Source organism: Streptococcus parasanguinis, from assembly GCF_047465465.1.
GTDB classification, from domain to species: domain Bacteria; phylum Bacillota; class Bacilli; order Lactobacillales; family Streptococcaceae; genus Streptococcus; species Streptococcus parasanguinis_AI.
In genome coordinates this window covers 1-56,177 of sequence record NZ_JASGZU010000001.1, presented here as the reverse complement: position 1 = coordinate 56,177, position 56,177 = coordinate 1, and the positions used below count along the sequence as shown (strand labels likewise).

The following is a 56,177-nucleotide window of genomic DNA, read 5'->3' as shown; positions in this document are numbered from 1 at the left end:
CGCTACATGTTCGATGGTTTCAGCTGTCATGATTGGTGTTCCATCTTCTGCATAGAAGATTGGAAGAGGCACACCCCAGGCACGTTGACGAGAGATGACCCAGTCACCACGGTCACGAATCATGTTGTAAAGACGCACTTTCCCCCATTCTGAGTGGAATTTCACTTTTTCAATTTCGTCCAAGATATCTTGACGGAATTTTGATACAGAAGCGAACCACTGTGGAACTGCACGCCAGATGATTGGTTTTTTCGTACGCCAGTCAAATGGGTAGGAGTGAGAGATTTCTTCTTGAGCAAGGAGCAAATCTCCAAGTTTTACGATAACCGTTGGAACAACCTTGTCATAGAACTGACCTGCAAAGTCAGGACCAGCATTCTCCATCATGATTCCGCGTTCATTAACAGTAACAGCAACTTCGAGGCCATTGGCAATCCCTACATTGTAGTCATCCTCACCAAAACCAGGAGCAGTATGGACGATACCAGTACCTGAATCAAGGGTTACATGCTCACCAAGGATCACCAATTCATCCACTTCCGGATCCCATGGGTGTTCTGTCACGATATGGTTCAATTCTTTCCCTTGGTAAGTCGCAAGGACTTCAGCATTTTCCCAACCGAATTTTTCAGAAAGGCTTGGCAAGAGCTCAGATGCTACGACATACTTGCGGTCAGATCCAGCAGGTTTCACTACGACATAATCAAACTCTGCACCTACCGTCAATCCACGAGATGCTGTAACCGTAAATGGAGTTGTTGTCCAGACAACGATGTAAGTGTCTGTATCTAGGACACCCTTACCATCTTTAACCTTGTTCGCATAGTAAAGAGACGTTGATACCAAATCATGGTATTCAATCTCTGCTTCAGCAAGGGCTGACTCAGAAGACCAAGACCAGTAAACTGGCTTAGCCCCACGGTAGATATAGCCTTTATTGGCCATTTCACCAAAGACGCGGATTTGCGCTGCTTCATAGTCAGGCGTCAAGGTTACATAAGGATGATCCCAATCACCTGAAACACCTAAGCGTTTAAAGTCTTCGCGTTGTTTATCTACTTGAGAAAGAGCGTATTCACGGCAGAGTTTCAAATACTCAACCAAGTCCATTTCTTTACGTTTCACACCTTGTTTAGCCAAGACTTGCTCAATTGGCAAACCATGGGTATCCCAACCTGGAATATAAGGGGCGTAAAATCCTGACATAGACTTAGAACGAACGATGATATCTTTTGAGATCTTGTTCATAGCATGTCCAACGTGGATATTTCCGTTAGCATAGGGAGGGCCATCATGAAGGGTAAAATGCGGTTTTCCTTCATTCAACTCTTGACGGCGTTGATACAATTTTGCATCTTCCCATTCTTTTTGCCAAACTGGTTCCTTCGTTGGAAGCCCAGCCCGCATTGGAAAAGCTGTTTTCCCAAGATTCAATGTTTCTTTGAGTTTCATTATGTCTCCTTATTGATTTAAAAGCTATAAAAAAACACGAGCATCCTAAAAAGGACGATTGCTCGTGGTACCACCTTTGTTCGAGAAGTCGCAAGCGACCTTCTCCTCTCATCCCGTAACGAGGGAAACGTCCGTTCTTACTCAAGGGTTCAGAACGAATACTGTAAAAGGATCATCCATTAAGAGGGAGTGCAGATCTTCCACCATCATCTGCTCGCTAGACCTATCATTAATGGACCTGTTTTTACAAAATTATAAAATATTGACAGATTCACGATTTGCATCATCTTCTGGTTGAACAGTTTCTTCAACCTCAACGACTTCCTCATTTTCATGACGAGCGTGCTCTGCTTCTTCTAAAGCGGATTGAACTTTTTCATTCAAACCTTCAAACGCTTGTGTTGCACCCAATTCTAAATTAGCAGCTTCGATGCGTTTTTGCAATTCTTCGATTTCAGCTGGAGAGAATTGACGAGTCAAATCAATGTTATCATCTTCTGCATGATGATGGTGAACTGATTCACCCAAAGCTTTCTCCACAATTTCACGGAAAGCTTCATCACTTGTTTGAATGTACATAGCTGTTGGACGAAGAATTTCATCCCATTCAGGTGTATCGATAATGCTCAATTGGCTTTCGATGGTTGATTTCAAACGTTGATGGAAGACGCGTGTCTTGTTCTTCAATTCCTCTGTTTCAACGGCAACCTTCTTGGCATTATCCGTTGCATGACGAAGGATTTCATTTGCTTTTTGTTTTGCTTCATCTACTAAGTGCTGTGCATCTTGTTCAGCTTGACGAACAATATTTTCAGAACGTTCGTTAGCTGCTTGTTTGACACGTTCCGCAGTATCTTGTGCAATCAAAACAGATTGACTCAATGAATCTTTCATTTCATCAAAATAGTTTAAGCGTTCTTCAAGAGCTTGAATTTTTGATTCTTGATCATGATTTAAACGAACAAGATCTTCATAATCGCGAACAACGATATCTAGGAATTCTTCTACTTCGTTCGCATCATACCCTCTAAATTTAACGCCAAAAGTTTTATCTTTAATTTCTAAAGCAGTAAGAGCCATAACTCCTCCTCATTTTTTACTTAAGAGTACTTCAACAGTTACTTTATATTTTCCACTTTTTGAAATACCATTTTCAGAAACAATTTTAAGACGCCCAAAGCGTCGGACACTGACTAAATCATTCAGACCTACAGCATAGCTAACATTGGAAGTAGTCGCATAGTTAACTTTCACTAGACCAGAACTAATCAACTGACTAGCTTGTGAGCGCGAAAGCTTGAAGGTCCCAGCAATCACCTTATCTAACCGATAACTCGACACGAGAATATCTCGCTGCTGGCTTTCTTCCTCTACGATCATTTGTTCAGATAGAGGAACTTCCCTCAGCTTAACAGGTACCCGAGAAATTTTCTGGATGTGATCCATGAAATAGTGAACAAAACGCTGTTCAACAAATACTTGGATCTTTCCATCACTCGTCAGAATATCTCCAAAGGACTTGCGCTCCACACCTAATTGGTGAACAATGGTCCCCAGTACCTGGGAATGGGTCAAGTGATGAAATTTTGAAGCATAGACCATTTCCAATAAGGCCAGATCAAAGTCACTTGGATCTAATTGGTAATAATCTGAAGCAACAATAACCTTAGCATACTCCATTTTCTGCTCATCACTGGAAGCAAAGACCTGTAACTGGTAGCTTGCCGCGACATTTCGTAAAATAGTGACCTGATGAGGGTTTAAAAAACCCGTCACCTCAACAGAATAGCGTTCCACCACTCTTTCAGACAATTCAATACAGCGATCAATGAATTCGTGATCTTCGCGATTGAAATGTTGGTAAATCTCTGTCTGTCCCATCGTATTCTATCCAATCAAAAGTAGGAACAAGCGGGCTAATAACTGATTCATCAAGTTCAAGACCAAAAGTGCTACTAGAACTGTAAAATCCAAGCCCCCAAACTGCAATGGTAACTTTCTAAAAAGGCTCAAAAATGGTTCAACTAGGCGGTGAACCATTTGTCCAAGAGTACTCTGAGGTGCCCCAGGGAACCAAGATAGTAAGGCATAGATGACAAGAATGATGGAATAGATTTGAATGATATTTGATAAGTATTGAAAGATAACCATCTTAACGATTACGTTTCATATCATAGTCAAATTCTGTCACTTCCACATCATTTGGAAGGCGGATATCTTCAATGTTAACGACTACATTAATTGGAGTCAATAAGTACATGGTACTTGCAACACGACGAAGATTTCCTGCTAAAACATAACGAGCCCCATCCAAATAATCTAAACAACGACGTGCTTGTACTTCAGTCATATATTGGAAGTCAATCAAGATACTCTCATTAGATAGTAATAGATCAACAATTTCAGTCGCTTCCTCGTATTTGCGGGGATAGCGTACATCAATGGTAATCTTTTCATCTGTATTCGCACGATTGGCAGCCAATTCACGTTGACGTTCATGCAAGCGAGTAATATTCTCAGATGTATTTTTCGTTGTTGAAACAGGTTCCTTCACTGCCGCTGTAGGCACTGGATTCGTAACAGGTGCCACAGGAGTCGGTTTTGGTTTTACTGGTTCTCTTTGACTAATCTGCGGACGTGGAGAAGTCACTTGAGGAGTCGGCTGTGGCTGTGGAACTGGTTGTGTTTCCGCCCCAGCTGCTTTTGCCTCATGAACTTCTACTTCTTCACCGTCTTCTGTGAAGTAGTCAATAAAGTTGTTAAATTTATCTTTTAATGACATAGTTCTTTCCTATTTAAAAAATGATGTCCCAATTCTAACATAAGTCGCTCCGTTCGCAATGGCTACTTCAAAGTCACGACTCATACCCATACTTAGTTCTGAAAAAGGCATATTTTTTAATTGTTTCTTTTCTAGTTGTTTCTGAAGTTGGTGAGTTTTTGAAAAAATATCCTGCAACTCTTCTTGACTAGCCTCAAAAGGAGCCATCGTCATTAAACCAACAATTTCAATTTTGTCCAGCTGTGCGATTTCCGCTAAAACATCATCCAGTTCATCGGGTGCAAATCCATGCTTACTTTCTTCACCAGAAATGTTCACTTGGAGGAAACACTTGATTGGGTGTTCTGCTCGCTTTTGAATTTCTTGAGCCAGCTTCACCGAATCCAAGGCATGAAAGTAATCGACGAGATTGATCACGTCTTTTACTTTCCGCCGTTGGAGGCTCCCAATCAAGTGCCAAGTGAGGTCATACTCTTTTAAAGCTTGATACTTTTCTAGGAATTTATCGACACGATTTTCACCGATATGTTGGATACCTGTTTTCACCAGTGCTTCTGTTGTAGCAACATCCACATACTTGGTGACAGCTATCACATTAACTTGATCTTGACGGTTAGCTTTGTTTCTTGCTGTTTCTACTTGTTGCCGAACAAGATCAGCATTCTCTACCAGGTTCATGATTAACGATTCCGGAAGAATGGTGGTGTTTCCAATTCATCATCATCTGAAGATGAATCTACGTAACGATCAACTTGATGTGTTGATGTTGGTTCAGTTTGGCGAACGATATTCTCACGACGAATATCCCAATCACCAAAGGCTGAGCCACGGTTTGGTTCTACCGCTGGACGACTTGGAGTTGTTGGCAATTCAACATCTTGTTTCAAATCAAATTCGCGGTCAAATGGTGCAGCTTGTGGACGTTGTTCACGTGGACCTGTTTTATAAGGACGTTGTGAGGAAGCAATTCCGCTAACGCGTTCTACCTTGTCTTGACGGACACCAGTTGCAACAACTGTCACGCGGATTTCATCTTTAAGAGATTCATCAATAGATGTACCCAACCAGATGTTCACTCCGTGACCTGCAGCTTGGTTCACAATTTCTGAAGCTTCTTCAGCTTCGATCAATGTCATATCCAAACCACCTGTTACGTTTACGATCACGTCTTCTGCACCATCAATTGTAGTTTCAAGAAGTGGAGAGTAAATTGCTTTACGAGCCGCTTCGATAACGCGTTCTTCACCGCTACCAACACCAATACCCATGAGGGCATTTCCTTTGTTTTCCATAACAGTCTTCACGTCTGCAAAGTCAAGGTTGATCAATCCAGGACTTGTGATCAAGTCAGTGATCCCTTGAACACCTTGACGAAGAACGTTATCTGCTTCACTCAAAGCTTCAAGAAGCGGTGTCTTCTTGTCTACAATTTCAAGCAAGTTGTTATTAGAAATAATCAACAAGGTATCTACATGCTCGCGAAGTTCGTTGATCCCTTCAATAGCAAAGTTGCCACGTTTTGAACCTTCAAACCCGAATGGACGAGTCACAACGGCTACTGTCAAAGCACCTACAGCTTTGGCAATACGAGCAATGACTGGTGCAGCACCTGTACCAGATCCTCCACCCATCCCTGCAGTGATGAAGACCATATCTGCACCTTGCAAAGCTTCTGTTAATACTTCTTCGCTTTCTTCAGCCGCCTTACGACCAACTTCAGGTTGACCTCCAGCACCCAATCCACGAGTCAATTTTGGACCCAATTGGATAACTGTTTCAGCTTTTGCACTTGAAAGTGCTTGAACATCTGTATTAGCTGCGATGAATTCTACACCGGCAACGCCTTCGTCAATCATACGATTGATGGCGTTTCCGCCACCGCCACCGACACCGATTACTTTAATTACTGCACCTTGTGCCGCTGCTGTGTCAAATGAAAATGTCATAAATACTTACACTCCTTAATCAAACATATTACCGATCAAATTTTTCATTCGGTCTGTGAATGTAGTTTTTGGTTCTTGTTTGCTATCATTGCTTGCTGCTGGAATTCCTTGAGCATCCACTGGAGATTCAATCTTCTCAGCATTGTATGCAGGTACTACCGGTTGTGCTGGAGTAGCAGGTTGTGGTTGTACTTGTGGTTGCACAGGACGATCAAATTGAATCGGTTGTTGACGCAAGACTTCGTCTCCATGAACCGCAGCTTGAGCAATAATATCCACATCTGTCAAATTGCCTGCATATTCAGACAAGCTAATCACATGGGCAAAAGCTGGATTGCGAATTCCAATTTGATTTGGAACAAACAATTTCACATTTACACCAAAGACTTCTTGAGCCAATTCTTCAACACCAGGAAGGATCGCACCTCCACCGATGATCACAATACCACCAGGAAGATCCAACAAATGTCTTCTCTCAAGGTCTTGTTTGATTTGCTCAAAGATGTGTTTGATACGTGCTGAAATGATTTCAGCTAAGTACTTCTCAGTCACTTCAACTGGCTCTACTTCACCGATGACTTCTACATGGAAAACTTCGTTTCCAGCAGACGGCACATAGGCTTCACCATAGTTGAACTTCAAGCCTTCTGCCAATTTTTGAGAAGTTTTCAATACTTTAGAAATATCTTTGGTAACATAATCGCCACCTTCTTGGTAGATATTTGTAAATTGAAGTTCTTGGCTACGAACAGATGCCACCGTTGTTTGGCCACCACCCATATCGATCACCGTTGCTCCAAATTCCCGTTCGCCTTCATTCAAGACTGTTTTGATCATCGCAAGCGGTGAAATGATGATGTTTTCTACTTGTAAGCCTGCACGTTCAACTGTTTTACGCAAATTGTGCAAGATTGTACGAGGTCCTGTATAAAGAAGACCACGCATTTCAAGTCGGATCCCCATCATTCCGCGTGGATCACGGATTCCTTGAAAACCATCTACTGTGAATTCTTCAGGAATGAAGGTGATCACTTCACGATCCGGTGTCATGCTTTTTGTGAGTGCAGATTTGACAACATTTTCAACATCTGCATCTGTGATTTCTTTTGAATCACTTGTGACTGGAATCATTCCTTGAGTTGCTTCGATTTGTAGTAAGTTTGCAGGCAACCCAACATTGACTAGATTGATTGAAATCCCTGCTTTTTCTTCAGCTTGGCTGATTGCAGTTTTAATTGCATTTGAAGCAGCTTCGATATCTACTATAATTCCATCTTTGACGCCAGCACTTTTTGCATTGCTGACTCCAATTACATTCATTTCTCCATTGACATGTTCTGCCACCAATACTTTTATTGAACTAGTACCGATATCTAAACCTGTAAAAAAGCCGTCTCTAGCCATTACACCAGTCCTCTCTCTTTATTTGTTTTCACTTTACATCTATTTATAGCCCTTTTAGTTGGAACTATCCAAACTTCATTATATCACAAAGAAGCCTAAAATGGACATTTTTTCTTCAATTATTTGAGATAATTTATGGGCTTTGCTCATTCCCAGAAGAATTTTCTCCCTCTGGATTCTGTTCTTGATTCTGTTCTTGACTTGCTTCCTCAGAATGTTCTTCTTGCTTTTCTGTACTTTCAGCCTTTTCTTTTTCAGCTTGCTCTTTGGCATCTGCAATGGATTGTTCACTATAGCTGAAGACTCCAGCCTCCATATCGATAGTCGAATCATCGTCTAATTGCTTGCTGATAGCTTTATAGTAAGGAAGCTTGCGGGTAATTTGGGAAACAGGCACCAAGATTTTATTATCGTTTTTCATGGTGATGGTCACCAGATCCTTGGTGACCTTGCTTGGTGTCAGATCAACCGAAACAATTTTATCCGTAATGGAAGAAGAAATAGACTTCATTTCTTGGACAAATTGTCTAACCAATTCTCGATCTGAGAATTTCAAGCTAATATAGGAGGACGGCAATTCCGAAGCTGGAGTTACTGTCTCCACTACTTCTCCATTTTCCAATACTGGATAGTGGTCTTCTCCAGTCACATAATAGGCAACCACTTTGTGTTCCACGATATTGACTTTAAAAGTCACCGGGAATTGATAATGCATGTGAACCTCTTTGATCCATGGACTAGCCGTTTTCATATTTTGTTCATAGACCGATTTATGAAGGAAAGTCGTCAGAGTATAATCTTCTTCTTTGATGCGACTTTTTTCATATAAGAGTTGCTGGTCAACCGCCTTGTTCCCTGAAAATTCAATCACTTTCTGTGTGGATAAGGGGCTTAAAAAGTAGATCGAGAGAAGGGCGACAATCGAGCTGATTCCGATAACCGGAAGGGCACGATAGATGTGGCGTTTTGCCACTGTCGGTTCCTTCTTTGGTTTTTTCGTCTTCAAGCCTTTAAAAAATGAAGGCTTTTTCTCTTGTTTCTCTGAAGGATCTAGCTCCTCTTTAGCCGGATCAACTTCTTCTCCTTCTGAACTTTCTCCATCCGCATCTGGATCCTCTTCGGCCTCAGATTCATCTTCCTCTTCAGACTCTTCTATTTCTTCAGATTCTTCCTCTGAGACGGAAGCTGTTTCTTTTTCTGAAAGGTCTTCGTCTTCTTTTGCTTCTTCGCTTTCAGTTTCCTCTGTTTCAGCTTCTTCCGCTTTTTCAAGCGCTTTTTTTTCTAAATATTCTTTGTTTCTTTTTTGCCAGGCTGACAATTCTGTAATTTTGTCATCCGTTGGCGTTTTTTTATTGTCGTCCGTCATCTTTTCCCTTACTGATATCTTTTTGAAGCAGGCCATAAAAATCGTCTAGTGAAAGGAGTTCTGTCGATTTTTCCATTGCTTGGTGGTAGACTTGGCTTTGCTTCAACATTTCTTGAATGGTTTTATTGAAGGTTTCGAGCGTCAATTGATCTTCCTGCAATTGCTCTGCATAACCTTTATCCACAAAATATTGGGCATTTTCAATCTGATCGCCACGGCTGGCTTCTTTTCCTAGCGGTACAATCAAATGGAGTTTGTTCATAGCCAAGAGTTCAAACAAGGTATTGGCTCCACCCCTAGTCACCACTAAATCAGCCTTATGGAGCATGGGCAAATACTGATCGGTTACATAATCCACTCGATACAAACCGCCCTCAGCCTGATTCAATGTTGAATCGCCCGTCAAATTGATGATATTGTAGTGCTGCAAGAGCTCTGCTTTGTTCTCTGTCACAAATTCATTAAAGACACGCGCACCAGCAGATCCTCCGACAAAGAGAAGGGTCGACAAGTCTTTTCGGAAACCTTTTGTTTTTTCTTCTAATTCTTCAGAAGTCGGCGGAATATGATCTGTAACCTTGGTTACCGCACCGATATGCGCACTCTTTGTCAAACCATGAGCTTGCTCAAAAGTCGTGTACATCTTGGTAGCGAATTTATAAGCAATTTTATTGGCCAATCCCATAGAAAGATCGGACTCATGGATATAGACAGGAACACGCGTGAGTCGGGCTGCGATCACTGGTGGCACAGAAACAAATCCTCCTTTTGAGAAGAGAACTTGTGGGCGCACACGAAGCAGGATTGCAATGGACTGGAGCGTCCCCCAAGCCACCTTGAACACATCCATCATATTTTGGAAAGAGAAATAGCGACGCAATTTCCCCGTTGCAATTGAATGGAAGCGCACGTCTAAGCCAGACTTTTTGATCTCTTGGTATTCGATTCCTTTTTTGTCTCCAATATAATGAACTTCCCATCCATCTTCGATAAATTTTGGAATCAAGAGGAGATTAAGGGTCACATGTCCCACGGTTCCCCCACCAGTAAACATTATTTTTTTCATCTTATTTCAACCCTTTTACTGTAGCAAGGAATTCATCCCCACGCACTTCAAAATTCGGATACATATCCCAGCTGGCATTAGCAGGACTTAGTAGCACAACATCTCCGGGGCTAGCCAAGTCGAAGGCTTTCTTTGTAGCATCCGCTACATCTGCCGCATCAACATAAGAGACGCCAGCTTTATCTGCTGCGCGTTTCACTCGAGGAGCTGATTCCCCTAGAATCACCATTTCCTTTAAACCAGTAATGTGAGGCACCAATTCATCAAATTCATTGCCACGATCGAGCCCCCCTGCAATCAAGATCACCTTGCTGTTATCAAAACCAGAAAGAGCTTTTTGTGTTGCTAGAATATTAGTCGATTTGCTATCATTGTAGAATTTGACACCTTGAATCTCATCCACATATTGAAGACGGTGTTTCACTCCTCCAAAGGCTGACAAGGTTTCTTTAATGACCTCATTCTCTACTCCCCGGACTTTTGCGACCGCAATCGTTGCCAAGGCATTCTCTACATTGTGGCTACCTGGAACTCCCAGTTCATCTGCTCGCATAACAACTTCTCCCTTAAACTTGAGAAGTCCATCTTCCAAATAAGCCCCATCCACTTTTTCAACCGTTGAAAATGGAAGGACCCTTGCCTTGGTTTTTGTAGCGAGTTCTTTGGCCAGGTCTTGATTGAAGTTCAAGACAATGACATCTTTTTCTGTCATATTCTTTTGAAGATTCCATTTGGCAGCTACATAATTTTCAAAAGAACCATGATAGTCGATATGGGTCGGCATGAGGTTGGTAATCACTGCAATCTCTGGATGGAAGGCTTCAATTCCCATCAATTGGAAAGAAGACAATTCCATGACCAGAACATCCTTTTCTGTTGCTGTTTGTGCAACTTGACTAGCTGGAAAACCGATATTTCCAGACAATAGACCACCTTGACCGGCAGCCGTCAAGACTTCCCCGATCATGGTTGTCGTCGTCGTTTTTCCGTTTGATCCTGTAATCCCAATAATTGGCGCATCCGAAATCAGATAGGCCAATTCCACTTCAGTGAGGACGGGAATGCCTTTTTCAAGCGCTTTTTCAACCATTGGATTCGAATAAGGGATTCCTGGATTTTTGACCATGACTGCAAAGTCTTCATCCAACAATTCCAAAGGGTGACCTCCTGTCACAACTTTAATCCCTTCTTCCAGTAAACTTTGTGCTGCTGGATTTTCTTCAAAAGGTTTGCCATCATTGACGGTCACAATCGCTCCTAAGCGATCCAACAAACGGGCAGCTGACTCGCCTGACTTAGCCAAACCTAATACAAGAACCTTTTTATTTTCAAATTGTTTCACAAATTTCATGATTTCTTCGCTCCATTTTTATCACTCTCTATTTTACCTTTTTTTAGCAAAATTAAAAAGCCCAAAGGGCTTTAAAAATCACGTCAGCGTTTATTTTTTCTGTTTGGTCGTCATTTTGGAAATATCCACCAAAGCCAGGTAGCCAACAAAGGCAAGAAAGGCACCGACAAAAAACTCAGACGGTAGTTGGAATATCTGAAAAATGGCGAGACAAGTCAGTACGATAATGGAGACGATTAAGACCACCATTGTGACACTGTTTAAGGTACCACGAATACTTTTGGGGGTCATAAAAAGGTAAAAAAGGAGAATCAAAATCCCTAAGATAAAATAGACCATTTTGTTTCTCCTTTCTTTCCGTATTATTCAGCAGCTGCTGATTTTTTCTTTTTATTTGCTTTTTCGCGTTCTGCTTTGTTCAAGATTTGTTTCCGCAAACGGATAGATTCAGGCGTTACTTCCATGTACTCATCGTCGTTCAAGAACTCAAGAGATTCTTCCAAGGTCAAGATACGAGGAGTCTTGATAACCGCTGTTTGGTCCTTAGTAGCTGAACGAACGTTGGTCATTTGTTTAGCTTTCGTAATGTTTACGGTCAAGTCGTTCTCACGAGAGTTTTCCCCGATGATCATTCCTTCGTAAACTTCTGTACCTGGATTGACAAAGATCGTACCACGTTCTTCGATAGACATGATAGAGTATGTGGTTGCTTTTCCGTTATCGATTGAGACAAGAGCACCACGGTGACGTCCACCGATTTCTCCTGGAATCACTGGCAAGTATTGATCAAAGGTGTGGTTCATGATTCCGTAACCACGTGTCATTGACAAGAACTCTGTTGAGTATCCAATCAAACCACGCGCTGGAACAAGGAAGACCAAACGAGTTTGACCGTTACCAGTTGAGATCATATCCAACATTTCACCTTTACGTTCAGAAAGGCTTTGGATAACAGATCCTTGGTATTCTTCTGGTGTGTCGATTTGTACGCGCTCAAATGGTTCACATTTGACACCATCAATTTCTTTGATGATAACTTCTGGACGAGATACTTGCAATTCGTATCCTTCACGACGCATGGTTTCGATCAAGATAGACAAGTGCAATTCCCCACGACCTGAAACTGTCCATTTATCAGGTGAATCAGTTGGGTCAACACGAAGAGAGACGTCGGTTTGCAATTCCGCTTGCAAACGTTCTTCGACTTTACGAGAGGTTACCCATTTTCCTTCGCGACCAGCAAATGGTGAGTTGTTAACCAAGAAGGTCATTTGAAGGGTTGGTTCATCGATGTGAAGGATTGGAAGAGCTTCAACTGCGTCTGTCGGTGTGATGGTTTCTCCAACGAAGATATCTTCCATACCAGAAATAGCGATCAAGTCTCCAGCTTTGGCTTCTTGAATTTCACGACGTTCCAAACCAAAGAAACCAAAGAGTTTGGTAACACGGAAGTTCTTAGTCGTTCCATCCAATTTAGAAAGGGTTACTTGGTCCCCAACTTTTACAGTACCACGGAAGACACGTCCGATACCGATACGTCCAACGAAGTCGTTGTAATCAAGCAGGGATACTTGGAATTGAAGAGGCTCATCTGAGTTATCAACTGGAGCTGGGATGTGATCAATGATGGTATCAAAGATCGGTGCCATTGTGTGCTCTTGATCAGCTGGATCATCTGAAAGTGAAGAGGTTCCGTTGATCGCTGATGCATAAACAACTGGGAATTCCAATTGGTCATCATCCGCACCCAATTCGATGAAGAGTTCAAGAACTTCGTCTACAACTTCTTCTGGACGAGCAGATGGTTTATCGATTTTGTTAACTACAACGATCGGAACAAGGTCTTGTTCCAAGGCTTTTTTCAATACGAAACGCGTCTGAGGCATGGTTCCTTCGTAAGCATCTACGACCAATACAACCCCATCAACCATTTTCATGATCCGTTCCACTTCTCCACCGAAGTCCGCGTGTCCTGGTGTGTCCATGATATTGATTCGAGTTCCGTTATAAGCAACGGCTGTATTTTTAGCAAGGATTGTGATCCCACGTTCTTTTTCAAGGTCGTTTGAGTCCATTGCACGTTCTTGCAATTCTTTACGTTCATCCAAGGTGTGCGATTGTTTCAACAATTCGTCTACCAAGGTTGTTTTACCATGGTCAACGTGGGCAATGATCGCAACGTTACGAATATCTTCTCTTAATTTTGTCATGATTTCCTCTATAAAATTTTAAATAATATTTCTAACTGAACAATTATACCACAGTCCTATCTAAAAAACACAGTTCAGCTAGTTGTAAATGTTTTCATCTTCATTTCTTTTCTCCGACTCGATTTCCTTTTCTTTTCATGATACACTGATGATAAGAATTTCAGAAAAAGAGGCTCCCATGAGATTAGATCAATTGATGGCAGACCATCAGTACGCTCGTAAAGACATCAAACAACTTTTGGCCCGAAGGCAAATCTTGGTCGATCACCTACCAGCTCAAAAGCTATCCCAAAATATCGACCCTGGACTCCAACAGATTCAAATCGGGGAACGAATCATTCAAGAACCGCGTCACCACTACTACATGCTCCATAAACCAATCGGAGCCGTGACTGCCAAAAGAGATGCCCAGCATCCAACAGTAATCGATCTGGTAGATCCCCAACAAGAATATCCGGATCTCTACCCACTTGGTCGCCTCGATCGCGATACGAGTGGCTTACTCCTCATCACAGATAATGGTCCCCTAGGTTTTCAACTGCTCCATCCTCAATATCATGTGGAGAAAGTCTATGAGGTAGAAGTCAACGGTCCGCTCTATGGCCCCCACATCGAACAATTTCAGAATGGAATTTCATTCACAGACGGCCCCATCTGTAAGCCTGCTTCCTTAACCATTCTAGAAAGTAGCCCTAGCTACAGCAAGGCCCAGGTCCGAATCTCAGAAGGAAAATACCACCAAGTGAAAAAGATGTTCTTAGCCATTGGCGTCAAAGTAATGACCTTAAAACGCTTGTCTTTTGGTCCCTTCACCTTGGATCCTCAGTTAGCCCCTGGCGAAAGCCGGCCTTTGAATGAGGTAGAGCTCACATGGGTCAAAGATTACCTTGAAAAAACGAGATAAAAAAGCTCTAACCACATACATTGTGCAGTTAGAGCTCTTTTTATTAGGCGTCTTTTTTCACTTTCCCATTCCAAGAATCGAGACCATAAGACAAGACATAAATGTCTGTATAGCCCTGCTTCTTAAGATAGAGAGCCGCATTGGTTACACGCGAACTACGGCTATTTTCATAGAGCAAAATTGGTTTATCTTTGCGCAAGGCTGCAAGACTCAACTTCAACTGAGTAGAAGGAATGTTGCGTGCTCCTAAAATATGCTTAGCATGAAACTCAGCTGGCTCTCGCAAGTCAATCAACTGACCTTTACGAATCAGCTCTTCAAAAGTAGCATTGTCCACAAATTTAGCAGCTTTACGGATGCGGAAATAATTAAACGCCATCCATCCAAATGCTCCTAAAATAGCCAACCAAACAATGATATTTCCCATCACTCTACCTCACTCTTTTTCAAAAATTCTAATTCTTGCTTGTGTTCTCTTCTTAAAACGGTGTCGGCTTCTAAATAATCGAGCCGCTCCATCAGGCCTGCATCATAAAGACGTTGAAGCTCAATTTTCATCAATTCGATGTCATAGAGGCGCTTCCCTACGTAAATGATGATTCCAAAACGTTTTAAAAATTGTTGAACATCATACAGGTTTTTCATGTTCATTATTGTATCAAATTTAGAAAGGCTTTACAAGATTTTCAAGCAAATGATGACATTTTCCGATTGCTTTACGAATAAATAAGTATGATCAACTTTTATTTTTTTACCATCGGTACTTGTATCGCCTCTTTTTTGGGACTAGTTGTCGATCGTTTCCCAAACCAATCCATTCTTGCTCCTCGCAGTCATTGTGATCACTGCCAGCACGTCCTTGGCGTTTGGGAGCTCATCCCTATTATCTCGCAACTACTCCATCGTTTTCGCTGCCGCTATTGTCATCAGACCTACCCATTTTGGTACTGCCTTTTTGAGGTCTGGAGTGGCCTACTTTTTTTAGCCTGCGCCAATGGTTTCCTTTCTCTGCCTCGACTTCTAACACTACTGGGAGCTGCCGTTTTAGCCATCTATGACCTACGCTTTATGGAATACCCTTTATTCATCTGGTGCTGTCTCCATGCCTTGGTCCTCTTTTTATCCGGTAGTAATCTCTTCATGCTGGTCTTTTTACTCCTTGCGATCGGAGCTCACTTTTTCTTTATCGGAATAGGAGCAGGAGATTTTCTCTTACTAGCTACCTTTTCGCTAAGCTTTTCTTCTACCAAGATCCTCATTCTCATTCAGATCGCATCCATCTTAGGCATTCTCGTCTTTGCTCTCAAAAAAGAAAGAGACCGGATTCCCTTTGTTCCCTGTCTCTTTCTCAGTTATCACGCTTTACTGCTTTATACGATGTTTTGCAGATAAATTCTTTTTATTTTGCAGCCTTCGCTTCTAGATAATCGGCGATGGCAGCCACATCCTTGTCCCCACGTCCGGAAACATTGATGATGATGATCTTGTCTTTATCCAATTGCGGAGCACGTTTGACTGCTTCTGCAATCGCGTGTGAGCTTTCAATAGCTGGGAGGATCCCTTCTGTCTTACTGAGAAGAAGAAGAGCTTCTACTGCTTCATCATCTGTTGCTGCTACGTATTCGACACGACCAGAATCTTTAAAGAAAGCATGCTCTGGACCAACCCCTGGGTAGTCCAAACCAGCAGAGATCGAGTACACTGGCGCTACTTTTCCATCTTCGCCAAAGACTGCATAGGTCTTCATACCATCAACCACTCCGATAGTCCCTTTGGTCATAGTCGCTGCGTGCTGATCGGTATCCAAGCCATGACCAGCTGCTTCTACCCCAATCAAGCCGACTTCCTCTTCTGCGACATATTCAGAAAAGGCACCGATGGCATTAGAGCCACCACCGACACAGGCAATCACATAATCCGGCAAACGACCTTCTTTTTCCAAGATTTGACGTTTAGATTCTTCACTGATCACCTTTTGGAATTCATGCACAATGGTTGGGTAAGGGTGAGGGCCAACAGCAGAACCCAAAACGTAAAAGGCATCCAGATCCGCCATCCATGCTCCAAACGCAGCATCAACGGCGTCTTTCAAGGTCTTAGTCCCGGTTTCAACCGCATGAACGGTTGCCCCCATCATTTCCATGCGGAAGACATTCAAGCGTTGGCGTTCCACGTCTTCTGCCCCCATGTAGACATCACAGGCCATACCGAACTTAGCTGCCGCAGCTGCTGTAGCTACACCGTGTTGACCGGCTCCTGTTTCAGCAATCACGCGCGTTTTGCCCATGCGTTTGGCCAAGAGGATTTGCCCCAAGACGTTATTCAATTTATGCGAACCTAGGTGATTCAAGTCTTCGCGCTTCAAATAAATTTTTGCTCCACCTAAATGATCTGTCAAACTTTCCGCAAAGTAGAGTGGTGTTTCGCGTCCAGAATAATCTTTCAAATAATGTTTGTATTCTGCGATAAATTCTGGATCATTTTTATACTGTTCAAAGGTTTCCTCTAATTGATTGAGCAAGTTTTGAATGGGTTCTGGTACGAAAGATCCACCAAATTGTCCGAAATAGCCTTTTGTTTCTGTCATGATTGTGTCCTCTTTTCTCTATCTTCAATCTTGTTTATGATCTTTTTCTCTCGCGGGCCCTTTGAGCTGCAGTCTCACTGGGTTCCTATGAGATACAAAAAACCTCACACAGAAAAATCTGTGTGAGGACGATTCGATACCGCGGTGCCACCTCAATTGTAGGAAGCTATTTTTTCTCCTACATCTCTGACCTGTCTAACAACAGGGTGCACGATAAGGTGTGCTCACCGAATTTTTATTGTTTCAAATTCATTATCATAAACGCATCAGCCCATTTCAAGATTCACCACTGCTTGTTCGCAATCACCACAAGCTCCCTGGAAGTGAGAAAAATCTCTACTTTTCTGATGTCTTGAAGCTATTATAGCTCCCGCTTCTGATTTTGTCAACAAAAATTTTAAAAAGTGGTTAAAATGTTCGGATTTTACATTTCACCATTTTTTGCTAGCAATCGTGCTCTGAAATACTGAAAGCCTATATAAGCCAGATAAGCCCCTAAGGTATTGGTCCACAAATCATCTAGCTCAAAGACACGATTGGCATCAAACAAGAGATCTAACAGAACTTGGCTGCATTCAATCCACAAGCTCATCGCAAAGCCGAAGCACAAGACCCGTTTGCGGCTCCTCAACCAGGGCCATAGCCAGAGAAGTTGAAAGACCAGCGGGCTTAACAAAAAGATATTGGCTATATTTTGGAGGATGACCTTAATGAGTTGGAGGACACTGGTAATCTGGCCAAGATTCATCACCGAATTAAGAGGAACTAGCAGGACGACGATACGACCGAAATGTTGAATACCCGGTGTTTCCATACCTGGCTCTGGCTGTTGGGGCAAAAAACACATCAAACACAAGAGGATAAAATAGAAGAAGCTGCCACTCCGTAACAGCCTTCTTCCTCTTTTTGTTAGTTCTGTATGATCCATCAGCCCTTGTTTAAGGTTGCGCATGTTCAACAATCGCTTTCTCCCGGTCCCGTTTCATGGTATTTGAACGCAATTGGCCACAGGCAGCATCAATATCTGTACCGTGCTCTTGACGCACTACACAGTTAACACCTTGTTTTTTCAAGGTATCATAGAAGGCCATGACCCGTTCTTTTGGACTCCGGCTATATTGGTCATGCTCACTGACAGGATTATAAGGAATCAAGTTGACATAAGACAATTTCTTGATATTCTTGAGCAATTCTGCCAACTCTAAGGCTTGCTCGACTCCATCATTGACTTCATTGAGCATGATGTACTCAAAGGTCACCCGACGGTTCGTAGTCTCAATATAGTATTCAATCGCCGCAAACAATTTTTCAATTGGAAAGGCCCGGTTGATCTTCATGATGCTAGAGCGCAAGTCATTGTTTGGAGCATGAAGGGACACTGCCAAATTGACCTGCACACCTTCATTTGCAAAGTCACGAATTTTATGAGCCAAACCAGAAGTTGACACTGTAATATGGCGAGCACCAATCGCTAATCCCTTGTCATCGTTGACCGTCCGGATAAATTTCAAGACATTGTTATAGTTGTCAAATGGTTCTCCGATCCCCATGACAACGATATGGCTGACCCGTTCATCTTGGCCACGTTCGTCAAAGTATTTTTGGACCAACATGATTTGAGACACGATTTCACCATTGTTCAAATCGCGTTGTTTTTTGATCAAACCAGAAGCACAGAAGGTACAACCGATATTGCATCCTACTTGAGTCGTTACACAGACAGATAATCCATAGTGCTGACGCATCAAGACGGTTTCAATCAACATGCCGTCTGGCAATTCAAAGAGGTACTTGACCGTCCCGTCTGCTGACTCTTGCACGATCCGTTGCTTAAGTGGGTTGACGACAAATTGATCATTTAACTTCGCAATCAAGTCCTTAGAAAGATTGGTCATTTCTTCGAAGGACTGGACGCGTTTGCGATAGAGCCATTCCCAGATTTGTGCTGCACGGAATTTCTTTTCTCCGTTTTCTTCCGCCCAATCAATCATATCTTGGCGTGTTAAACTATAAATGGATGGTTTCATTCTTTCTTACTCCTCTTTTTGTCGAATCACAAAATGGCGTTTGTTGTCTGTCTTCGTTGTCTTTTTAGTCTCAGCAGACGGTCTTGTTTTTTTCGAGTTTTTGGCTGGTTGTCCCTTGTCGCGTTCTCGTTTTTGGAAACGATCTTTTTGTTTGCGATTACGCGAACGCTTTTTAGGTTCTCTTTCTTCTGATTGAGCTTTTTTGACCGGTGATTTCTTATCAAAAGAAGCACGATGAGGCTCCTTATTTTCAAGGACAAAATAAGCACAACCATAGCTACAATATTCTAACAAATAATCGTCTAAGCGACTTAATTTATCCATCGTTGCAACATCGCGCTCTTCCTTATAGAAGCCACGCAAGCGCAACTGCTCATTGCTCCAATCACCAACAATGTAATCAAACTTGGTTAAAATCTCAGAAAATCGCTGACCAAAAACGGTCGCATCAAATGCTTCCTTCTCATTTTTCAAGAGCTCAAAGGAGAGGTTTTCTGAAAGGATCTGGTCTCCTACCTGACGAAACACAGGTCCAGGAAATTTATTGTAATTATATAATTCAGGGTCAATCTCTTTTCGCATAGTGTTCCTTCATCAAAATCTATTTACTGTAACACTTTATTCTATCATAAATTTGATGACTTGCGTCAGATTTGACTAGAAAAGAGTTGAAATTCCTTTGAGAGCAAAAAGAGAGTGGGATAGAAATCGGTAACTCGTTAGAATTCGATTTCGTCGTCCCACCTCCGCACAGTTGAGTAGGGCTGTAAAAGCTGATGAAATCAACGTAGTAGAGCCCGCTCAACCACTGCGTCTTGCTCGACAATCCAAAAATAATTGAGAGGCTAGGACTTTTGTCCCAGCCTCTATGAATATTCATTGCCGGATGCAAGTGGCAAAAAAAGAGTAATTTTGGTATAGCTATTGGCCTTAGAATCAATCTCCATATGATAGGCTTCGCCAAATTGAAGACGCAATCGTTGGTCCACATTTTTCAAGCCAACACCTCCTAAACGAAGAAGGGTTTGGGCTGTTGATTCTGATCGGTCAAACCCTCGTCCATTGTCAAAAATCGATACGCAAGCGTAGTCTCCACTGACTTCAGTTGTCACTCGAATGAGACCAGGCCGATCGATCTCCTTAATACCATGGTAAATCGCATTTTCCACTAAGGGTTGAAGCACTAATTTGGGGAGCTGATAGTCGCTCAACCGTTCATCTTCTAGAATTTCATAGTTAAGCTTTTCACCATAACGTTGCTTCTGAATGAAAAGATACTGGCGGACATGGTCGATTTCATCTCTCAGTATGATTTGCTCCTGGCCTTGGTTAAGAGCCAGTCGAAAATATTGAGCCAGAGACTTGGTGATGTCGACCACGCGCCGACTATCATTAAACTCCGCCATCCAGACAATCGTATCCAAGGTATTATAGAGGAAATGCGGATTAATCTGAGCCGAAAGTGCCCGCAACTCGTAACGCCGTGCGTTCTGCTCCTCTTCCTTGACCTGTTGCATGAGGTTATCGATTTGGTCCAACATGGCATTAAACGCTTGAGCGAGGGCCACCAATTCTGGAGATCCTTTGGCTGCAGCCCTCACGTGAGCATCTCCTGCTCCAATCCTCAAAATGATAGTCTGAAGGTCTTGTAAGGGTTTGATCCACAAACGCAGAACAAAGCCGATCCCTATCAAACACATGATCAAAGCTAGTAATCCTAGACCAATGAAAGAGTACAGGAGTTGCGACTGCAGCATCTGAAGTCCTTCAAGTGAAGCCACTCCAATCAAGGTCCAATCGCTATCTGGAATCGGAACCTGATAGATAAAATTCTGTCCTCCTTTAGCATAGCCATCTGTCACAGCAATATAGGGCTGCATGGCCTGCATTTCTTGGCTGGAGGAATAGACCGCCTTTTTAGGATGGTAGACAAACTCATGCTTTTGATTAATGATAAAACTAAAGCCTTGTCTCCCTAGTTGAAGGTGATCCAAGTAAGCCTGAAGGCTATCGTAGCCAATATCCAAGCGTACTACTCCGAGATTTTGGCCAGTCTGATCGACCACTTCTTGGGTAATAGAAACCACCCATTTTTCTTTTTCCGAAGTCAAAGATTCCTTTCGAGCTGGCGTCAAAACTGGCATGGCTCTTTCTTTAATCGCCTCTTGATACCAACTTTCATTCATCATATCTGAAGAAGTCTGCATGCTGATTTTGGAATCTGTCGCTACCAGACGTCCATCCTTGGTCACCAAGACCGCTGAGACCAAGTCCGGATCCGTTTCAATCATCGTTCGCATCAGGTGTTGAACCGTTTCTTGATCCGCACTCCTATCTTGGGCAAATTGTCGAACAGCCTGTTCCTGGCTAAGCACCGTCGTCGTCTGCTTTAATTTTTTTAGATAGGAAGTGATAAACTGACTGCTTTGATCGATACTATTTCTTGTCGTCCGCTCTGTTTGCTGGCGGATCGTCCCTGAACTCGTTTGATAGTAAAGGCTACCGATGAGACCAAAAAGTAGGAGAATGAAGAGAAAAAAGTAAAGGACCAGCTGGATCAGCAAGGGATATCGTTTCATTCATGCTCTCCTTTTTTGTACTGCCTTGGTGTCACCCCAACAACCTGCTTAAAGCGTTGAGAAAAATAGTTCATATCTTCAAAACCAACCTGATCGGCGATCTCATAAATTTTTAAATCTGTCGTGAGAAGCAAGAGTTGAGCCTTCTTCATTCGCTCTTGAATGAGGTAGTCTTGGAAGGGGAGTCCCAATTTTTTCTTGATCAATACACTTAGATACGAGGCACTGAAACCAAGTTGATAGGCCAGATCCTTTAGAGTTAACTGAGAGTCTGCTAAACGAGCATGAATGGCTTCTTCCAAGTCTGTCGAATAACCCTGACTGACCAAATCTTCGACTTGCGCTTTCTTACGCTCTTGATCAAGTTTTCCTTTCACCTTTGCTAACATCTCTTCAATATCATCTTTTGAAAAAGGCTTCAGCAAATAATCATCTGCACCTAACTTGATGGCTTTCCTTGCAAACTCAAAGTCATCATAACCTGTCAAAAAAATGATATGGCAAGACGGAGATTGTTCTTTGACGAGATGAGCCAGATCCAAGCCATTCATTTGTGGCATATTGATATCGGTTAGAAGGATATCGGCTGGTTGCTCTTGAAACTTCTCCCAAGCCTCACGCCCATTTTTAGCCTGGTTGATGACGGTCATTCCAAACTGTTCATAATCCACTAAGGAAGTCAGACCCTGCCGGATAAGCTCTTCATCTTCCACAATCATGATCGCATACATGTCTTTCACCTACTTGTCTTTGCTATACTTATTATAGCAAATTATGGTTCCAAATGTCTCAGACGTAGTCCAATAAATAACCGTAGCCCTTTTCTTTCATTTCTGCTTTGGGAATGAAGGTAATAGACAAACTATTGATGCAATAGCGAAGGCCGCCTTTTTCCTTGGGACCATCGGTAAAAACATGGCCCAGATGAGAATTTCCTACACGGCTCCGAACTTCTGTCCGAGTCATATTGAAACTCTTATCCTCCTTATAGATGGCCACATCAGGACTAATAGGTCGACTGAAACTTGGCCAACCACAACCAGAATCAAATTTATCCTTAGAGGAAAAGAGTGGCTCACCGGTCACGACATCTACATAAATACCGGCATCAAACTGATCCCAGTAACGATTGGAGAAGGCCCGTTCGGTATCATTTTTTTGTGTCACCGCATACTCTTCAGGAGATAACTTCTTTTTGATCTCCTCATCGCTTGGCTTAGAGTAGCGACTAGCATCAATAACAGGATAAGAAGCCTGATTGACATCGATATGGCAGTACCCATTCGGATGTTTCTTTAGATAATCCTGGTGGTAGTCCTCAGCCTTGATGAAATTGGTCAGTGGCTCTTTTTCCACTGCTAACGGTTTGTCGTATTTTTTTGCTTCTTCTTCAAAGACTTGGTTAATGGTTGGAAGGTCTTCTTGGGAGACATAATAGACACCTGTTCGGTATTGTGTTCCTTGATCATTTCCTTGACGATTCTTCGACGTTGGGTCGATAATCCGGAAATAATGCAGGAGCAATTCTTTCAGAGATACCTTCTTGACATTGTAGGTGATGTGAACTGTTTCAGCATGGCCTGTTTGAGGGACCAATTCATACTTGGTCGTTTCTCCCTTTCCATTGGCATAGCCTGATACGGCATCAATCACACCTGGAACACGGGAGAAATATTCCTCTACGCCCCAGAAGCAACCACCAGCCAAATAAATTTCACGATGATCCTTTGGATCAACCGTTTCCTTTGTTTCCTTTTTGGCTACTGGAGTCTGACTCATCGATGCTTTTTTAATCATCTCAGTGCTTGTTTCTGATTGATCCATTCCGTTTGCTCCCTTACTAAAGAAAAAGAAACCAATCGATAGCAAGCCAATGAGAAGGATAGCAAACACTTTCCATTTTGTTTCCATTGTCTATCTCCTTACTGCATGTTCTCTAGGGTCTTGAGGATATCCTCTTTATTCATATAGCCAATATGACTCTTTGCTAAAGTCCCATCACTATTGATAAAGAGCGCCGATGGATAAGAACGAATCCCATATTCTTTGAGCAGTTCCCCTTTACTATCTAGCAAGACTGGGAAATCCTTGTAATCCAAAGACTGGTACCAGTTTTTGAAATCTGCTGCTGATTTTTCGCCATTAAAGGTTGGAGCTACAACGGATAAAACCACATAATCCTTACCTGCCTCTTCTTTTGCCAACTCATTAGTATCCTCTAATGTCGACAGGCAAATAGAGCACCAGGAAGCCCAAAATTTGAGGTAAACTTTCTTTCCTTTGTAATCGGATAAGCGGTAGGTCTTGCCATCCACTCCTTGCAGGCTAAAATCCTTCACTTTCTTGCCAGATGGTTGCCTAGCCCCAGCTTTGGCTGTTTGTTGGTTCATGTTCTTATTGGAAGTAGCCATTCCTTGACTCGAACAAGCCCCTAAAAGTCCAGCGCATACGAATCCTGCAGCTACTAAAGCTAATTTCTTCATCATTATTACCTCTTTAAACAAGGAGAAAGTCATCCTCAGATGACCTCTCCCTTCTTTCATTCCTTGTCTGATTTCATATCAGATGATTCACTCTTTTCATTTTTCATTTCTGAATCGCTAGATTTCATCTCATCTTTTTTCATATCGTCCTTCATTTCAGAACTGCTGTCAGACATCATAGATGAATCTTTCATGTCTTCTTTTTTCATTTTATCATCGGACATGGATGAATCCTTCATGTCATCCTTCTTCATATCGTCCTTCTTCATATCGTCCTTCTTCATCATACTACTATCGTCCGTTTTTTTCATGTCTGAATCTGATTTCTGTCCAGAACAAGCTGCTAAAGTGACGATGCTAAGTGTAGCAATAGAAAGTGCAAGAATTTTTTTCATGATTTTTCTCCTTTAATCATTCAAGATTAGTGAAACAGGGATGCGAGGCTATTAAGATTTCCTAGCATCAGCAAGATGCCCATCAAGATGATGAGGGCACCACCAATTTTTTTCAAGGTTCCCATATGGGGCTTGAGTTTAGCAAAATGTTGTAGAACCCAGCTAGAAGCCAAGGCCAAAAGCAAGAAAGGCAGAGCCAAACCTAATGTATAGACCAGCATCAGGAGAGCACCTTGTAAAGCACCATCTCCTCCAGAAGCGGCAATGGCTAGAACCGAACTCAAAACTGGTCCGACACAAGGGGTCCAACCAAAACTGAAGGTGACCCCTATCAGAAAAGCATTGAAGAATTCATTGCGCTCCCGATTCTTTTTGAGTTGGATAGTCTTTTGCTTTTGGAGTTGTCTCAGATTGATCACTTCCATTTGGTGAATCCCTAATAGGATCACAATCCCTCCTAGCAGATAGCGAAACCATGGAGCATAAAGCACCTGGCCAAGGGCCCCTGCACCGTATCCTAGAATCAGGAAAACAGTTGATAGACCTGCGATAAAACAAAGAGTCTTCACCAAGCCGTACCAAGAAATATCTCTTCCAAAAATCCGAACAGTTTTCACACGTTCAGAATCCAATAGAATCCCTACATAGACTGGCATCAGTGGTAAAATACATGGGGAGAAAAAGGATAGAACTCCCGCTAAGAATACTGAAATGGAAAACAAACTGGTTTGAATCATTTCACTACCTCCCTTTCTTTCTGATACCAGTATAAAGAAAAAATCCCTCTAAAAATAGAGAGATTGATAAGCAAAAACTTGAATTTGATTAGAAGGTGAATCTTCCTATCTGCCAACTCTATTTCGTACTTTCAAGTACGAGACTGATCTAACAAGATACTTCTACTTCTTCTTCAAATAATCAATAGCATCTTGAAGGGTTTTGACGGGGACAATTTTCATCTTCGAATGAATTTGTTTCGCTGCTTCTTTAGCTGTTTCATAGTTTGATTTGGCCTTGGGATTGGCTTTCTTTTCTTCTTTGGAAACTGGGTTATTAGGGGCAAAGAAAATTTCTGCTCCTTCTTTATCGGCTGCGACGACTTTCTTGTCAATCCCACCGATATCGCCAACCGTTCCATCTTGGTTAATGGTTCCTGTCCCTGCAATATGGCGTCCCTGACGAAGATCTGGATCAGCCACTTGGGTGTAGATAGCTAGGCTAAACATCATACCGGCACTTGGTCCACCAATCCCTTGAGTCGCAAACTGGACAGGAACATCGCCTTTGGCTTCAGTCCGGTCGATCAGGCTAATCCCGATTCCGTTTTTCCCGTTGGATAATTTGATGATCTTCCCGTCTGCGGTCTTGGTTTGTCCATCCTCAATATAGGTCACCGAAACGGGGTCGCCAATTTTTTGAGAACCAACATAATCAATCAATTCTTTGGAACTCTTAAAGGTCTTGCCATTCACACCGGTGACGGTATCCGCAATGTTCAAGATTCCCTTAAAGGTCGAGTCATCTGCTACCTGCATGACATAAACACCAAGAAAGTCCATCTGGGTTTCTTTTCCAGCTGTCTTTAACCCTTGGTAGATAGCCATATTTTGCGAGGTTTCCATATAGAATTGGTTAATCCGCGTAAATTCTTGGCTCGAACTACCACCTGTCATATCCTTGGCAGAGTAGATATCTGTAAAAGGTGTCGCCCAAGCATAGATCAAATCAGCCGGGGTCGCTTCTTTCACTGCCACGGTTACAAAGTCATAGGATCCTGACTTGGTATCCGCTTTTCCATCGACTGTCATGACCGATCGAATGTCTTCTGCCGTTCCTGGCATCTCAATATAATAGGGAAGGCGAATCACAAAGGCAGCTAGCAAGAGGAGCAAGAAAAGAACGCCTGCAATCGGCCATCGGTATTCTTTCAATCGTCCTTTTTTCTTTTTTGTAGGCAAGCTTGGTTTATTCGCTTGTGTCATCTTTGATTTCCTCCATTACACTCTTTGGGACATAAGGTGAGATATCCTGCTGAAAAGCCAGCAACTCTCGAATACGTGTTGAACTAATGGCCTGGTAAGGAGGCTGGGCATAGAGATAAACCGTCTCCAATTCAGGCGCCAACTGGTGATTAAAATAATCCATATTGGCTTCGTATACTAGATCCTGTGCATTGCGCAAGCCCCGGATCAAGGTGATGACCCCAAGATTGCGCGCCACTGTCACAGCCAACTCTTGAGTTGACGTCACAATTTCAACATTTTCTAAATGAGCCAAGGCCCCTTCTACCATGCGCACTCGCTGCTCAATGGAAAAGAGTCCAACTTTTTCCGGATTATAAAAAATTCCTACATAGACACGGTCAAACAAGCGACTAGCTCGCTCGATCAATTGCACATGCCCAATGGTAATCGGATCAAACGATCCTGTAAACAATCCACTTCTATCTGACATATACTGTTACCTTACTAATTCCATAGATTTTTTCTTTCCAGATTCCCACTTGTCCGATTTCCTCAGGAAGTTCTACATGTTTATCGGTTTCGCACACAATTAGGATCTCCTCTGACAAGAGATGGCGCTCGCACAAGGTTTCGATATCGCGAACAATCTCTTCCTTGGCATAAGGAGGATCTAAGAACACCAAATCAAAGGTGCCCGTTAAAAGCCCCAAGGCTTGTTTGGCCTCCATTTTTAGCAGTTGAAACCGTTCCTTTTCCTTGGTCATGGCAATATTGGCTGCTACAATCTCCTGCGCTCTACGATCTCGTTCTACTAGAACGGCCTCTGACATGCCTCGAGAAACGGCTTCGATAGAGAGCCCACCGCTTCCAGCATAGAGATCCAGCACTCTTCCACCATCAAAGTAAGGACCAATCATATTGAACATGGCCCCTCTGACCTTATCAGAAGTCGGCCTGGTTGTTTTTCCTTCAAGTGTTTTGAGGGGACGTCCCCCATAGGTTCCAGATACTATTTTCATAGGGACCATTATACCAAAAAAAATCAGAAAATTGCGATTTGATATGGTCAAGCGACAATTAAAAGAGGCTGGGACAAAAGTCCTAGCCTCTCAATTATTTTTGGATTGTCGAGCAAGACGCAGTGGTTGAGTGGGCTCTACTACGCTGATTTCATCAGCTTTTACAGCCCTACTCAACTGTGCGGAGGTGGGACGACGAAATCGAATTCTAACGAATTACCGATTTCTGTCCCACTCTCTTTCTTCCTTATAGAATATTTTCATATTCATCGCGGACAGATTGAGGCCAGACACTGGTTTGGACTTCACCGATATGTTTCTTACGAAGTAAGAACATAGCCAAACGAGATTGTCCGATCCCTCCACCAATCGTGAGTGGGAGGAGACCGTTTAACAAGGCCTTGTGCCACTCTAATTGAAGACGATCCTCGTCCCCTGTAATCGCAACTTGACGGCGAAGCGTATCTTCATCGACACGGATCCCCATTGAAGACAACTCAAAGGCTGAACCTAGAACGTCATTCCAGACGAGGATATCACCATTCAAGCCCTTGTAGCCATTTTCAGACTCTGTTGTCCAGTCATCGTAGTCAGGCGCACGTCCATCGTGTGGTTTGCCATCTGCAAGCTCTCCACCAATACCGATCAAGAAAACGGCTCCGAATTCTTTGGCAATGGCATTTTCACGCTCTTTTGGAGTTAAATCTGGATAGCGTTCCACCAACTCTTCTGTGTGAACGAAGGTAATTTGTTTTGGAAGAACTGACTCAATGTCATAGCGCGCTTCTACTGCTAGTTCTGTCAAACGAATGGCCTTGTAGATTTTTTCAACCGTTTCTTTAAGGTAGGCGATGTTGCGTTGACCATTGGGGATGACCTTTTCCCAGTCCCATTGGTCTACATAAACAGAGTGGATAGCGTCTAGCGAATCTTCATCTGGACGAAGAGCCTTCATATGGACAAAGAGACCTTCTCCTTCGCCAAAACCAAAACGTGCCAAGGTATGGCGTTTCCATTTTGCGAGTGAATGCACGACTTCATAAGTCTCATCAGGAATTTGAAGGACCTTTACAGATACCGGATGTTCAATCCCAGAAAGGTTATCCTGCATCCCGTCTCCGACCTTACTCAAAATTGGCCCTTGGACTTCAATGATATCCAATTTATCTTTTAAATACTGCGTAAACGTCGTTTTAACAAACGAAATTTCTTTTTGTTGGTGGATAAAACTTTTTTTCATATAGTTCCTCATTTATAGACATTTTAGAATTGATTATACTCCTTTTTCAATCAAAATCAAGTCTTTTCATTCGTTTTCAACTGAATTTTTCTCTTGCAAAAAGGATTCATTTTTGATAAACTATATGTAACCTTTAAAACGTTACGTAGGAGAAGCGACATGTTTGATGCAAAAAAACTAAAAGAAAGACGCCTGGAAAAAGGCTTGACCCAAGCAGATGTCTACGAGGATCTCAAGATTTCTCGCAAGACTTACTCCAGTTGGGAGAATGGCTTAGCGGAGCCGCACGAAAAAAATCTCAGGAGGTTGGCCAAGCGCCTCTCCGTTAAAGAGGACTACTTTATTAACAAAGACTCCGCACTCTACACCTACCCTTTATTAACCCCACCTCATCAAAAGAAAGTCGACCAGTTGGCCAGCCAGTTATTTGAACAGCAGCAAAAAGTTGTTTCCTTGACTGCTTATAAGGTTCTTTCGATTGAGTTGGCAGCCGGTTTAGGACACACCTTTTATGACAACGAAACGGACTATGAAACTGTCTATTTTGACCAAGAGATCCAGCACGATTTCGCTTCTTGGGTATCAGGTGATTCGATGGAACCTCTCTATCCCAACGGCTCTGTTGCCCTCATGAAGCAGACTGGCTTTGACTATGATGGGGCTGTCTACGCCCTCATCTGGAATGGAAAGACCTATATCAAGAAAGTCTATCGGGAGGCTGAAGGCTTGCGCTTAGAATCCATCAACCCTGACTACGATGATTTATTTGCTCCCTATGAAGACGAGCCCAAAATCGTCGGCATTGTGGTCGGGCATTTTCTCCCACTCGAGGTTTAAATATGCTATTTGATTATTCACGTGAGCCTCATTCTGATATTGCTTTTGTGGATATGAAAAGTTTTTATGCTAGCTGTGAATGTGTCCGTCTGGGGCTCAACCCCTTGACGACTTCCCTTTGCGTCATGAGTCGAAGCGACAATTCTGCTGGCCTGATTTTGGCGAGCTCTCCCGTTTTCAAACAAGTCTTCGGCAAGAAAAATGTCAGCCGTAGCTACGACCTACCTTTTGACCTCAAAACCAGGAAATTTAATAGCTACGCCGCCAAAAAACAAGGATTACCAACAGATCCAGCCTTTATTGCATTCATTGAATCCTGGGCCAAGAGGACTCTGATTGTGCCTCCACGGATGAATGCTTACATTCAGGTCAACATGGAGATTCAAAAAGTCTTTCAGGAATTTGCGGCACCAGATGATATTTTCCCTTACTCGATTGACGAAGGCTTTATCGATCTGACTTCTTCCTTAAATTATTTTATTCCAGATCCCTCCCTCTCTCGAAAGGAGAAACTGGATCTCCTTTCTGCCAGGATCCAAAAAAGGATCTGGCAGGAAACTGGAATCTACTCTACCATTGGTCTCAGCAATGCCAATCCCCTTCTTGCCAAGCTAGCCTTGGACAATGAAGCCAAGCATTGCCAAAATATGCGCTCCAATTGGTCTTATGAAGATGTAGAAAGTAAGGTCTGGAATCTGCCCCAGCTCACTGATTTTTGGGGCATTGGACGTCGGACTGAAAAGCGATTGCAAAAAATCGGGATCACGTCGATTGCTGAACTGGCCCAGGCTCACCCAGATCTCTTAAAGAAAGAATTCGGAATCATGGGCCTTCAACTGTGGTTTCATTCTCATGGCATTGATGAAAGCAATGTCCACAAGCCTTATCGTCCGAAATCACGAGGCATTGGCAACTCTCAAATCTTGCCCTATGACTACCATCTACAAACCGACATTGAACTTGTATTTCGGGAGATGGCTGAACAGGTGGCTATTCGCTTGCGACGGAAAAAAAAGAAGACCCAGCTGGTCTCCATTCATGCCTCCTACTCCAAAATCGAGGGACTTCCGTCCATTCACTGCCAGCAAAAGATTGAGCCCACCCAATCCACCAAGGTTTTATCCGATACGGTTCTGCGACTCTTTCGCTCCAAGTACGAAGGAGGAGCCATTCGGCAAATTGGTGTTTTTTATGGAGAACTTGTAGAGGAGTCTCTTCAACTCTTTTCTCTCTTTGATGACCCAGTAGCCTTGGAAAAAGAGGAGAAACTCCAGCAGACCATTGACCGCATTCGGGACCAATTTGGCTTTACCTCTCTTCAGAAAGGCTCCTCATTACTAGAAAACTCACGCGCCATTGCACGCAGTAAACTAACAGGCGGACATTCCGCAGGAGGCTTAGATGGATTAACATGATCGACCGTTCTTATCTCCCTTATCAATCTGCCCGCGAATTTCAAGATCGTGGCATGGCCAAATGGGCCGGCTTCTTTTTATCCGAGCACACAACTGCCCTGCATACAAAAGAAATTGACCGCAGTCAGCTCACAATTCTTCCACTTGCTGAACAGATCCAGCTCCTGGAGCAGGCCTTTCAACAACAAACGACGATCTCGATCACAACTTTAGAGGGGAATCAATTTGCAACCTACACAGGTTCGATTCACACCTTATCTGCGTCTGAGCTTCTTCTCAAAAGCGATGGCCACTACCACCGTCTCCTCGTAGACTCTATCATTTTTATTGAATCTGAGGAAACACCCTATGAAACCTATTCAGACTAAACACGAATTACAATTTGATTATTTTTCGGAGAATTACCACCAATTTGAAATGGACTTTTACAAGTGGGCAGCTACTTCTACGCCACTCGTCTTTTTAGAAGACGATATTCTCCACTCTATGGCAGCAGGCCAGCGAAACTACTTTCGTCTTCACCACACCAAAAGTCGGGATCATCGAGACCATTATTTCTATTTTAAAGTTTCCACACTCTCCCAATCACCCCTGACCCGTATTTACGCTTATACAGGACATCACTTACAAAAGATAGATCCTCATCAGACAGAGAAAAAGGATAGCTTGATCTGAGAAGCTATCCTTTTTCTTGATTTATGGGATTCACTACAATCCTTATGAGTGATTAGAATCCATCTACGTTTGTGTAGATTTTTTGTACGTCCTCGTCGTCTTCAAGAACGCTGTAAAGTTTTTCAAATGTTTCCAAATCTTCACCTGACAACTCAACTTCTGATTGAGGAATCATTTCCAATTCTGTTACTTGGAATTCTTCGACACCTGATTCACGCAAAGCAACGATTGCTTTGTGAAGATCAGTTGGAGCAGTGTAGACTGTGATCGTTCCTTCTTCTGCTTCGACATCATCTACATCCACATCTGCTTCAAGCAAAAGCTCAAAGATGGCATCAGCATCATCACCAGCAAAGACGATGACACCTTTGTTGTCAAAGAGATAAGATACAGAACCTGAAGCTCCCATGTTACCACCGTTTTTACCAAAGGCAGCACGGACATTGGCAGCTGTACGGTTGACGTTTGACGTCAAGGTATCAACGATCAACATCGAACCATTTGGCCCAAACCCTTCGTAACGTCCTTCTGTAAAGGTTTCGTCTGTATTTCCTTTTGCCTTATCGATCGCTTTATCAATAACGTGTTTTGGCACTTGTGCTTGTTTCGCACGGTCAATAACGAATCTCAAAGCAGTATTTAGTTCTGGATCTGGTTCACCCTTTTTAGCAGCTACATAGATCTCCACACCAAATTTGGCATATACTTTTGAGTTGGCACCATCTTTGGCAGTTTTCTTGGCAACAATATTGGCCCATTTACGTCCCATGAGGATTCTCCTTAAATTTTTTCAAATTATTTTCAATCTTTTATATTATATCACAAATCACAAGACTTGGAAGAGTTTTTTGCGTATCCTTCCAATTGGAGTTGTTCGGCTATTCACCCTTTATTGATCTTCCACTCTCACGGGCACTCGACCCCAGATCTGCTCTGGCAATTGGGGATGGCCTAGCTGATACACCTGATCCGCTTGTTGGGTCAAAGCATCCCAAGGTTCCTTACCGATTCGAGTCACGATTTCTACTGATTTTTTCAAGCCTTTGAGGTGGGCTTGTCCCTTTGCGGAAAATCCTAAGACATGAATGGCATCAGGAAGAGCTTGATCTATCGCCCCTACCAAGATGTAGGTCAAGATGCGGCGCACGCGCGCCTTGGTATAGCGCTTAGTTGCGACTTTCTCCACCAGGTCTTCCACAGAACTAGCACCTCGAACCGCATCCTTTATCCGATTGGCCAGTTCTTCATTAACCTGAAATATCTGTGTCAGATCTGTATGGGTTAGGATTTGATAACGGAGCAGTTGGTCATAATTCCCCCAAGATACCTGTGGAGCCGACTGAAAGAGTTGGCTATTAGGCATGAATTTAGCGATAAAGTCCTGATCTTCCTTATGCAGGCGTAGACTAGTAGCAGAAGCATAAGCCACCTCTTTTTCTTCTGAATGGTAGCCTGCTCCCTGGCGTTGGACGGGCTTGAGCGCAATCCCCTTCCCAGCACAAGCCTTGGCATAGGCTAACCCCAAGATATGATTGGGAGTATCCCCTGTGAACTCCACTCCAGCAAAGGTTTCCCACATTTTTTGGGTCTTTTGTGGATAGGATAAATCATCTGGAAGATTTCGCAGGAAAGCTTCCATTTCCGCTTCTTTCTCCGAATAAACTGACGCAATCGCTTGGTAATCTATGACTTCTTCTGTCCCAAAGGTCAATTGGTCGATTCCTAGACGGGACAAGATTTCTACCGCTCCATTGGCAAAATGATCCGCCGACTGAACAGCCACGAGAAAGGGGAGCTCGATCACCAGGTCCGCTCCATTTTCCAGAGCCATCTGCGCACGTATCCACTTGTCTACAATGGCAGGCTCGCCACGTTGAACAAAATTTCCGGACATGGCCACAATCTTCAGCCCGTCTGCCTGTTTCAACAGGTACTTGTGACCATTGTGAAAGGGATTAAATTCTGCAATAATACCTGTAACTGTCATGCTGTCCTACTTCTGTGCTACAAAAAACCATCGTTTGCTGGTCTTTGTTGGCGCTTTGTCTTCAAAGTCTGCATATAATTTGAAAGATTTAAAGCCAGCCTGCTCCAATAAAATGTCATAGGTTAAAACTTCATAGGTGCGTTCCTCATGAACTTCATCGTGCCGACTAAAGGAGCCATCCTCTTCTTGGACAAAGAAGGTCAGCTCATGGACGATCGAGTGAGGGGCCGCATCCTCATAGGTATCCCAGAGCATGGCAAAGTCTTCTGCGTTTTCGTGGTAAGAATAGCCTGGGAAGACCTCATCTGTCTGATAGGTCGAATGGACATCAAAGATAAAGACTCCGTCCTCATTGAGGGCATTGTAGACTTCTTTAAAGACATCCCCTACTTCTACCTCGTCCTGCATATAGCAGATAGAATCCGAGTAGCAGGTCACGAAATCATAAGTGCCTGCTTGCGACAGGTCCAGCATATTGCCCTCGATAAAATCAATCTTTTGCTTGGCTGAAGCAGCTCTTTTTTCAGCAATTTTCAGCATGTCAGCACTCAGGTCTAATCCTGTCACATCAAACCCAGCTTGGGAAAAGCGAACAGATTGAATCCCTGTCCCACAAGCCAATTCCAATAATTTTTTCCGATCCTTGCTTTTAGGGAGATGCCGGAGAGAAAAATCCGTCCACAAATCATACAGACTATCATCCATGACCGCATCGTAGACCGCCGCAAACGTTTCATAAGTCGCCATATTCATGATACCAAGTCCGTCCGTAATCCGATAGAAAATTAGGAGCACGACGATGGAGCTAAACTCCAAGGAGTGCTATCTATTTTCCGAGGAGTACAGGACGGGTTCAAATCCTTTCTAAGATACAAAGAGCGTTAGCAAAGAGAAAATAGGAAACTTTCTGCCGTATCGTCAGATACAAAGGGAATTCCTCTTTTTCTCAAAGCTTTTAGCTCGTGTTCAATTAAGAAAATAACCAAACACGAGGCCCCATCCTTTCTTTCCATAGAATTTCAATTTAACCAACAAAACTCAGTTGCTACCAACTGAGTTTACCTGCTTATGCTAAGGCTGCTGAAAGATCGACAGCACTTGCTTCGTGCCATAGCTTTTCTAGGTTATAGTGAGTACGCATTTCTTCTGAGAAGACATGGACCACCACACTACCTAAGTCAAGAAGGACCCAACCTCCAGCTGAATCACCTTCGACGTGGCTGGCATTGCCACCAGCTTCAACGACCTTCTCGCGAATATTTTCAGCAATAGCTTCCAACTGACGGCTGTTCATAGAGCTTGCGATGACAAAGTAGTCTGTCACGCTGGTCAAGCTTTGAACATCCAAAGCGACAATGTCTTCTGCACGCTTTTCATCTGCTGCTTTGACAACTAGTTCAAGTAGTTCTTTTTCTTTCATGTAATCCTCTTTCCTTAAAAAATTGATTTGTAATCTAAGACATCCGCAAAACGTTCTGCCCAAATATTTTCATAAAATTCATTAAGCGTTTCTGCCGGAATATCCTCTCCATCAAAGGTTGTGACAGCTCCTTCTGGAATGACCAGCTTGTAGCCGTATTCAAACCCCACTTTGACGGATGTATCGACACAATATTCTGTCTGCATACCACACAGGACTAGTTGCTCAATCCCTTGTTGATCCAAGTATTCTTTTAATCCTGTCTCCTTAAACATGCTATTGTATCGCTTCTGAAATACCTTTTCATTCTCCTGTCTTTTCAACAGGGGCGATAATTGCCAATCTTCCGACGTTAAAGCCTCTGGCGTTTCAATATGCTGTATATAGATGATTTCAATCTGCTGTTTTCTAGCCTGATCTTGTAAATAAGCGATCTTCTCTACGAGCTTTTCTGTCTCAAAACCTTTTTCCACTAAGATATTTTGTACATCAATAATGATAAAAGCTGTTTTCACTCACTGCTCCTCTTTCAAATACTTCACAAAGGCGTTATAGGTTTCAAGGGTTTGGGGATAAATGGGCAATCCTTGGTGGGCCAGGTGTTCGACTGTGCGAGCCGTCTCATAGGCCACAGCACGATCCAAAGAAACTTGAGCGATATCACGTGCTTGCTCTACCCCTGGAAAGGCCCGGTTGTGTTCAATATAATCTGCCACATAGACAATCTTGTCTAAGGTTGACATCTGTCCACTCCCCACGGTGTGAATCTCAATACTGCGAAGAATGGCTGGATCTGTCAGTCCGAGGTCTTCTTGAATCTTGTAAATCCCGACCATCCCATGCCAGACATTGTTACCCCAGTTTTTTAATGCTGGATCCAGCTCATAGCGATCGATCAAGTCCAGAAATTCCTGATCTGATAATTTCTTGGCGTAGTCATGTAACAAACCTGCTAGTCCAGCCTGCTCTTCATCTGCTCCATAGCGTTTGGCCAAGTCACGCGCAGCCTTCTCAACCCCTAAACAGTGGGTTAGCCGCTTTTCTGGCAGGATTTGACGCATTTTTTCAAGCAAGACCTCACGAGAAAAGCCTAGATAGTTTTCATAGGTCATTGATACAATCCTTCTTTCTTGATGTAATCCAAGACTGGTTTTGGCAACATAAAATTCGGCGTCCGGCTTTTGGCCACAAAATCACGCACCATACTAGAGGAGATGTCCATGAGAGGAACATCCACCCAGATCACCGGATAAGAAGTCCCTGCCTTATAGCGTGGTCGCTGGACCCCGACAAATTGTACAATCTCCACCAATTCATCGATGCGGTGCCATTTTGGTAAATAATCTACCATATCTGCACCAATGATGAAGTAATAATCTGTGTCTGGATCGCGTTCATTGAGCAAGAGCATGGTGTCGTAGGTATAGGAAATCCCTTTCCGCTCGAGTTCAATCGTCTCGATCTCCAGACCTTCAATGCCTTCAATGGCTAATTCCAGCATCTTAAGGCGATGGTGCTCTGCAATCGTCCCCTTGGCATCAACATGCGGTGGCTCATACTCAGGCATCAAGAGCACCTTATCTAACCCTAATTGTTGGCGCACTTGATCCGCAACGACCAAATGGGCATTGTGGACCGGATTGAAATTCCCTCCCAAAATACCAACTTGTTTGCGTTTCTTGTCTTTGATCTCTGGCTCTAACTCTACCTTGGTAAAGGGAGTCAATAGTTCAATTGCCATAGGTTTTCTCTCCTCGATGTCTTAGATTTCTTTTACTTTGACTGAAATCTTCCGGTTTTCTTTTTTGCTTGATTGTTTATACAAGATGAGGATTCGTCCAATTTTTTGAACCGTATCCACACCGATTTCTTCTTCCAAGATTTCCGCTACTTCATGGATATTCTCGTCCGTATTTTGAAGGAGGGTGACCTTGATCAGTTCGCGAGCGTCTAGTGCTTGGCGAACACTGGTTTTGATTTGATCGTTAAGCCCGTTTTTCCCGATTTGGATAATCGGTTTGAGGCTGTGGGCTTGGCTATTGAGGAAAGCCCGTTGTTTGGATGTTAATGTCATGCTTTTTCATTGTTTCTTTTTTGATACTTTTCTGATGTGGTGGCGGTCGTCAGCGACCTCCTAGCGGAGTTTCATGACTTAAATTTGAGCCTAAAGTCTCAAATTTTCCGCGCCTAAGTAGTAAAATATCTACTTAGGCTTTCACCACAGCGAAAAGTATCCTTTCTAGGCGCGTTGCACTCGCCCAGTCTATAAAGAAACTATTTCCTTTCAAATTTTTAAATAATAGCTTTGCGGGTGACGACGGCGACGCCTTCTGGTGCCCAGACGGCTACTTTTGCTTCTCCATTGACACGGATCCAGCCGAGTCCAGAGATGACGAGGTCTGTCTTGTCCATGATGGTAAACTCATGAGAAACCAAGGGTGGGAATTCTTCTTTTTCCTTGCTGTTAGGGGGAGTTAATAAGCCACCGACATGCTTATCATAAAAGGCCGTCGCTCCTTCGAGTTTGGTCCGATGAAGCTTGAGTTCGTTATCAAAGAAGGCGGTGAAACCTTGCTTTTCTCCCTTGATAAAGTCAAAGCGTCCTAGACCACCCAAGAAGAGGGTTTGCTCTGGATTGAGCTGGTAAGTCTTGGGCTTGATTTCCTTTTTAGGGCTGACATACTTGAGGTTTTTAGCCGTCAAGTAGTGAGCCATCTGGTGGCGATGGATAATCCCTGGTGTATCGTAGATATAGGATCCATCGTCCAGTGGAATTTCAATCTTGTCCAGTGTTGTCCCTGGGAAGCGAGAAGTTGTAATAATATCCTTATCCCCAGTGATTTCTTGGATAATCGCATTGATGAGGGTCGATTTTCCTACGTTGGTCACACCCACCACATAGACATCACGTCCTTTGCGGTGCTGCTCAATTTTTTCCATCAAATCCTTGATAGCACTCTTGTTTTGGGCAGAGGTGAGGACCACATCGACAGGACGCATGCCTTCTTCGTGGGCTCGCTCCATCAACCAATGGGTCACCTTGCTATCCTTGACAGATTTGGGCAAGATATCCTTTTTATTTCCGACCAAAAGCACATCATTTCCTGCTACAAAACGGGGCAAGCCAGGAATGACGGAGCCATTAAAGTCAAAAATATCGACTACATTGACCACGAGAGCGTCACTATCTCCTACCTCGTGTAGCAATTTCAGGAAATCATCATCTGTCAGATGCACATCTGTGATTTCATTATAGTGACGAAGACGGAAACAGCGTTGGCAATAGACTTCGCCTGTTTCCAATCCCTTTTCAAGAGCTGATTGGGGAGTATAGCCTAGCCCCTCTTTGTTTTCTGTCTGAATGGGGGCTCCACAGCCAATACAGAATAATTCTTCCATTCTTAAATTCCTTTTTTATATACAATCGGACCATATTTTTCGGCCATTTGCTTCATCACACGGCGTTCACGCGCCCGGTTAATCTGCGTCTTGATAGAGTCATGCTCGACCAAAGGCTTGACCAAAATCGAACGAATACCCGCCCGATGAGCAGCCCGAATATCGGTCATCAACTGATCACCCACCATGACTACTTCATTTTTCTCATAGTGGAAACGTTTGAGAGCCCGATCAATCCCAAAAGTAAAGGGCTTGAGTGACCAAGCTTCAAAGTCAATATCAAATTTCTCAACCGCACGTTTGACTCGTTTAGGACTATTATTGGACACCACGATGACCCGAATCCCGCCATCACGAAGGTCATGCAACCACTGGCGCATCTCTGGGGTGCCGTCCGGATTGTTCCAAGCAATCAAGGTATTATCCAAATCCACAAGGACCGCCTTAATTCCCTGTTTTTTCAAGTCTGCAACGGTGAGATCATAGGCTGCCTCCACCGCAAAATCTGGTTTGTAATTTTCGATTGACACGTTTTTCTCCAAACATTCGTATTCTCCCCATTATAGCATAAAATGGGCTATTTCGCACTCGCTTGACGACTAAAACAACGACAGACTCCTATCAGGTCAATTTCACTGCTCAAAAAATAGACAAAATCCTTACAAAGTTCCAAAAACATGGTATAGTAGAAGAAAAAGAACTCGGAATTTTTTATGAAACAAACAAGTTTAAAAGAGGTCTCTCCTCTTCTCCAGCGTATCATTAATTGGTCGTCCATCATTGGAGCCCTCGCAACCCTTGCTTTCTGTATCTGGGCCTACTTTTCTGGAATCCTTCAATCCAAAGAAACCCTGTCGGCCTTTATTTTGCAAGCCGGAATCTTCGGGCCTCCTCTTTTTATCTTGCTCCAAATTCTCCAGACGGTGGTACCTATTATTCCCGGCGCCCTGACATCTGTAGCAGGTGTTTTCATCTACGGACATATTATCGGGACCATCTACAATTACATCGGCATCGTCATCGGCTGTGCTATTATCTTCCATCTCGCCAGAATGTACGGGCCTAAGTTCGTCCAATCCATGGTCAGTCAGAATACCTATGACAAGTACATTGGCTGGCTCAATGAAGGCAAGCGGTTCGATCGCTTCTTTATCTTCATGATGATCTGGCCAGTTAGTCCTGCCGACTTCATTTGTATGCTGGCAGGTCTGACCAATATGACCTTCAAACGCTACATGACCATCATCATCCTCTGCAAACCTATCACCCTGGTCATCTACACCTACGGCCTGACCTATATCATTGATTATTTCTGGAAAATGGTCTAAAGCATGACACCACCCCCTAAAGACTAGGAGGTGGTGTTTTTGTAGTCCTATGAATAGTTTATTACTCTCTATTTCGCAACCCAACCGATCGCATCTGCCGGAGGATTGTCCACATCAATCCAGATGAAGTCAATGCCAATTTCACCATTTTTGAATTTGGAAAGACGGATACCATTGATTTCTAGTTGAGAAAGTTTCTTACCAGTTAAAATCTCTCTGTCTTTTAACTGAAAGACCCCACGAAGGATCCAATTCCCAAGGATTTCTTGCTTATCAGTTGATTGAATGGCCTTCCCAGCTTCTTGGTTGATATAGGCCGTAATCACATCACCTGATGATAAAAATCGTAGCTTAAAGGTCCGTTCTTCTTTTGGGAGTACAAGTTTACTTGTACCTGGCTCAAACCTTCCAATATCTTTACCAAAAAAGTCCGGACGCTCCTCATGAAAATGTTTGGAGTCTGGAAGAGGAATATACACTTCACTGACTGGACGATACACCAGCTGTTCAATTTCTTTGATTAGTTTTTCATTCCCCGTCTCGTGTACAAAACGAATCAAGTCCTCGCGAATAGCCTTCATCTGGGCTTTTTCTTCCTTGGTAGACCACTTTTTCAAGAGAATTTCTTCTAAAGAGAAGGTCACAAAAGCTAGTTCTTCTGGAGCGAGGCTATCTTTAAATTTGTCCTGAATCTTTAAAATCCGTGGCAAGCGCTCCTTCTTGGCCAACTTTGATCCACCATTAAAAGCATTAAAGCCAGAATTTTCTTCTACATTTCCGTGCTTATCTGTGATCACCCACGACACCGTCTCAAGAATCTCCGAATCACTTTTTTCTGATGTCAATAAGTGAAGGTGTTCAAATAGATAAAAGGGATCTTCAACATAATTCACATCCCAAGTATCAACCACAATCTCCTTATTCCTAAAGGTCATATGGAGCTGACTATCTGCAGCCGTGTATTTGTAGTCATGATGACCATCTGTGAAACGAAAATTTGTCGGATTGTTTTTGGTTGTCGAGCCTAAAATCTTGAGATGGTCTAGATCAACGGGCAAATATGTCGTCTCTCCCACATGGATCTGAGGTTTATGACCTTTCGAGGTCGGCATCAAAACATGATAGACGGCTTCTACATGACTAGAATCAGAATGAAATCCCTTTATGAGTGCTTTGGAGGATTCAATCCGTTGATTTCGCAAAGACGCAATCTCACGGGCCAGTTTTTCATAGCGGGCATCATTTTCTTTATCAGCTGTTTCCTTATCCGGTGAAATATCAGCATGAAATCGAATTTCACTCAACAACTCATTCCAAGACTGTGAATCTTTCTTGAACTGAGCAATCTTTTGATCCCCTGAGTCCAAACCAAAGGATTTAATCCCAACCAAATACTTATGTTGCTCATCAACGACCAGCGAAGCATCATAAGAGGTGTTGGCAATATCCTCACCAACAGCATGAAAAGCTTTTTGGAAAACAGTCTCTTGGAATTTTGAATTGACAATCGGAGCAACGTAGTTTTCTCGATCGTTAAAATCTTCGGCTTCAGCTTTTTGAGAAAATGCTTCACTCAGACTAGCAAAATTGGTAATGAGCGTCTTGTATTTTTCTTTTTGTTCATGTTTAAGGTTTTCCCACATCATTCATTCCTCACTTCTTATTTAAGTATATCAAAAGAAGACTAGATTTTCACTAGTCCCTTTACTTATATAATTCGTTAAATAATGCTGTAAAACTCTAAATTGCCACGTTTTTTTACCAATCTGAAATAATCTTCGTCAGATAAAATGGCAAGACCATCCTCATAGGAGGCAATCTTCTTCTCTGCCTCCTCATAAGTGGAGACAAAATCTTTCACATAAGACTGGCCTTCAAACTGGCCATTCATCTTGGTATAGATAATGGCAAATTTTCCGGAGCGATCAAGCTGTGACGATCCATTACTCTCATTAAGAGCAAAAGCAATCCGTTCTGCAATGCGTTTAATCACAGGGACAACCACACTATTTCCAGCTTGTTTGTATAGTTGACCATTGGAAACACCCTCAGGCAATTTAAAAGTCTTTGGATACCCTTGTACATTGAAGGTTTCCTTCGGTGTTAACTTACGAATCTCCCCACTGTCAGTCAAAATAAGAGGGACATTGTGCCCGCCTGTTCCCATATTAGCCGTTAAGGTTGGAACAACGCCATTTTTATTCTCACGAACGTATTGACGACGCCACTGGTAGACCGTATCTTGACTGGTCACGTTGGCCTTAAGGTCAGCGTAGAAATTTTGCTTGCCTTCTCGATAATAGTAGGCTTCATCTGGCTTGGCACCAAAATCAATAACATCAGCCAAGGTCGTTGTCAGCTTGATTTCTTCTGGGAATTCAAACAAATCGTAGGCTTCTTTTGTGTCAAAACCAACAATGTAAATCCGTTCACGGTTTTGAGGGATATTTCCATAGTCTTTCCCGTTGAGGACCTTCCACTTGATGAAGTAGTTGTTCTCAGTCAAAGCCTCACGAATAACCTTGAAGGTATTCCCATGGTCATGGCCAACCATGTTTTTGACGTTTTCGATAAAGATGGCACGAGGTTTACGCCCTTCAATCATACGAAGCAACTCAAAGAAAAGATCCCCACGATCATCATCAAATCCCTTGCGGTAACCCGCAATACTAAAGGCCTGACAAGGGAATCCTCCCATAATCACATCCACGCGCTCAGCCGGAATATCTTCTGGCTGCACCGCATGAATATCACGACTATCCAAATGCGTGTTCGGATAATTTAAACGATAAGTCTGACGCGCATACTTATCAAATTCATTGGCATACACCACTCTGAACTCGTTGGTCTGTTCAAATCCCAACTCAATTCCCCCAACACCTGAGAAGAAAGCTGCAATGTTGTACTTCTCAGGCCGGTTCGAACTTACAGAATTTGTCATGTAGTTACCTGCTTTCTAAAATATTAACTTTTCTAGTATAACATGAATAAGAAAATAAGTACCATTTTATAGATTAAACTCTTGCTTAATACTATTGACTGTATTAATTAGTGACGGTTCTCTTAATTCAACATCTTCAAAATCACTCTCCTCTAAACCGTTTTTAATTAAATAATAGGAGATGTTTTCGTTAGTAGAGTATGCTAATTGATATTTTGGGAATTTTATGAAAAATGGCTTTTGACTATATTGGGCTAATTCTTTTTTATTACTTAAGATTTTCACTCGATAGCTTAATGAAATAGGAGCATCTACTAAAATATTAAAACGAAATGTATTTTCACCTTTTGACAACATATGATTAATTGTGAATTTATAATACTTTTGCTTATATGGGGATACCAATTCTACAATCGGAATTATGGTTCTATCAATCGGAACGGCACCTCCTCCCAAATTTCTACAAAAGCATTTCCCAGATGACATATAAGGGATTTCAATTTTACTTTCAGCTGTTTTCGTAAACTTGTTTATTAATTCCAATTTCACCAACTGTTTAAAATCTGGGAAATCATCAGAAAAGTGTTTGCTTATAATATAATTTGTTAAATCTATAGAAAATATTTTTTTTATATCACCTCCTTGTAAATCCTTAATTTTCGATTCAGTTTCAAAAATTAGTATTTTCTCATTACTATCTCTGTTCAAGTACCAACAAAATAACTGATACTCTGCTTGATTACTACACTTATTCCCATTATTAAACATCACAAAGTCTACTCTTTGATTTTGAGAATCGAAACCTTTTTGTACAATCGTATCTTCATAAGAGTAATCAAGAACCTCGATGTCGTCAATCACCAATTCATGTATTAGTAATTCATCTTTTGGATTTTTAATAACAAGTTCATTTTCTACATAATTTATAAAATCATTTGAGTTATGATAAACAGATACTTGATTCCCACTAATGAATTTAGGAACATTTCTGATATCAATTTTTTTAATTTTTATTTTTTGAAATCTAGTATAGATATACTTTTTAAAAAGCCAGAGAATAGATGATATTGATATTGAAAATATCCAAAAATAAATGTTTGATAACAATCCTATTAATACTTGTTCATTTCCATCTGATGTTAACACTGTTATATCTCCTTTGAATCTGTACTTTCATTATACCAAAAAAACACGGCATTCCGCCGTGTTTCTGTGTTTATTTAACGAGTTTCTTCATCTCATCAATCCGTGCTACGGTCGCGTCGTATTTGGCTTGGTAGTCGGCTTGTTTGTCGCGTTCTTTTTGGACGACTTCTGGTTTGGCATTGGCTACGAAGCGTTCGTTAGAGAGCTTCTTGCCGACCATATCCAGTTCTTTTTGCCATTTAGCCAGTTCCTTGTCGAGACGAGCGAGCTCTTCTTCGACATTGAGGAGGTCAGCAAGAGGCAAGTAGATTTCTGCTCCTGTGATGACGCTTGACATAGCGAGTTCAGGTGCAGGGATGTTTGATGCAATTTCCAAGTGTTCTGGGTTTGTGAAGCGTTTGATGTAGTTGACATTATCATTGAAGAAGGCATCAAGCTTGCTGTCGCTTGTCTTGATCAAGATAGTGATTGGCTTACTTGGCGCTACGTTCACTTCTGCACGTGAGTTACGAACGGAGCGAATCACATCTTTAAGAGCTTCTACACCAGCTGCTGCTTCTTCGTTTTCAAACTCTGGACGAACCACTGGGTATTCCGCAGTCACGATCGTTCCTTCAGAGATTTGACCGTAGATTTCTTCAGTTACGAATGGCATGATTGGGTGAAGGAGACGTAAGATTTGATCCAAGGTGTAAAGAAGAACTGAACGAGTGATGACTTTTTCGTCCTCATTGTCGCTATAAAGCACTTCCTTGGTCAACTCAACATACCAGTCCGCAAACTCGTCCCAGATGAAATTGTAGAGGATGTGACCAGCCACACCGAATTCAAACTTATCAAAGTTTTCAGTGACCTTACCGATGGTTTCATTGAGGTTATGGAGAATCCAACGATCTGTCACGTTACCTGCTTGACCAGCAGCCACTTTAGCTACATTTTCACGCGCCACATCCAAGGTCAACCCTTCATTGTTCATGAGGATGTAACGTGAGATGTTCCAGATCTTGTTAATGAAGTTCCATGACGCATCCATTTTCTCGTAAGAGAAACGCACGTCTTGACCTGGTGCAGAACCGTTTGAAAGGAACCAACGAAGGGCATCCGCACCATATTTCTCGATAACATCCATTGGGTCAATACCGTTACCGAGAGATTTAGACATCTTGCGTCCTTGCTCGTCACGAATGAGACCGTGGATAAGGACGTTTTGGAATGGCTGACGGCCTGTGAATTCCAAAGATTGGAAGATCATACGAGATACCCAGAAGAAGATGATATCGTAACCTGTTACCAAGGTTGACGTTGGGAAGTAACGTTTGAAGTCTTCTGAGTCGACATCCGGCCAGCCCATAGTTGAGAATGGCCAAAGGGCAGAACTGAACCACGTATCCAAGACATCTTCGTCTTGTTTCCATCCGTCACCTTCTGGTGCTTCTTCACCAACGTACATTTCACCCTCAGCATTGTACCAAGCAGGGATTTGGTGACCCCACCAGAGCTGACGAGAGATTACCCAGTCGTGAACATTTTCCATCCACTGAAGGAAGGTGTCGTTGAAACGAGGTGGGTAGAATTCTACCTTATCGTCTGTGTCTTGGTTAGCAATCGCATTCTTAGCCAATTGATCCATCTTGACGAACCATTGCGTAGACAAGCGTGGCTCAACCATAACCCCTGTACGCTCTGAGTGACCAACTGAGTGGGTCATCTTCTCAATCTTAACAAGGGCACCAATTTCTTCTAACTTCTTGATAACAGCCTTACGAGCTTCAAAGCGGTCCATGCCGTTGAATTCGCCAGCCAATTCATTCATAGTACCATCATCGTTCATAACGTTGACTTGTGGCAAGTTATGACGTTGTCCAACCAAGAAGTCATTAGGGTCATGGGCAGGAGTGATCTTCACCACACCAGTACCAAATTCAGGGTCTGCGTGTTCATCACCAACGATTGGGATTGGCTTGTTCAAGATTGGCAAGATAACATTTTGACCAATCAAGTCTTTATAACGATCATCATTTGGGTTAACCGCTACGGCTGTATCCCCAAACATAGTCTCCGGACGTGTTGTTGCTACTTCAAGGGCACGTGAACCGTCTTCCAACATGTAGTTCATGTGGTAGAAGGCACCCTCGACATCCTTGTGAATCACTTCGATATCAGAAAGGGCTGTACGGGCTTTCGGATCCCAGTTGATGATAAATTCACCACGGTAGATCCAGCCCTTCTTGTAAAGTTCTACAAAGACCTTACGAACCGCTTTTGACAACCCTTCATCAAGGGTGAAACGCTCACGAGAATAGTCTACAGAGAGACCCATCTTGCCCCATTGTTGCTTGATAGTCGTCGCATACTCATCTTTCCATTCCCAAACTTTATCAAGGAATTTTTCACGACCGAGGTCATAACGAGAAATACCGTCTTCAGCCAAACGGGCTTCTACTTTAGCTTGAGTGGCAATCCCAGCATGGTCCATACCAGGAAGCCAAAGCGTATCAAAGCCTTGCATCCGTTTTTGACGGATGATAATATCTTGAAGAGTAGTATCCCAAGCGTGACCAAGGTGGAGTTTCCCAGTTACGTTTGGTGGTGGAATGACGATAGAGTAAGGCTTCGCCTTTTTATCGCCTGAAGGCTTGAAAACATCTTCGTCAAGCCATTTTTGGTAACGACCAGCCTCAACCTCGGCTGGATTGTATTTTGGTGAAAGTTCTTTAGACATGTTTGTTCTCCTTAATTAAAATCTCTTTTAGGCAAATAATATACTTCTTCTCCTCAATATTAGTATCTATAATAATCTTCAGTTCTGTACTTAATATTAATGCTAGAATTAACAATGTGACAAATAAACTTCTTAAATCTTTTGGTTCAGGAAAAATTAGCCAATACAGCATACCATCTATACCATAATACATAGCAAGACATAAGAAACCAATATAGATCCCTTCAAAGATTGGCCTTTTTTTAAAACTTTTAGTAAAGCTTCTAAAATAGAATACACTCACTATCATAAAAAATGATGATAGTGCAAGTACTATTCCTTTAGTTAAGTCAGTTATTTTAAACAGAATTAATAAAGAATTAGATAGAGAAGTAATAATAAGAATAAAGTATATAAAACTATTGAATATATCGAGTTTTATCTCGCGTTTTGACCTTTCCCAGTCATATTTTAAAAGTAGTTCTAAGTATTTTGTTAATACATTTACACTTTTAGTTGAATAATCGAAATTATCAACTAATCTCCAAATATGACTATCATTCATATAAAATTCATATGTATCTTCTTTAGATATATATCTACCATATGGATTTAACTGTGTTTCAAGTCTATTTATTGCAGAGAAGCGATTCTTCCCACTCAATAAATCAACTATAATTGACTTTATCTCCTTTCTCCACTCTGAACGTTCTTTCGTAATGAAATCTAATTTATTTTTTTTAGTGTTATTTATAAATAGCAAAACTGCACTTAATACAGCTCCTATTCCTGCTCCACTGAGGAGCGTAATAATCTGATCTGTATTCACTTTTTTTTACCCCTCTTTGAATTACTAATATTATCTACGAACTGTTTCCTCCCACTCACTCTTCAGCAAGCCGTATCTCAAATCATCACAACGATTGCCTTGGGCATCTTTACGGTCTCTTATGCGTGCTTCAAGGGTGAAACCAAGCTTCTCAGCAACTCGTTGACTTTGGACATTGTAGCTAAAGCAAGACAATTCTACCTTATGAAGCCCTAGTTCTTTAAAAGCCAGGTCAATCAAGGTACGCGCTGCTTCGGGTACATAACCCCGGCCCCAATAGTCTGGGTGCAAGGTATAGCCAATCTCCAGCACATCGTCTTCGTGGCGATGGTTGAAGTCAACAGAGCCAATGATTTTATCGGTTCCTTTGACCACAATGCCGTAACCAGCTGGAAGATTTTCTTTTTGATTGCGCTCGGGAAGGATATGCTCTAGATAATAAATCTCATCTTCCAAGGTCTTGACGGGTGGAAAACCTGCTGGGTAAGAAACTTCTGGAAGACTAGCATAAGCATGGATGTCCTCTGCATCAGCTACTGTTCGGACTCGTAAGACCAGACGCTCCGTTTCGATTCGTTCTGGCAGTTCAGCTCTTATCATTCTTCTTCCTCGCTTTCTTCATAAAGCTTCCCATGGGATCGACTCGGTCATCTAGATAACGATAAACGCGCTGATGGCCGTCCCCCATAAAGTAAGTCGGCGCAAAGCGGTTATTTTTAAAATGGCCCTTGTCATCCAAGAGCTCTGGATCAGTCAGTCGCTCAAGAATCTTAGCAAAGATATGGCAGATGCCATCTTCCTCGATAATCCGATCTACCTGACAGTCCAATACGACTGGACAAGCCTCTAAAATCGGAGCCTGAGTCCGTTCAGAAATTTCGTAGTCAAGCCCCAGGTGTTTCAATTTCTCCCGATGGCTGATAAAACCAGCCTGCTCCATCTCAAGCATAAAGTTTTCATCAGGGATGTTCACGCTGAACTGTTGATAATGCTTAATCTGGTCAGCCGCATTTTCCTCAGCACCAACCCCGATGACCAGCCAATCTCCCAGGCTATAAGAGGAACTACAGGTCGTGATATTGTGCCCAAAGTTCTTGTCCTGATACCCCAAGATGAAGATTGGAAAACCATAGTAAAGTTTACTGGTGTTAAAAGATTGTTTCATGACAAGCTCCTTTGGCTAGGCTGCAACAAAAAAATCGCCCCTGTCATCAATCTGACAGGGACGAATGTGTTGATCCGCGGTACCACCCAATTTCGGGCAATGCCCGCAACTTTGTTTATTTCATTTTCATCCATTAGCAACTAGTTTTGACACATTTGTGGACTTCTCAGCACCGCCACTTTCTGTAAAATGTGGGATTCAAAACACCTCTAATAGGTTCATTTTAGCAAGTTTTCCTGGAAATAGCAAGAAATCACAAAAGCGATTATTTAAATTTAACGCCTAGTTCTTTCAATTTCTTGATTGTAGCTGGGCCGATTCCTTTAAGGGCCAACAACTCTTTTTCTGTCCAGTTTGCGAAGTCCGCAACAGAGCGAATACCTTCATCATAGAATGTTTGCGCACGATCAAGTGCCACACCTTCCAAACTTGTAGCAAATTCTTCCACTGAAGAAGCTGCTTGTTTCACTTCTTTCGCCACTGCTTTTGTAGCTTTCTCAACCTTTTTAGGTGCTTCTTTCACAGCTGCAGTTACAGTTGCGACAGCTTTTTTCAAAAGATGTCTATTTTGATGTTTGTATTGTTTCGCACGGTTTACGTTCTTCTTTGCCATTTTTCCTCCTAAATTCAGTGATCAATTCCTAAGGCAACAAGGTTTCATCACCATAATTCCATTCAAAAATCCGTTGATGTCATTTCAACTTTTTTATTGTATCACAATCCCCTAAAAAATCAAGTCATTGCACAATTTTCAGGTAAATCTAGCTAGTAAAACGCCTTCAATAAGGCCATTTTAATATTTTCTTTCACCAAAGAGGCCATCTGGTAAATCATGAAATCCTTTTCCAGCATGGAAATTTTCAAACTTTCCTTGCAAGAACTGATAAGCATCTAAACGGCTTTCATAGCGAATCATGGCTATTTTAGCTCGTTCGTCCTGGTCTTCATCAAAAACCTTTTTACTTTCTTCGAGAGCCATTTCATTGATCATAACTTGGGTCTTGATCCACTCCTCAAACTCCTTCATAAACTCTGTTTCGTAACTCATCTTTATTCCATTCCTCTATAAAAATCCGTATCGATCTCCCGATAAGGTTGAATGTCCTGAACATATTCCAAGACGCCTTGAAAGTCTCCCGCTTCATCACGCACTGCTGCATAGGTGACATGGACAAATTTCCCACGCGATTCTGATTTGAACCACATTTCATACTTGTCTTTTTTCCCTTCACGAAGCCCCTGCATGATGGCTTTGACCTTCTCCAAATATTTCGGTGGGTGACACAGCTCAACATTGCGTCCTACCTGCGATGGCGTCCTCTTAAAAATCATTTCCTCAAAAGGCGCAGCATCATTGTAATATTGGAAAATTTCATCCTTATTGACAAAGGTGATCTCCATTGGTAACTGGTTCAAGATTAAATTCGCTTGCTCCACCGATAAAAATCCATGACCAAAAGCTTGTGGCTGCTTGCGATCGAAGCTCTCTTCTTTTTTCTTAGGCGTGAAGGTAATCGTCAATTGTCCCTCAGGAGTCTCAATGACCTGACGGTGCTCATCTCCTTTTGAAGAAGGAAGCGGTTCAGTTGAACTCTCTGACTCTCTTGCTCCTTCTTCCTTGAAGTCCACACGTTTCGGCACCCATTTCTCACTTGAGAGAATAATGGCATAACCATAAGCATCACTTTCTTCTGCAATGGAGAGCCAGTCATCCTGGGTAAAGGACTCCAGCAAAATCATCAAGAGGATCGACTCTTCCTTGAAGATCATGCCCTCAAACTCTTGTGCAAAGGCTTCAAAGCGTTCCTTGACTTCAGAAATACTAGAATCCGGTAATTTCTTTGCCGCATCCAAAGTTTTAGCAAAGAGTTCCCGAATCTGGTCATCTACTCCCCACATCACTTTTGGTGGGGAATCATGACCATATTTTTCCATAATCGGAAACATCAACTCTTCCTTACGACGGTAATGCCGGTCAAATTGACCCACCAAGCCCAGCTGACGTAACAAGCCCTTATGAATCTCCTGAATCATCTCAGGATCCTCAGTCGTCTCATAATTGTCTAGCAAGCGACGTACCCGCATCATAGCGGCTCGAAGGGCTAAGTTCTCCTGTTTAAAGATTTGAACAGGATGACCAGGGTGATCGGTATCTGCTACTTCGACCCCTTGAACCGCATTCTTAAAGAGATTGGCATGGACATCACAAAGCTCCATAACATCTTCAAAAGTAACCCCTGCATCGGAGTTCATCAGTTCATGCTCCATGAGAGAGATCTCAATCGCAGAAACCCCTGCAAAGGTCGCATCAAAGCGCTCTTGGACCGACTCAGGAGAGGCTCCATGATGCAGGTCTAATAAGATATCTCTCAAGACATGAATTCGTTCATCACTCATTGGTCTAGCCCCACTACTTCATAGCCATTAGCTTCTAGCGTTTGTACAATCTTCTCCATGGGGGTACCTTCTAAATTTGATCCTTGTTTCAAGGAAACCTTGCGCCCAACTGTATTACGCATGATGGGGTTGGCTAAAGGTTTAAAGCCCAACTCCACCAACAAGTCCAATACTTCCGGATGTTGATCAATGACTTGAGCCACTGGAATCGATACATCAATAACATTGTCCATTTTCCTATTTCCTTTACTCATTTCGTTCATTTTCACTTCTTCACTAACTTCACGACAGCCTCTGTCCTTGCCGTATGTGGAAACATGTCCACTGATTGAATGTATTCAACCCGATAGACCTTTGTCAAAGCTACCAAATCTCTTGACAAAGTCGATACATTACAAGAGACATAGACCATCTTGTCAGGTGCATAGTGCAATAAGGTCTCGATCAATTTCGCCCCTAAACCCGTACGGGGTGGATCCACAATGACTGCATCTGCTCGATAGCCTTCTTTGTACCAACGGGGAATAATTTCCTCAGCCGTCCCAGCTTCATAGTGGGTATTATCAAATCCCATCCGTTTAGCATTGTATTTGGCATCTTCAATCGCTTCAGGAATGATATCCATCCCCCGAACACTTTTCACTCTATTAGCAAAAGCAAACCCAATCGTTCCAACCCCACAGTAGGCATCAATTAGATGATCCTCTGGCGATACATCCAAAGCCTTGACCGCTTCACTATACAAGACTTCAGTCTGCTCCGGATTCAGTTGATAAAAGGCTCGAGGAGAGAGGGAGAATTCATAATCCAAAACGCCTTCAAGAATAGCCTCTTCACCCCAAATAATCTGTGTTTGTTCACCATAGATTTCACTGGAGCGAGACGTATTTTTATTAACAGCAACGGTGACAATCTCAGGGTGTTTCTTAACCAAGTCTTCCACTAAATCCTTTAAATTAATCTGCCGACTGGTGACCACAATTATCTGAACCTGACCAGACTTCCGAGCTCGTCGAACCATCATAGTTCTGACACCCAGTTCTTTACGCTCATCAGCAATTGGAATCTGATAGTAAGTCAATAAATCCGCAAAATCATTGGCAATCGCTTGAATAACCTGATCTTGAACCAAACAATCTTTTAATTCTACCAAATAATGTGAATTTTGAGCATAGAGACCCGCCTTGACCTGGCCTTTAAATTTCCTTGTTTGAAATTGCAATTTGGCCCGATAGTAAAGAGGCTCCTGCATTCCGATTGTTGGCCGAATGTCATACTGTTCAAAGCCTTCAGGTGAGAACTTTTTCAAGGCTTGTTGCAATAAATCTGTTTTAAACTCCAGCTGCTTGTCATACTTCAAATGCATGATTTGACAGCCCCCACAGGTCTCATAGATATCACACATGGGTGTCACCCGATACTTAGACGCTTTATTCACAGATAAGAGTTTGGCTTCCGCAAAATTTTTCTTGACACTTGTAATTTGGCAGAAGATATCTTCACCCTTGAGGGCTCCTGGAACAAAAACAAGGGTTTTCTGGAAAAATCCGATACCTTCCCCGTTTATCCCCATACGCTTGATTTTTAATGGAATTTTTTGTTTGACTTTAAGACTCATAAGTCTATTATACCACGTAGTTTCTCAATGGTTAAGAATATGTTACAATAAAACCATGAATACAAAGACATCTCATTTCTCCCCATTGGATTTTCCTGAGCAATTACGAACTTATATAGAGGGAGCAACTCTTTCTGATAGCTCTTCTCATTCAGGCGCAAGGGTTCTCTATCTTGATTCAGGTTACTACTTGAAAATAGATCAAAAGGGAAGATTAGAGCGAGAAGCTAGCATTGCAAGGTGGTTTGAAACCAAAGGACTGGGAACTCCAGTTATCGAATATCTATCTAAAGATAAAGACTACCTCCTGACTAAAGAGGCTATTGGCCATGATGCTCTCGCTTTTTTAGACCAGCCAGAAAAAATCTGCCGTACCATGGCAGAGGCTCTTAAAAAGCTTCACAGCTTAAATCCGAAAAATTTTCCATCAGATAATCATTTACAAGCCTATAAAGAAAGAGCCTTGAAAAACTATGAAAAAGGTGAGTTCTATGCCAAGGCGCTCCTACCCCAATTCCAAATCAACAGTCGCGAAGAGGCCTTCCAACTCATCCAAGAACATGGGCACCTTTTAAAGACAGATGCCTTTATTCACGGGGATGCCTGTCTACCGAACTTTATTCTAAAAGATGCTGACCAATTCTCTTGCTTTATTGATCTTGGTTTGGCTGATTTCAGTGACCGGCATATCGACCTCTTTTGGGCAGTTTGGTCCCTCAACTATAACCTACAAGATCCTAAATACGCTGAACTATTTCTTGACTATTATGGAAGAGATCAGGTCGATATACATAAACTTCGACTCGTTGCTGCCTTTGAAGCGTTTGGATAAAAGAAAAAATATGAAAATTACAAAACTAGAAAAGAAAAAAAGACTCTACCTTCTTGAATTAGACAATGATCAAAAACTTTACATCACAGAAGATACCATCGTCAAATATTTTCTTTCCAAAGAGAAAGAAATCAGTGAAGAAGAGCTAAAAGAAATCCAAGAGTTTGCACAATACTCCTATGGTAAAAACCTGGCCCTTTACCATCTTTCCTTTAAAGCTCGAACAACAAAAGAAGTCCGAGACTACCTTACAAAATATGAGATTGATACTGAGATTATTGATAAAGTTGTCCAACACCTAAAAGAAGAAAAGTGGTTAGATGATCGTCAATATGCCAGAAACCTGATAGAGGCCAACCTCCTCAGTGGCGATAAAGGCCCTGTCTTATTACAACAAAAAATTCAACAAAAAGGGGTCCCAAAATCTATCCTTCAAGAAATTCTTGCTGACTATGATTTTACAGAAGTTATTAGCCGTACCGCAATAAAACTCCAAAAGAAATACCAAGGAAAATACCCATTAAAAGCCATTGAAACGAAAATCATCCAAGGACTCATTTCAAAAGGTTTTGCATACAACCAAGCAAAGATTGCATTCCAAAATCTTGAACTAGAAGCAGATGAAGAAACAACCAATGAGCTCATCCTAAAAGAATTAGAAAAACAATACCGTAAATACAGTAAAAAATATGAAGGCTATGACCTAAAACAACGTTTAACCCAAGCATTAGCCAGAAAAGGGTACGATTATAGTGATATAACATCAGCCATTAGAGAATTTTTAGATTCATAAATTCCCATTCAAAAATCAAATTGAAAATAAAATAGAAAAATAAGAAAAAAATTAAAAAAATATGTTACAATATAGAGGATATACTTAGATTGTAGAAAGTTGGTAAGTTATGAAACTACCTAAAGAAGGCGACTTTATTACAATTCAAAGTTATAAACATGATGGCAGTTTACACCGTACCTGGCGTGACACCATGGTATTAAAGATAACCGAAAATGCAATTATTGGAGTAAATGATCATACACTTGTTACAGAAAGTGATGGCAGACGTTGGATCACTCGTGAACCAGCAATTGTTTATTTCCATAAAAAATATTGGTTTAACATCATCGCCATGATCCGTGACAATGGTGTGTCTTACTACTGTAACCTAGCAAGTCCTTTTCACATCGACCAAGAGGCCTTAAAATATATCGACTATGATCTCGATGTCAAGGTCTTTACAAATGGTGAAAAGAAATTGTTAGATGTTGAAGAATATGAGCAACATAAAGAAAAAATGCACTATTCAGATGACATTGACTATATTTTAAAAGAAAATGTAAAAGTACTAGTAGATTGGATAAACCAAAACAAAGGTCCTTTTTCAGAGGAATATATCAAAATATGGTATAACCGTTATGTTGAACTGCGAAATAAATAAAGTTGGAAAGAGCGCAAGCTCTTTTTTCTTGTAAATTATAAAAAAAAATCTAATGACATCATTAGACTCTTTTAATATACTATCGGGAAGACAGGATTCGAACCTGCGACACCTTGGTCCCAAACCAAGTACTCTACCAAGCTGAGCTACTTCCCGATCTAAAGCTTACGCTTTATGCACCCTAGAGGAGTCGAACCTCTAACCGCCTGATTCGTAGTCAGGTACTCTATCCAGTTGAGCTAAGGGTGCTCGTTCCTATTCAATTATTACATAGCCTTGCGACCATGCACCCTAGAGGAGTCGAACCTCTAACCGCCTGATTCGTAGTCAGGTACTCTATCCAGTTGAGCTAAGGGTGCTTCTTTCAACCTTTGTCTATGCCGAGGACCGGAATCGAACCGGTACGATCGTTACCAATCGCAGGATTTTAAGTCCTGTGCGTCTGCCAGTTCCGCCACCCCGGCCTCCTCAAGCGAACGACGGGATTCGAACCCGCGACCCCCACCTTGGCAAGGTGGTGTTCTACCACTGAACTACGTTCGCATTGCTTTCTTTATATAAAAAAATGCCGGCTACATGACTTGAACACGCGACCCTCTGATTACAAATCAGATGCTCTACCAACTGAGCTAAGCCGGCTCATTATTATTCTCTTATGCGGGTTAAGGGACTTGAACCCCCACGCCGTAAAGCGCCAGATCCTAAATCTGGTGCGTCTGCCAATTCCGCCAAACCCGCAAAATATGACCCGTACTGGGCTCGAACCAGTGACCCATTGATTAAAAGTCAATTGCTCTACCAACTGAGCTAACGAGTCTTAAAATAATTTTCATTATCTTAACGGTCCCGACGGGAATCGAACCCGCGATCTTCGCCGTGACAGGGCGACGTGATAACCGCTACACTACGGGACCTATGGGAGTTAACGGGATCGAACCGCTGACCCTCTGCTTGTAAGGCAGATGCTCTCCCAGCTGAGCTAAACTCCCAAATGAGCCTAGTATCTACTAGGCTCAATCTCTTGCTAAGCGACTACCTTATCTCACAGGGGGCAACCCCCAACTACTTCCGGCGTTCTAGGGCTTAACTGCTGTGTTCGGCATGGGTACAGGTGTATCTCCTAGGCTATCGTCACTTAACTCTGAATGATTAAACATTCAAAATTGAACATCTATATTCTAACAAGTTAACCTTTCGTTGTCAATATCTTCTGACTCTTTGGATAAGTCCTCGAGCTATTAGTATTAGTCCGCTCCATTGCTCACACAACTTCCAC

General features: G+C 42.3%; 61 protein-coding genes, 10 tRNA genes, 1 rRNA gene and 1 other annotated feature (1 of these 73 running past the window's edge). Of the genes, 10 read left to right on the top strand and 62 right to left on the bottom strand.

Going from position 1 to position 56,177, the window contains the following annotated elements; all coding sequences use genetic code 11:
• The 13 genes from ileS to typA form a co-directional block, all read right to left on the bottom strand.
• On the bottom strand, positions 1-1,452 hold the 5' portion of the coding sequence (gene ileS, locus QM351_RS00360) for an isoleucine--tRNA ligase (protein ID WP_342986525.1). The gene continues 1,341 nt to the left of window position 1, outside the view; 1,452 of the gene's 2,793 nt are visible here — the first part of the coding sequence; the start codon lies at positions 1,450-1,452; its stop codon lies off the left edge, out of view.
• A 252-nt stretch (positions 1,453-1,704) separates the two neighbouring features.
• A complete protein-coding gene (locus QM351_RS00355) occupies positions 1,705-2,532 on the bottom strand; it encodes a DivIVA domain-containing protein (RefSeq protein WP_414326062.1) in 828 nt (275 codons plus the stop codon).
• Between the two features lie 9 nt (positions 2,533-2,541).
• Entirely contained in the window at positions 2,542-3,333 is a 792-nt protein-coding gene (locus QM351_RS00350) for an RNA-binding protein (RefSeq protein ID WP_151379166.1), read from the bottom strand.
• A gap of 6 nt (positions 3,334-3,339) precedes the next feature.
• The gene (locus QM351_RS00345) at positions 3,340-3,603 is read right to left on the bottom strand and encodes a YggT family protein (protein ID WP_003011858.1); all 264 of its coding nucleotides are present in this window, start codon (positions 3,601-3,603) and stop codon (positions 3,340-3,342) included.
• A 1-nt stretch (position 3,604) separates the two neighbouring features.
• Positions 3,605-4,234 (bottom strand): cell division protein SepF, encoded by a 630-nt coding sequence (locus tag QM351_RS00340; RefSeq protein WP_414326060.1) that lies wholly within the window; start codon positions 4,232-4,234, stop codon positions 3,605-3,607.
• Positions 4,235-4,243: 9 nt separating this feature from the next.
• A complete protein-coding gene (locus tag QM351_RS00335; RefSeq protein ID WP_003011742.1) occupies positions 4,244-4,912 on the bottom strand; it encodes a YggS family pyridoxal phosphate-dependent enzyme in 669 nt (222 codons plus the stop codon).
• Between the two features lie 2 nt (positions 4,913-4,914).
• The gene (gene ftsZ, locus QM351_RS00330; RefSeq protein ID WP_003005955.1) at positions 4,915-6,180 is read right to left on the bottom strand and encodes a cell division protein FtsZ; all 1,266 of its coding nucleotides are present in this window, start codon (positions 6,178-6,180) and stop codon (positions 4,915-4,917) included.
• A gap of 15 nt (positions 6,181-6,195) precedes the next feature.
• Complete coding sequence (gene ftsA / locus QM351_RS00325) at positions 6,196-7,584, bottom strand: cell division protein FtsA (RefSeq protein WP_414326058.1); 1,389 nt, start codon at positions 7,582-7,584, stop codon at positions 6,196-6,198.
• Between the two features lie 133 nt (positions 7,585-7,717).
• Positions 7,718-8,950, bottom strand: a complete 1,233-nt coding sequence (locus QM351_RS00320) for a cell division protein FtsQ/DivIB (RefSeq protein WP_414326056.1) — start codon at positions 8,948-8,950, stop codon at positions 7,718-7,720.
• Positions 8,934-10,016 (bottom strand): UDP-N-acetylglucosamine--N-acetylmuramyl-(pentapeptide) pyrophosphoryl-undecaprenol N-acetylglucosamine transferase, encoded by a 1,083-nt coding sequence (locus QM351_RS00315; RefSeq protein ID WP_049472965.1) that lies wholly within the window; start codon positions 10,014-10,016, stop codon positions 8,934-8,936. Before QM351_RS00315 ends, QM351_RS00320 begins: the two co-directional genes overlap by 17 nt.
• Before the next feature lies 1 nt (position 10,017).
• Complete coding sequence (murD, locus tag QM351_RS00310; protein WP_049472967.1) at positions 10,018-11,367, bottom strand: UDP-N-acetylmuramoyl-L-alanine--D-glutamate ligase; 1,350 nt, start codon at positions 11,365-11,367, stop codon at positions 10,018-10,020.
• Positions 11,368-11,457: 90 nt separating this feature from the next.
• The gene (locus QM351_RS00305) at positions 11,458-11,706 is read right to left on the bottom strand and encodes a DUF3165 family protein (RefSeq protein WP_004219693.1); all 249 of its coding nucleotides are present in this window, start codon (positions 11,704-11,706) and stop codon (positions 11,458-11,460) included.
• Between the two features lie 23 nt (positions 11,707-11,729).
• Positions 11,730-13,577 carry a translational GTPase TypA gene (gene typA, locus QM351_RS00300; RefSeq protein ID WP_003017941.1) on the bottom strand — a complete coding sequence of 616 codons (1,848 nt, stop codon included), beginning with the start codon at positions 13,575-13,577 and terminating at the stop codon, positions 11,730-11,732.
• Positions 13,578-13,755: 178 nt separating this feature from the next.
• On the opposite strand from typA, the gene QM351_RS00295 reads away from it, so the two are divergent.
• The gene (locus QM351_RS00295) at positions 13,756-14,481 is read left to right on the top strand and encodes a 16S rRNA pseudouridine(516) synthase (RefSeq protein ID WP_414326053.1); all 726 of its coding nucleotides are present in this window, start codon (positions 13,756-13,758) and stop codon (positions 14,479-14,481) included.
• 43 nt (positions 14,482-14,524) lie between these two features.
• Here the strand turns inward: QM351_RS00295 and QM351_RS00290 are convergent, their stop codons facing one another.
• Positions 14,525-14,908 (bottom strand): rhodanese-like domain-containing protein, encoded by a 384-nt coding sequence (locus QM351_RS00290; RefSeq protein ID WP_024055336.1) that lies wholly within the window; start codon positions 14,906-14,908, stop codon positions 14,525-14,527.
• The gene (locus QM351_RS00285; RefSeq protein WP_003017930.1) at positions 14,908-15,126 is read right to left on the bottom strand and encodes a YqgQ family protein; all 219 of its coding nucleotides are present in this window, start codon (positions 15,124-15,126) and stop codon (positions 14,908-14,910) included. Before QM351_RS00285 ends, QM351_RS00290 begins: the two co-directional genes overlap by 1 nt.
• 87 nt (positions 15,127-15,213) lie before the next feature.
• Here QM351_RS00285 and QM351_RS00280 point away from each other — a divergent pair, with 87 nt between their 5' ends.
• Positions 15,214-15,873, top strand: a complete 660-nt coding sequence (locus QM351_RS00280) for a prepilin peptidase (RefSeq protein WP_414326051.1) — start codon at positions 15,214-15,216, stop codon at positions 15,871-15,873.
• Between the two features lie 7 nt (positions 15,874-15,880).
• Here the strand turns inward: QM351_RS00280 and trpB are convergent, their stop codons facing one another.
• From trpB to asnA, 14 genes are all read right to left on the bottom strand, one after another.
• Positions 15,881-17,068: a tryptophan synthase subunit beta gene (trpB, locus tag QM351_RS00275; RefSeq protein ID WP_049474407.1), complete on the bottom strand. Its 1,188-nt coding sequence runs from the start codon at positions 17,066-17,068 to the stop codon at positions 15,881-15,883.
• Between the two features lie 121 nt (positions 17,069-17,189).
• Positions 17,190-17,425, bottom strand: a binding site (T-box leader).
• 67 nt (positions 17,426-17,492) lie between these two features.
• On the bottom strand, positions 17,493-18,020 hold the full coding sequence (locus QM351_RS00270) for a VanZ family protein (protein WP_049498348.1): 528 nt from the start codon (positions 18,018-18,020) through the stop codon (positions 17,493-17,495).
• Complete coding sequence (gene rlmN, locus QM351_RS00265; RefSeq protein ID WP_003005918.1) at positions 18,007-19,095, bottom strand: 23S rRNA (adenine(2503)-C(2))-methyltransferase RlmN; 1,089 nt, start codon at positions 19,093-19,095, stop codon at positions 18,007-18,009. The genes QM351_RS00270 and rlmN overlap by 14 nt, the downstream gene beginning before the upstream one ends.
• Before the next feature lie 6 nt (positions 19,096-19,101).
• Entirely contained in the window at positions 19,102-19,677 is a 576-nt protein-coding gene (locus tag QM351_RS00260; protein ID WP_049483935.1) for a YutD family protein, read from the bottom strand.
• Positions 19,678-19,961: 284 nt separating this feature from the next.
• Entirely contained in the window at positions 19,962-21,674 is a 1,713-nt protein-coding gene (locus QM351_RS00255) for a cache domain-containing sensor histidine kinase (RefSeq protein WP_414326048.1), read from the bottom strand.
• On the bottom strand, positions 21,671-22,405 hold the full coding sequence (locus tag QM351_RS00250; RefSeq protein ID WP_024054871.1) for a response regulator transcription factor: 735 nt from the start codon (positions 22,403-22,405) through the stop codon (positions 21,671-21,673). The genes QM351_RS00255 and QM351_RS00250 overlap by 4 nt, the downstream gene beginning before the upstream one ends.
• Positions 22,406-22,463: 58 nt before the next feature.
• Positions 22,464-23,585, bottom strand: coding sequence for a peptide-methionine (R)-S-oxide reductase MsrB (gene msrB, locus QM351_RS00245; RefSeq protein WP_414326046.1), 1,122 nt, complete (start codon positions 23,583-23,585; stop codon positions 22,464-22,466).
• 11 nt (positions 23,586-23,596) lie between these two features.
• Positions 23,597-24,157, bottom strand: coding sequence for a TlpA disulfide reductase family protein (locus QM351_RS00240; RefSeq protein ID WP_042759839.1), 561 nt, complete (start codon positions 24,155-24,157; stop codon positions 23,597-23,599).
• Between the two features lie 56 nt (positions 24,158-24,213).
• Complete coding sequence (locus tag QM351_RS00235) at positions 24,214-24,552, bottom strand: hypothetical protein (RefSeq protein WP_023917420.1); 339 nt, start codon at positions 24,550-24,552, stop codon at positions 24,214-24,216.
• A 26-nt stretch (positions 24,553-24,578) separates the two neighbouring features.
• Positions 24,579-25,289: a thiol-disulfide oxidoreductase-associated membrane protein CcdA2 gene (gene ccdA2 / locus QM351_RS00230; protein ID WP_004219721.1), complete on the bottom strand. Its 711-nt coding sequence runs from the start codon at positions 25,287-25,289 to the stop codon at positions 24,579-24,581.
• A 162-nt stretch (positions 25,290-25,451) separates the two neighbouring features.
• Entirely contained in the window at positions 25,452-26,534 is a 1,083-nt protein-coding gene (locus tag QM351_RS00225) for a SepM family pheromone-processing serine protease (protein ID WP_155198936.1), read from the bottom strand.
• Entirely contained in the window at positions 26,518-27,006 is a 489-nt protein-coding gene (coaD, locus tag QM351_RS00220; RefSeq protein WP_014712968.1) for a pantetheine-phosphate adenylyltransferase, read from the bottom strand. Before coaD ends, QM351_RS00225 begins: the two co-directional genes overlap by 17 nt.
• Positions 26,996-27,535, bottom strand: coding sequence for a 16S rRNA (guanine(966)-N(2))-methyltransferase RsmD (rsmD, locus tag QM351_RS00215; RefSeq protein WP_129299607.1), 540 nt, complete (start codon positions 27,533-27,535; stop codon positions 26,996-26,998). Before rsmD ends, coaD begins: the two co-directional genes overlap by 11 nt.
• A gap of 247 nt (positions 27,536-27,782) precedes the next feature.
• On the bottom strand, positions 27,783-28,775 hold the full coding sequence (gene asnA / locus QM351_RS00210; RefSeq protein ID WP_414326042.1) for an aspartate--ammonia ligase: 993 nt from the start codon (positions 28,773-28,775) through the stop codon (positions 27,783-27,785).
• Positions 28,776-28,934: 159 nt separating this feature from the next.
• Here asnA and QM351_RS00205 point away from each other — a divergent pair, with 159 nt between their 5' ends.
• Genes QM351_RS00205 through QM351_RS00190 form a run of 4 tightly spaced genes read left to right on the top strand, consistent with a single transcriptional unit; the run spans position 28,935 to position 31,702 of the window.
• Entirely contained in the window at positions 28,935-29,612 is a 678-nt protein-coding gene (locus QM351_RS00205) for a helix-turn-helix domain-containing protein (RefSeq protein WP_003011690.1), read from the top strand.
• Positions 29,613-29,614: 2 nt separating this feature from the next.
• Positions 29,615-31,027 (top strand): Y-family DNA polymerase, encoded by a 1,413-nt coding sequence (locus tag QM351_RS00200; protein WP_201090133.1) that lies wholly within the window; start codon positions 29,615-29,617, stop codon positions 31,025-31,027.
• On the top strand, positions 31,024-31,395 hold the full coding sequence (locus tag QM351_RS00195) for a hypothetical protein (RefSeq protein ID WP_049488926.1): 372 nt from the start codon (positions 31,024-31,026) through the stop codon (positions 31,393-31,395). The genes QM351_RS00200 and QM351_RS00195 overlap by 4 nt, the downstream gene beginning before the upstream one ends.
• Positions 31,376-31,702 carry a DUF5960 family protein gene (locus tag QM351_RS00190; protein ID WP_003005875.1) on the top strand — a complete coding sequence of 109 codons (327 nt, stop codon included), beginning with the start codon at positions 31,376-31,378 and terminating at the stop codon, positions 31,700-31,702. The genes QM351_RS00195 and QM351_RS00190 overlap by 20 nt, the downstream gene beginning before the upstream one ends.
• A gap of 52 nt (positions 31,703-31,754) precedes the next feature.
• On the opposite strand, the gene QM351_RS00185 is transcribed toward QM351_RS00190, so the two are convergent.
• The 10 genes from QM351_RS00185 to QM351_RS00140 all read right to left on the bottom strand — a co-directional run bounded on the left by QM351_RS00185 (position 31,755) and on the right by QM351_RS00140 (position 39,038).
• Positions 31,755-32,471, bottom strand: coding sequence for a YebC/PmpR family DNA-binding transcriptional regulator (locus tag QM351_RS00185; protein ID WP_003005873.1), 717 nt, complete (start codon positions 32,469-32,471; stop codon positions 31,755-31,757).
• A 120-nt stretch (positions 32,472-32,591) separates the two neighbouring features.
• A complete protein-coding gene (locus tag QM351_RS00180; RefSeq protein ID WP_414326038.1) occupies positions 32,592-33,689 on the bottom strand; it encodes a nucleotidyltransferase in 1,098 nt (365 codons plus the stop codon).
• Positions 33,690-33,695: 6 nt separating this feature from the next.
• Complete coding sequence (locus QM351_RS00175) at positions 33,696-34,436, bottom strand: class I SAM-dependent methyltransferase (protein WP_320911329.1); 741 nt, start codon at positions 34,434-34,436, stop codon at positions 33,696-33,698.
• Between the two features lie 319 nt (positions 34,437-34,755).
• Positions 34,756-35,109, bottom strand: coding sequence for a ribosome silencing factor (rsfS, locus tag QM351_RS00170; protein ID WP_021152739.1), 354 nt, complete (start codon positions 35,107-35,109; stop codon positions 34,756-34,758).
• 14 nt (positions 35,110-35,123) lie between these two features.
• Positions 35,124-35,624 (bottom strand): cysteine hydrolase family protein, encoded by a 501-nt coding sequence (locus QM351_RS00165; RefSeq protein WP_414326036.1) that lies wholly within the window; start codon positions 35,622-35,624, stop codon positions 35,124-35,126.
• On the bottom strand, positions 35,625-36,221 hold the full coding sequence (yqeK, locus tag QM351_RS00160; protein ID WP_021152737.1) for a bis(5'-nucleosyl)-tetraphosphatase (symmetrical) YqeK: 597 nt from the start codon (positions 36,219-36,221) through the stop codon (positions 35,625-35,627).
• Positions 36,218-36,850, bottom strand: coding sequence for a nicotinate-nucleotide adenylyltransferase (locus tag QM351_RS00155; protein WP_070450271.1), 633 nt, complete (start codon positions 36,848-36,850; stop codon positions 36,218-36,220). Before QM351_RS00155 ends, yqeK begins: the two co-directional genes overlap by 4 nt.
• Positions 36,851-36,871: 21 nt before the next feature.
• The gene (gene yhbY, locus QM351_RS00150; protein ID WP_006595720.1) at positions 36,872-37,183 is read right to left on the bottom strand and encodes a ribosome assembly RNA-binding protein YhbY; all 312 of its coding nucleotides are present in this window, start codon (positions 37,181-37,183) and stop codon (positions 36,872-36,874) included.
• A gap of 218 nt (positions 37,184-37,401) precedes the next feature.
• Complete coding sequence (gene yqeH / locus QM351_RS00145; protein WP_414326033.1) at positions 37,402-38,508, bottom strand: ribosome biogenesis GTPase YqeH; 1,107 nt, start codon at positions 38,506-38,508, stop codon at positions 37,402-37,404.
• A 2-nt stretch (positions 38,509-38,510) separates the two neighbouring features.
• Entirely contained in the window at positions 38,511-39,038 is a 528-nt protein-coding gene (locus tag QM351_RS00140; protein WP_049514161.1) for a YqeG family HAD IIIA-type phosphatase, read from the bottom strand.
• Positions 39,039-39,221: 183 nt separating this feature from the next.
• On the opposite strand from QM351_RS00140, the gene QM351_RS00135 reads away from it, so the two are divergent.
• Positions 39,222-39,836 (top strand): TVP38/TMEM64 family protein, encoded by a 615-nt coding sequence (locus QM351_RS00135; RefSeq protein WP_414326030.1) that lies wholly within the window; start codon positions 39,222-39,224, stop codon positions 39,834-39,836.
• Between the two features lie 68 nt (positions 39,837-39,904).
• Here QM351_RS00135 and QM351_RS00130 read toward each other — a convergent pair whose 3' ends face one another.
• The 12 genes from QM351_RS00130 to rlmD form a co-directional block, all read right to left on the bottom strand.
• Positions 39,905-41,479, bottom strand: a complete 1,575-nt coding sequence (locus QM351_RS00130) for a hypothetical protein (RefSeq protein ID WP_414326707.1) — start codon at positions 41,477-41,479, stop codon at positions 39,905-39,907.
• A gap of 77 nt (positions 41,480-41,556) precedes the next feature.
• Positions 41,557-42,777, bottom strand: a complete 1,221-nt coding sequence (locus QM351_RS00125) for a DNA cytosine methyltransferase (RefSeq protein ID WP_414326028.1) — start codon at positions 42,775-42,777, stop codon at positions 41,557-41,559.
• 66 nt (positions 42,778-42,843) lie between these two features.
• Complete coding sequence (locus QM351_RS00120; protein WP_247920223.1) at positions 42,844-43,923, bottom strand: hypothetical protein; 1,080 nt, start codon at positions 43,921-43,923, stop codon at positions 42,844-42,846.
• A 70-nt stretch (positions 43,924-43,993) separates the two neighbouring features.
• Positions 43,994-46,645: a valine--tRNA ligase gene (locus QM351_RS00115; protein ID WP_414326027.1), complete on the bottom strand. Its 2,652-nt coding sequence runs from the start codon at positions 46,643-46,645 to the stop codon at positions 43,994-43,996.
• Positions 46,638-47,453: a hypothetical protein gene (locus QM351_RS00110; RefSeq protein ID WP_414326025.1), complete on the bottom strand. Its 816-nt coding sequence runs from the start codon at positions 47,451-47,453 to the stop codon at positions 46,638-46,640. Before QM351_RS00110 ends, QM351_RS00115 begins: the two co-directional genes overlap by 8 nt.
• Before the next feature lie 30 nt (positions 47,454-47,483).
• Positions 47,484-48,053: a GNAT family N-acetyltransferase gene (locus QM351_RS00105; RefSeq protein ID WP_414326023.1), complete on the bottom strand. Its 570-nt coding sequence runs from the start codon at positions 48,051-48,053 to the stop codon at positions 47,484-47,486.
• Positions 48,040-48,618 carry a flavin reductase family protein gene (locus QM351_RS00100; RefSeq protein ID WP_342984190.1) on the bottom strand — a complete coding sequence of 193 codons (579 nt, stop codon included), beginning with the start codon at positions 48,616-48,618 and terminating at the stop codon, positions 48,040-48,042. Before QM351_RS00100 ends, QM351_RS00105 begins: the two co-directional genes overlap by 14 nt.
• A 265-nt stretch (positions 48,619-48,883) precedes the next feature.
• Positions 48,884-49,231, bottom strand: coding sequence for a helix-hairpin-helix domain-containing protein (locus QM351_RS00095; protein WP_414326021.1), 348 nt, complete (start codon positions 49,229-49,231; stop codon positions 48,884-48,886).
• 180 nt (positions 49,232-49,411) lie between these two features.
• Positions 49,412-49,666, bottom strand: coding sequence for a DUF1912 family protein (locus QM351_RS00090; RefSeq protein WP_013903179.1), 255 nt, complete (start codon positions 49,664-49,666; stop codon positions 49,412-49,414).
• 2 nt (positions 49,667-49,668) lie between these two features.
• Positions 49,669-51,015, bottom strand: a complete 1,347-nt coding sequence (locus QM351_RS00085) for a DUF438 domain-containing protein (RefSeq protein ID WP_049474396.1) — start codon at positions 51,013-51,015, stop codon at positions 49,669-49,671.
• A complete protein-coding gene (locus tag QM351_RS00080) occupies positions 51,012-51,248 on the bottom strand; it encodes a DUF1858 domain-containing protein (RefSeq protein WP_049474395.1) in 237 nt (78 codons plus the stop codon). Before QM351_RS00080 ends, QM351_RS00085 begins: the two co-directional genes overlap by 4 nt.
• 32 nt (positions 51,249-51,280) lie before the next feature.
• On the bottom strand, positions 51,281-52,633 hold the full coding sequence (rlmD, locus tag QM351_RS00075; protein ID WP_049474394.1) for a 23S rRNA (uracil(1939)-C(5))-methyltransferase RlmD: 1,353 nt from the start codon (positions 52,631-52,633) through the stop codon (positions 51,281-51,283).
• 55 nt (positions 52,634-52,688) lie between these two features.
• On the opposite strand from rlmD, the gene QM351_RS00070 reads away from it, so the two are divergent.
• The 3 genes from QM351_RS00070 (at position 52,689) to QM351_RS00060 (ending at position 54,901) form a co-directional block, all read left to right on the top strand.
• Positions 52,689-53,465: an aminoglycoside 3'-phosphotransferase gene (locus QM351_RS00070; protein WP_049498318.1), complete on the top strand. Its 777-nt coding sequence runs from the start codon at positions 52,689-52,691 to the stop codon at positions 53,463-53,465.
• A gap of 10 nt (positions 53,466-53,475) precedes the next feature.
• Positions 53,476-54,258, top strand: coding sequence for a recombination regulator RecX (gene recX, locus QM351_RS00065; protein ID WP_155198933.1), 783 nt, complete (start codon positions 53,476-53,478; stop codon positions 54,256-54,258).
• 109 nt (positions 54,259-54,367) lie between these two features.
• On the top strand, positions 54,368-54,901 hold the full coding sequence (locus QM351_RS00060) for a DUF402 domain-containing protein (protein ID WP_013903172.1): 534 nt from the start codon (positions 54,368-54,370) through the stop codon (positions 54,899-54,901).
• A gap of 82 nt (positions 54,902-54,983) precedes the next feature.
• On the opposite strand, the gene QM351_RS00055 is transcribed toward QM351_RS00060, so the two are convergent.
• The 11 genes from QM351_RS00055 to rrf all read right to left on the bottom strand — a co-directional run bounded on the left by QM351_RS00055 (position 54,984) and on the right by rrf (position 56,040).
• Positions 54,984-55,057: transfer RNA gene (locus QM351_RS00055), tRNA-Pro, on the bottom strand.
• 19 nt (positions 55,058-55,076) lie between these two features.
• Positions 55,077-55,150 (bottom strand) — tRNA-Arg (locus QM351_RS00050).
• Positions 55,151-55,186: 36 nt separating this feature from the next.
• Positions 55,187-55,260, bottom strand: a tRNA-Arg gene (locus QM351_RS00045).
• 19 nt (positions 55,261-55,279) lie between these two features.
• Positions 55,280-55,365 (bottom strand) — tRNA-Leu (locus tag QM351_RS00040).
• A gap of 7 nt (positions 55,366-55,372) precedes the next feature.
• Positions 55,373-55,444, bottom strand: a tRNA-Gly gene (locus QM351_RS00035).
• Positions 55,445-55,467: 23 nt separating this feature from the next.
• Positions 55,468-55,540: transfer RNA gene (locus QM351_RS00030), tRNA-Thr, on the bottom strand.
• A 17-nt stretch (positions 55,541-55,557) separates the two neighbouring features.
• A tRNA-Leu gene (locus QM351_RS00025) sits at positions 55,558-55,639 on the bottom strand.
• 6 nt (positions 55,640-55,645) lie between these two features.
• Positions 55,646-55,718, bottom strand: a tRNA-Lys gene (locus tag QM351_RS00020).
• A 24-nt stretch (positions 55,719-55,742) separates the two neighbouring features.
• Positions 55,743-55,815 (bottom strand) — tRNA-Asp (locus tag QM351_RS00015).
• Positions 55,816-55,817: 2 nt separating this feature from the next.
• Positions 55,818-55,890: transfer RNA gene (locus QM351_RS00010), tRNA-Val, on the bottom strand.
• Between the two features lie 34 nt (positions 55,891-55,924).
• A 5S ribosomal RNA gene (gene rrf / locus QM351_RS00005) occupies positions 55,925-56,040 on the bottom strand.
• Between the last annotated feature and the right edge of the window lie 137 nt (positions 56,041-56,177).

Bases quoted from the DNA above. Each gene is read 5' to 3' on its own strand.
- QM351_RS00355 (WP_414326062.1), bottom strand. From the start codon at position 2,532: ATGGCTCTTACTGCTTTAGAAATTAAAGATAAAACTTTTGGCGTTAAA.
- QM351_RS00350 (WP_151379166.1), bottom strand. From the start codon at position 3,333: ATGGGACAGACAGAGATTTACCAACATTTCAATCGCGAAGATCACGAA.
- QM351_RS00345 (WP_003011858.1), bottom strand. From the start codon at position 3,603: ATGGTTATCTTTCAATACTTATCAAATATCATTCAAATCTATTCCATC.
- QM351_RS00340 (WP_414326060.1), bottom strand. From the start codon at position 4,234: ATGTCATTAAAAGATAAATTTAACAACTTTATTGACTACTTCACAGAA.
- QM351_RS00335 (WP_003011742.1), bottom strand. From the start codon at position 4,912: ATGAACCTGGTAGAGAATGCTGATCTTGTTCGGCAACAAGTAGAAACA.
- ftsZ (WP_003005955.1), bottom strand. From the start codon at position 6,180: ATGACATTTTCATTTGACACAGCAGCGGCACAAGGTGCAGTAATTAAA.
- ftsA (WP_414326058.1), bottom strand. From the start codon at position 7,584: ATGGCTAGAGACGGCTTTTTTACAGGTTTAGATATCGGTACTAGTTCA.
- QM351_RS00320 (WP_414326056.1), bottom strand. From the start codon at position 8,950: ATGACGGACGACAATAAAAAAACGCCAACGGATGACAAAATTACAGAA.
- QM351_RS00315 (WP_049472965.1), bottom strand. From the start codon at position 10,016: ATGAAAAAAATAATGTTTACTGGTGGGGGAACCGTGGGACATGTGACC.
- murD (WP_049472967.1), bottom strand. From the start codon at position 11,367: ATGAAATTTGTGAAACAATTTGAAAATAAAAAGGTTCTTGTATTAGGT.
- QM351_RS00305 (WP_004219693.1), bottom strand. From the start codon at position 11,706: ATGGTCTATTTTATCTTAGGGATTTTGATTCTCCTTTTTTACCTTTTT.
- typA (WP_003017941.1), bottom strand. From the start codon at position 13,577: ATGACAAAATTAAGAGAAGATATTCGTAACGTTGCGATCATTGCCCAC.
- QM351_RS00295 (WP_414326053.1), top strand. From the start codon at position 13,756: ATGAGATTAGATCAATTGATGGCAGACCATCAGTACGCTCGTAAAGAC.
- QM351_RS00290 (WP_024055336.1), bottom strand. From the start codon at position 14,908: ATGGGAAATATCATTGTTTGGTTGGCTATTTTAGGAGCATTTGGATGG.
- QM351_RS00285 (WP_003017930.1), bottom strand. From the start codon at position 15,126: ATGAAAAACCTGTATGATGTTCAACAATTTTTAAAACGTTTTGGAATC.
- QM351_RS00280 (WP_414326051.1), top strand. From the start codon at position 15,214: ATGATCAACTTTTATTTTTTTACCATCGGTACTTGTATCGCCTCTTTT.
- trpB (WP_049474407.1), bottom strand. From the start codon at position 17,068: ATGACAGAAACAAAAGGCTATTTCGGACAATTTGGTGGATCTTTCGTA.
- QM351_RS00270 (WP_049498348.1), bottom strand. From the start codon at position 18,020: ATGCGCAACCTTAAACAAGGGCTGATGGATCATACAGAACTAACAAAA.
- rlmN (WP_003005918.1), bottom strand. From the start codon at position 19,095: ATGAAACCATCCATTTATAGTTTAACACGCCAAGATATGATTGATTGG.
- QM351_RS00260 (WP_049483935.1), bottom strand. From the start codon at position 19,677: ATGCGAAAAGAGATTGACCCTGAATTATATAATTACAATAAATTTCCT.
- QM351_RS00255 (WP_414326048.1), bottom strand. From the start codon at position 21,674: ATGAAACGATATCCCTTGCTGATCCAGCTGGTCCTTTACTTTTTTCTC.
- QM351_RS00250 (WP_024054871.1), bottom strand. From the start codon at position 22,405: ATGTATGCGATCATGATTGTGGAAGATGAAGAGCTTATCCGGCAGGGT.
- msrB (WP_414326046.1), bottom strand. From the start codon at position 23,585: ATGGAAACAAAATGGAAAGTGTTTGCTATCCTTCTCATTGGCTTGCTA.
- QM351_RS00240 (WP_042759839.1), bottom strand. From the start codon at position 24,157: ATGAAGAAATTAGCTTTAGTAGCTGCAGGATTCGTATGCGCTGGACTT.
- QM351_RS00235 (WP_023917420.1), bottom strand. From the start codon at position 24,552: ATGAAAAAAATTCTTGCACTTTCTATTGCTACACTTAGCATCGTCACT.
- ccdA2 (WP_004219721.1), bottom strand. From the start codon at position 25,289: ATGATTCAAACCAGTTTGTTTTCCATTTCAGTATTCTTAGCGGGAGTT.
- QM351_RS00225 (WP_155198936.1), bottom strand. From the start codon at position 26,534: ATGACACAAGCGAATAAACCAAGCTTGCCTACAAAAAAGAAAAAAGGA.
- coaD (WP_014712968.1), bottom strand. From the start codon at position 27,006: ATGTCAGATAGAAGTGGATTGTTTACAGGATCGTTTGATCCGATTACC.
- rsmD (WP_129299607.1), bottom strand. From the start codon at position 27,535: ATGAAAATAGTATCTGGAACCTATGGGGGACGTCCCCTCAAAACACTT.
- asnA (WP_414326042.1), bottom strand. From the start codon at position 28,775: ATGAAAAAAAGTTTTATCCACCAACAAAAAGAAATTTCGTTTGTTAAA.
- QM351_RS00205 (WP_003011690.1), top strand. From the start codon at position 28,935: ATGTTTGATGCAAAAAAACTAAAAGAAAGACGCCTGGAAAAAGGCTTG.
- QM351_RS00200 (WP_201090133.1), top strand. From the start codon at position 29,615: ATGCTATTTGATTATTCACGTGAGCCTCATTCTGATATTGCTTTTGTG.
- QM351_RS00195 (WP_049488926.1), top strand. From the start codon at position 31,024: ATGATCGACCGTTCTTATCTCCCTTATCAATCTGCCCGCGAATTTCAA.
- QM351_RS00190 (WP_003005875.1), top strand. From the start codon at position 31,376: ATGAAACCTATTCAGACTAAACACGAATTACAATTTGATTATTTTTCG.
- QM351_RS00185 (WP_003005873.1), bottom strand. From the start codon at position 32,471: ATGGGACGTAAATGGGCCAATATTGTTGCCAAGAAAACTGCCAAAGAT.
- QM351_RS00180 (WP_414326038.1), bottom strand. From the start codon at position 33,689: ATGACAGTTACAGGTATTATTGCAGAATTTAATCCCTTTCACAATGGT.
- QM351_RS00175 (WP_320911329.1), bottom strand. From the start codon at position 34,436: ATGGCGACTTATGAAACGTTTGCGGCGGTCTACGATGCGGTCATGGAT.
- rsfS (WP_021152739.1), bottom strand. From the start codon at position 35,109: ATGAAAGAAAAAGAACTACTTGAACTAGTTGTCAAAGCAGCAGATGAA.
- yqeK (WP_021152737.1), bottom strand. From the start codon at position 36,221: ATGACCTATGAAAACTATCTAGGCTTTTCTCGTGAGGTCTTGCTTGAA.
- QM351_RS00155 (WP_070450271.1), bottom strand. From the start codon at position 36,850: ATGGCAATTGAACTATTGACTCCCTTTACCAAGGTAGAGTTAGAGCCA.
- yhbY (WP_006595720.1), bottom strand. From the start codon at position 37,183: ATGACATTAACATCCAAACAACGGGCTTTCCTCAATAGCCAAGCCCAC.
- yqeH (WP_414326033.1), bottom strand. From the start codon at position 38,508: ATGGAAGAATTATTCTGTATTGGCTGTGGAGCCCCCATTCAGACAGAA.
- QM351_RS00135 (WP_414326030.1), top strand. From the start codon at position 39,222: ATGAAACAAACAAGTTTAAAAGAGGTCTCTCCTCTTCTCCAGCGTATC.
- QM351_RS00130 (WP_414326707.1), bottom strand. From the start codon at position 41,479: ATGTGGGAAAACCTTAAACATGAACAAAAAGAAAAATACAAGACGCTC.
- QM351_RS00125 (WP_414326028.1), bottom strand. From the start codon at position 42,777: ATGACAAATTCTGTAAGTTCGAACCGGCCTGAGAAGTACAACATTGCA.
- QM351_RS00115 (WP_414326027.1), bottom strand. From the start codon at position 46,645: ATGTCTAAAGAACTTTCACCAAAATACAATCCAGCCGAGGTTGAGGCT.
- QM351_RS00105 (WP_414326023.1), bottom strand. From the start codon at position 48,053: ATGATAAGAGCTGAACTGCCAGAACGAATCGAAACGGAGCGTCTGGTC.
- QM351_RS00100 (WP_342984190.1), bottom strand. From the start codon at position 48,618: ATGAAACAATCTTTTAACACCAGTAAACTTTACTATGGTTTTCCAATC.
- QM351_RS00095 (WP_414326021.1), bottom strand. From the start codon at position 49,231: ATGGCAAAGAAGAACGTAAACCGTGCGAAACAATACAAACATCAAAAT.
- QM351_RS00090 (WP_013903179.1), bottom strand. From the start codon at position 49,666: ATGAGTTACGAAACAGAGTTTATGAAGGAGTTTGAGGAGTGGATCAAG.
- QM351_RS00085 (WP_049474396.1), bottom strand. From the start codon at position 51,015: ATGAGTGATGAACGAATTCATGTCTTGAGAGATATCTTATTAGACCTG.
- QM351_RS00080 (WP_049474395.1), bottom strand. From the start codon at position 51,248: ATGGACAATGTTATTGATGTATCGATTCCAGTGGCTCAAGTCATTGAT.
- rlmD (WP_049474394.1), bottom strand. From the start codon at position 52,633: ATGAGTCTTAAAGTCAAACAAAAAATTCCATTAAAAATCAAGCGTATG.
- QM351_RS00070 (WP_049498318.1), top strand. From the start codon at position 52,689: ATGAATACAAAGACATCTCATTTCTCCCCATTGGATTTTCCTGAGCAA.
- recX (WP_155198933.1), top strand. From the start codon at position 53,476: ATGAAAATTACAAAACTAGAAAAGAAAAAAAGACTCTACCTTCTTGAA.
- QM351_RS00060 (WP_013903172.1), top strand. From the start codon at position 54,368: ATGAAACTACCTAAAGAAGGCGACTTTATTACAATTCAAAGTTATAAA.